This is a genomic window from Paraburkholderia unamae, from assembly GCF_003096875.1.
In the GTDB taxonomy this organism is placed as follows: domain Bacteria; phylum Pseudomonadota; class Gammaproteobacteria; order Burkholderiales; family Burkholderiaceae; genus Paraburkholderia; species Paraburkholderia unamae.
Window position 1 is genome coordinate 1 of sequence record NZ_QEOB01000014.1, and the last position, 57525, is coordinate 57525.

At 66.3% G+C, this 57525-nt stretch carries 51 protein-coding genes; 30 read left to right on the forward strand and 21 right to left on the reverse strand.

What is annotated here, in order from left to right; all coding sequences use genetic code 11:
• The 4 genes from C7402_RS27065 to C7402_RS27080 all read right to left on the reverse strand — a co-directional run.
• A partial coding sequence (locus C7402_RS27065; RefSeq protein ID WP_425273805.1) for an ABC transporter permease subunit occupies positions 1–122 on the reverse strand: 122 nt, incomplete at its 3' end.
• Positions 123–335: 213 nt separating this feature from the next.
• On the reverse strand, positions 336–638 hold the full coding sequence (locus tag C7402_RS27070) for a hypothetical protein (protein WP_116612831.1): 303 nt from the start codon (positions 636–638) through the stop codon (positions 336–338).
• Between the two features lie 559 nt (positions 639–1197).
• The gene (gene ispH, locus C7402_RS27075) at positions 1198–2169 is read right to left on the reverse strand and encodes a 4-hydroxy-3-methylbut-2-enyl diphosphate reductase (RefSeq protein WP_112173212.1); all 972 of its coding nucleotides are present in this window, start codon (positions 2167–2169) and stop codon (positions 1198–1200) included.
• A gap of 5 nt (positions 2170–2174) precedes the next feature.
• The gene (locus C7402_RS27080) at positions 2175–2630 is read right to left on the reverse strand and encodes an FKBP-type peptidyl-prolyl cis-trans isomerase (protein ID WP_112173213.1); all 456 of its coding nucleotides are present in this window, start codon (positions 2628–2630) and stop codon (positions 2175–2177) included.
• 189 nt (positions 2631–2819) lie between these two features.
• Between C7402_RS27080 and radC the strand changes: the two genes are divergently transcribed.
• The 4 genes from radC to nadB all read left to right on the forward strand — a co-directional run bounded on the left by radC (position 2820) and on the right by nadB (position 6243).
• Positions 2820–3650: a RadC family protein gene (gene radC, locus C7402_RS27085; protein ID WP_181565638.1), complete on the forward strand. Its 831-nt coding sequence runs from the start codon at positions 2820–2822 to the stop codon at positions 3648–3650.
• A 314-nt stretch (positions 3651–3964) separates the two neighbouring features.
• Positions 3965–4198 (forward strand): 50S ribosomal protein L28, encoded by a 234-nt coding sequence (rpmB, locus tag C7402_RS27090; protein WP_027794135.1) that lies wholly within the window; start codon positions 3965–3967, stop codon positions 4196–4198.
• Positions 4199–4208: 10 nt separating this feature from the next.
• Complete coding sequence (gene rpmG / locus C7402_RS27095) at positions 4209–4376, forward strand: 50S ribosomal protein L33 (RefSeq protein ID WP_027817504.1); 168 nt, start codon at positions 4209–4211, stop codon at positions 4374–4376.
• A gap of 265 nt (positions 4377–4641) precedes the next feature.
• Positions 4642–6243: an L-aspartate oxidase gene (nadB, locus tag C7402_RS27100; RefSeq protein WP_112173214.1), complete on the forward strand. Its 1602-nt coding sequence runs from the start codon at positions 4642–4644 to the stop codon at positions 6241–6243.
• Positions 6244–6335: 92 nt separating this feature from the next.
• Here the strand turns inward: nadB and nadC are convergent, their stop codons facing one another.
• From nadC to purN, 6 genes are all read right to left on the reverse strand, one after another.
• The gene (gene nadC / locus C7402_RS27105) at positions 6336–7235 is read right to left on the reverse strand and encodes a carboxylating nicotinate-nucleotide diphosphorylase (RefSeq protein ID WP_116612832.1); all 900 of its coding nucleotides are present in this window, start codon (positions 7233–7235) and stop codon (positions 6336–6338) included.
• Complete coding sequence (nadA, locus tag C7402_RS27110) at positions 7236–8366, reverse strand: quinolinate synthase NadA (protein WP_116612939.1); 1131 nt, start codon at positions 8364–8366, stop codon at positions 7236–7238. It lies immediately after the preceding gene.
• 168 nt (positions 8367–8534) lie between these two features.
• Positions 8535–9731 carry a DesA family fatty acid desaturase gene (locus C7402_RS27115; protein ID WP_112173216.1) on the reverse strand — a complete coding sequence of 399 codons (1197 nt, stop codon included), beginning with the start codon at positions 9729–9731 and terminating at the stop codon, positions 8535–8537.
• Between the two features lie 251 nt (positions 9732–9982).
• The gene (locus C7402_RS27120; RefSeq protein ID WP_425273804.1) at positions 9983–10348 is read right to left on the reverse strand and encodes a mechanosensitive ion channel domain-containing protein; all 366 of its coding nucleotides are present in this window, start codon (positions 10346–10348) and stop codon (positions 9983–9985) included.
• Positions 10349–10629: 281 nt separating this feature from the next.
• Positions 10630–12021: an RsmB/NOP family class I SAM-dependent RNA methyltransferase gene (locus C7402_RS27125; protein ID WP_116612833.1), complete on the reverse strand. Its 1392-nt coding sequence runs from the start codon at positions 12019–12021 to the stop codon at positions 10630–10632.
• The gene (purN, locus tag C7402_RS27130) at positions 12018–12677 is read right to left on the reverse strand and encodes a phosphoribosylglycinamide formyltransferase (protein WP_112173218.1); all 660 of its coding nucleotides are present in this window, start codon (positions 12675–12677) and stop codon (positions 12018–12020) included. Before purN ends, C7402_RS27125 begins: the two co-directional genes overlap by 4 nt.
• A 189-nt stretch (positions 12678–12866) precedes the next feature.
• Between purN and C7402_RS27135 the strand changes: the two genes are divergently transcribed.
• From C7402_RS27135 to dut, 6 genes are all read left to right on the forward strand, one after another.
• Positions 12867–13862, forward strand: a complete 996-nt coding sequence (locus C7402_RS27135) for a bifunctional riboflavin kinase/FAD synthetase (protein WP_112173219.1) — start codon at positions 12867–12869, stop codon at positions 13860–13862.
• Positions 13863–14003: 141 nt separating this feature from the next.
• A complete protein-coding gene (ileS, locus tag C7402_RS27140) occupies positions 14004–16853 on the forward strand; it encodes an isoleucine--tRNA ligase (protein WP_116612834.1) in 2850 nt (949 codons plus the stop codon).
• On the forward strand, positions 16853–17368 hold the full coding sequence (lspA, locus tag C7402_RS27145) for a signal peptidase II (RefSeq protein WP_112173221.1): 516 nt from the start codon (positions 16853–16855) through the stop codon (positions 17366–17368). The genes ileS and lspA overlap by 1 nt, the downstream gene beginning before the upstream one ends.
• A gap of 32 nt (positions 17369–17400) precedes the next feature.
• Entirely contained in the window at positions 17401–18630 is a 1230-nt protein-coding gene (coaBC, locus tag C7402_RS27150; protein ID WP_224040752.1) for a bifunctional phosphopantothenoylcysteine decarboxylase/phosphopantothenate--cysteine ligase CoaBC, read from the forward strand.
• A gap of 67 nt (positions 18631–18697) precedes the next feature.
• The gene (locus C7402_RS27155) at positions 18698–19702 is read left to right on the forward strand and encodes an LLM class flavin-dependent oxidoreductase (protein WP_116612835.1); all 1005 of its coding nucleotides are present in this window, start codon (positions 18698–18700) and stop codon (positions 19700–19702) included.
• A 32-nt stretch (positions 19703–19734) separates the two neighbouring features.
• On the forward strand, positions 19735–20181 hold the full coding sequence (gene dut / locus C7402_RS27160; RefSeq protein WP_112173223.1) for a dUTP diphosphatase: 447 nt from the start codon (positions 19735–19737) through the stop codon (positions 20179–20181).
• A gap of 53 nt (positions 20182–20234) precedes the next feature.
• Here the strand turns inward: dut and C7402_RS27165 are convergent, their stop codons facing one another.
• The 3 genes from C7402_RS27165 to clpS all read right to left on the reverse strand — a co-directional run bounded on the left by C7402_RS27165 (position 20235) and on the right by clpS (position 24436).
• The gene (locus tag C7402_RS27165) at positions 20235–21650 is read right to left on the reverse strand and encodes an amino acid permease (protein ID WP_244314950.1); all 1416 of its coding nucleotides are present in this window, start codon (positions 21648–21650) and stop codon (positions 20235–20237) included.
• 183 nt (positions 21651–21833) lie between these two features.
• Positions 21834–24125 (reverse strand): ATP-dependent Clp protease ATP-binding subunit ClpA, encoded by a 2292-nt coding sequence (gene clpA, locus C7402_RS27170; protein ID WP_112173225.1) that lies wholly within the window; start codon positions 24123–24125, stop codon positions 21834–21836.
• The gene (gene clpS, locus C7402_RS27175; RefSeq protein WP_028213389.1) at positions 24122–24436 is read right to left on the reverse strand and encodes an ATP-dependent Clp protease adapter ClpS; all 315 of its coding nucleotides are present in this window, start codon (positions 24434–24436) and stop codon (positions 24122–24124) included. Before clpS ends, clpA begins: the two co-directional genes overlap by 4 nt.
• Before the next feature lie 584 nt (positions 24437–25020).
• Between clpS and cspD the strand changes: the two genes are divergently transcribed.
• The gene (gene cspD, locus C7402_RS27180; protein ID WP_007586257.1) at positions 25021–25227 is read left to right on the forward strand and encodes a cold shock domain-containing protein CspD; all 207 of its coding nucleotides are present in this window, start codon (positions 25021–25023) and stop codon (positions 25225–25227) included.
• Positions 25228–25307: 80 nt separating this feature from the next.
• Here the strand turns inward: cspD and C7402_RS27185 are convergent, their stop codons facing one another.
• The gene (locus C7402_RS27185) at positions 25308–26921 is read right to left on the reverse strand and encodes a multicopper oxidase family protein (protein ID WP_116612836.1); all 1614 of its coding nucleotides are present in this window, start codon (positions 26919–26921) and stop codon (positions 25308–25310) included.
• 184 nt (positions 26922–27105) lie between these two features.
• On the opposite strand from C7402_RS27185, the gene C7402_RS48345 reads away from it, so the two are divergent.
• A complete protein-coding gene (locus C7402_RS48345) occupies positions 27106–27801 on the forward strand; it encodes a lipid-binding SYLF domain-containing protein (RefSeq protein WP_133254562.1) in 696 nt (231 codons plus the stop codon).
• Positions 27802–27862: 61 nt separating this feature from the next.
• Here the strand turns inward: C7402_RS48345 and icd are convergent, their stop codons facing one another.
• Entirely contained in the window at positions 27863–29119 is a 1257-nt protein-coding gene (icd, locus tag C7402_RS27195; protein WP_112173228.1) for an NADP-dependent isocitrate dehydrogenase, read from the reverse strand.
• A gap of 449 nt (positions 29120–29568) precedes the next feature.
• On the opposite strand from icd, the gene C7402_RS27200 reads away from it, so the two are divergent.
• The 11 genes from C7402_RS27200 to C7402_RS47090 all read left to right on the forward strand — a co-directional run bounded on the left by C7402_RS27200 (position 29569) and on the right by C7402_RS47090 (position 43354).
• Positions 29569–30150 (forward strand): pseudouridine synthase, encoded by a 582-nt coding sequence (locus C7402_RS27200; RefSeq protein ID WP_112173229.1) that lies wholly within the window; start codon positions 29569–29571, stop codon positions 30148–30150.
• 363 nt (positions 30151–30513) lie between these two features.
• Positions 30514–30735 (forward strand): hypothetical protein, encoded by a 222-nt coding sequence (locus C7402_RS27205; protein ID WP_116612838.1) that lies wholly within the window; start codon positions 30514–30516, stop codon positions 30733–30735.
• Between the two features lie 236 nt (positions 30736–30971).
• Entirely contained in the window at positions 30972–31490 is a 519-nt protein-coding gene (locus C7402_RS27210; RefSeq protein ID WP_165842008.1) for a DUF192 domain-containing protein, read from the forward strand.
• Positions 31491–31796: 306 nt separating this feature from the next.
• Positions 31797–33905 carry an elongation factor G gene (gene fusA, locus C7402_RS27215; protein WP_112173413.1) on the forward strand — a complete coding sequence of 703 codons (2109 nt, stop codon included), beginning with the start codon at positions 31797–31799 and terminating at the stop codon, positions 33903–33905.
• A 232-nt stretch (positions 33906–34137) separates the two neighbouring features.
• Positions 34138–34653, forward strand: coding sequence for a cupin domain-containing protein (locus C7402_RS27220; protein ID WP_116612839.1), 516 nt, complete (start codon positions 34138–34140; stop codon positions 34651–34653).
• A gap of 27 nt (positions 34654–34680) precedes the next feature.
• Positions 34681–35703 (forward strand): HoxN/HupN/NixA family nickel/cobalt transporter, encoded by a 1023-nt coding sequence (locus C7402_RS27225; RefSeq protein WP_112173233.1) that lies wholly within the window; start codon positions 34681–34683, stop codon positions 35701–35703.
• 269 nt (positions 35704–35972) lie between these two features.
• Positions 35973–37670, forward strand: a complete 1698-nt coding sequence (locus tag C7402_RS27230) for an ABC transporter substrate-binding protein (protein WP_116612840.1) — start codon at positions 35973–35975, stop codon at positions 37668–37670.
• 40 nt (positions 37671–37710) lie between these two features.
• Positions 37711–38739, forward strand: coding sequence for an ABC transporter permease (locus tag C7402_RS27235; protein WP_116612841.1), 1029 nt, complete (start codon positions 37711–37713; stop codon positions 38737–38739).
• A 5-nt stretch (positions 38740–38744) separates the two neighbouring features.
• Positions 38745–39671 (forward strand): ABC transporter permease, encoded by a 927-nt coding sequence (locus tag C7402_RS27240; RefSeq protein ID WP_116612842.1) that lies wholly within the window; start codon positions 38745–38747, stop codon positions 39669–39671.
• Entirely contained in the window at positions 39668–41788 is a 2121-nt protein-coding gene (locus C7402_RS27245) for a dipeptide ABC transporter ATP-binding protein (RefSeq protein ID WP_244314951.1), read from the forward strand. The genes C7402_RS27240 and C7402_RS27245 overlap by 4 nt, the downstream gene beginning before the upstream one ends.
• A gap of 510 nt (positions 41789–42298) precedes the next feature.
• A complete protein-coding gene (locus tag C7402_RS47090) occupies positions 42299–43354 on the forward strand; it encodes a hypothetical protein (RefSeq protein WP_165842009.1) in 1056 nt (351 codons plus the stop codon).
• Between the two features lie 282 nt (positions 43355–43636).
• Here the strand turns inward: C7402_RS47090 and C7402_RS27255 are convergent, their stop codons facing one another.
• Entirely contained in the window at positions 43637–44482 is an 846-nt protein-coding gene (locus C7402_RS27255) for an aldo/keto reductase (protein WP_116612843.1), read from the reverse strand.
• A gap of 161 nt (positions 44483–44643) precedes the next feature.
• Here C7402_RS27255 and C7402_RS27260 point away from each other — a divergent pair, with 161 nt between their 5' ends.
• On the forward strand, positions 44644–45390 hold the full coding sequence (locus C7402_RS27260) for a GntR family transcriptional regulator (RefSeq protein WP_112173238.1): 747 nt from the start codon (positions 44644–44646) through the stop codon (positions 45388–45390).
• A 27-nt stretch (positions 45391–45417) separates the two neighbouring features.
• On the opposite strand, the gene C7402_RS27265 is transcribed toward C7402_RS27260, so the two are convergent.
• Positions 45418–46854 carry a CoA transferase gene (locus C7402_RS27265; RefSeq protein ID WP_116612844.1) on the reverse strand — a complete coding sequence of 479 codons (1437 nt, stop codon included), beginning with the start codon at positions 46852–46854 and terminating at the stop codon, positions 45418–45420.
• 133 nt (positions 46855–46987) lie between these two features.
• On the opposite strand from C7402_RS27265, the gene C7402_RS27270 reads away from it, so the two are divergent.
• Positions 46988–48238 (forward strand): citrate/2-methylcitrate synthase, encoded by a 1251-nt coding sequence (locus tag C7402_RS27270; RefSeq protein ID WP_116612845.1) that lies wholly within the window; start codon positions 46988–46990, stop codon positions 48236–48238.
• A gap of 55 nt (positions 48239–48293) precedes the next feature.
• Here the strand turns inward: C7402_RS27270 and C7402_RS27275 are convergent, their stop codons facing one another.
• On the reverse strand, positions 48294–48656 hold the full coding sequence (locus C7402_RS27275) for a DUF2917 domain-containing protein (protein WP_116612846.1): 363 nt from the start codon (positions 48654–48656) through the stop codon (positions 48294–48296).
• 258 nt (positions 48657–48914) lie between these two features.
• On the opposite strand from C7402_RS27275, the gene C7402_RS27280 reads away from it, so the two are divergent.
• From C7402_RS27280 to C7402_RS27290, 3 genes are all read left to right on the forward strand, one after another.
• On the forward strand, positions 48915–50360 hold the full coding sequence (locus tag C7402_RS27280) for an aminotransferase-like domain-containing protein (RefSeq protein WP_112173242.1): 1446 nt from the start codon (positions 48915–48917) through the stop codon (positions 50358–50360).
• Between the two features lie 112 nt (positions 50361–50472).
• Entirely contained in the window at positions 50473–51915 is a 1443-nt protein-coding gene (mdtD, locus tag C7402_RS27285; protein ID WP_112173243.1) for a multidrug transporter subunit MdtD, read from the forward strand.
• Positions 51916–52163: 248 nt separating this feature from the next.
• A complete protein-coding gene (locus C7402_RS27290; RefSeq protein ID WP_116612847.1) occupies positions 52164–53438 on the forward strand; it encodes an EAL domain-containing protein in 1275 nt (424 codons plus the stop codon).
• A gap of 7 nt (positions 53439–53445) precedes the next feature.
• On the opposite strand, the gene C7402_RS47810 is transcribed toward C7402_RS27290, so the two are convergent.
• Positions 53446–54537, reverse strand: coding sequence for a sigma-70 family RNA polymerase sigma factor (locus C7402_RS47810; protein ID WP_244314952.1), 1092 nt, complete (start codon positions 54535–54537; stop codon positions 53446–53448).
• 183 nt (positions 54538–54720) lie between these two features.
• Here C7402_RS47810 and clpP point away from each other — a divergent pair, with 183 nt between their 5' ends.
• A complete protein-coding gene (gene clpP / locus C7402_RS27300) occupies positions 54721–55365 on the forward strand; it encodes an ATP-dependent Clp endopeptidase proteolytic subunit ClpP (protein WP_116612848.1) in 645 nt (214 codons plus the stop codon).
• Between the two features lie 47 nt (positions 55366–55412).
• On the opposite strand, the gene C7402_RS27305 is transcribed toward clpP, so the two are convergent.
• Positions 55413–56051, reverse strand: a complete 639-nt coding sequence (locus tag C7402_RS27305; protein ID WP_112173246.1) for a TetR/AcrR family transcriptional regulator — start codon at positions 56049–56051, stop codon at positions 55413–55415.
• Positions 56052–56114: 63 nt separating this feature from the next.
• Between C7402_RS27305 and C7402_RS27310 the strand changes: the two genes are divergently transcribed.
• Positions 56115–56690, forward strand: coding sequence for an isochorismatase family protein (locus tag C7402_RS27310; RefSeq protein ID WP_116612849.1), 576 nt, complete (start codon positions 56115–56117; stop codon positions 56688–56690).
• A gap of 98 nt (positions 56691–56788) precedes the next feature.
• Here the strand turns inward: C7402_RS27310 and sodB are convergent, their stop codons facing one another.
• On the reverse strand, positions 56789–57367 hold the full coding sequence (gene sodB / locus C7402_RS27315; protein WP_112173248.1) for a superoxide dismutase [Fe]: 579 nt from the start codon (positions 57365–57367) through the stop codon (positions 56789–56791).
• Positions 57368–57525: the final 158 nt, after the last annotated feature.

Below are 57525 nucleotides of genomic sequence, written 5' to 3' on the forward strand. Positions count from 1 at the left end.
TCGCCGTGCGCGAAGTTGATGATGCCCAGAATCCCGTACACCATGGTGTAGCCCAGTGCAATGATGGCGTAGATGCTGCCAAGCACCAGCCCATTCAGGATCTGCTGGATGAAAATATCCATTTAACGCTCCTTAGCCCGTGCAACCGGATTCGCGCTCGTCATCGGCCGGTGGGCGATGTTTTACGGAACCGCAACGACACTTTCGGGTATTGAAGTAAAAACCGGTAACGGTTGGCCACCCCGGTTCGCGTTGCCGCTGTGTTGCAGCGGCAGGCTCGCCAGAAGCGGATGCAAAAACGGCACCGTCGGATGGTTCGGTGCCGTCGGGTTCAATCAACTACGCGTCACGTTCGCAGTGACGGATTCGCGGCAGACCTCGCGGCCGACAATCGTGAATGCGTCAAACGTCATGACTCCCTCTCCTGGGCCGCTCTTGCGCTCCGTGATCTCGCCGGCGAGATCCGTCACGCCGCTGCGGCGAACCGGCACAACAACACCGGTGCATGCAAAAGCAATCTGCATGCCAGGATTGATCGATGTTGCACTCATACCCGCCTCGACACCGCCGTCGGGCCACGCGTCGCGCGGCGCAACCGCAGCCGCCGAAGGCGCGGCAAAAGCAAACTCGAGTTGCATTAATCAGGTCTCCTGCGCCTTCCGAAATGCTTGCCTGACGGCCTTATCAGAGAGATTCAGCCCCCAGAACGCGCGCATTGTAACGCCAATTATGCGACGGGCAATATTGTTGAACCGGCAGGGTTTTCCTGCATTGCAACCACAATTCAGGATATCGGCCGCAATGAGGTTGCACCTTAGGTTGCGCCGTATTTTCGTGCATCAGTTGCACCAAAAATCGGCGCGGTTCGCATCATGTGTTGCAGGCCGTGACCGCAATGCCTTGTCGGGCGGGCTTCGGGTCAAAAAGAGGATATTTAAGGGGTGACATAAAAATCACGCCCTGACGTGGTGCGCTGTCGCTGGAAACGCTTCAACGAGATCAAAAATTTGGGGTCACACCACGTGATTTGATGTCGCACTCTAGCGAAAACACTAATACGAACACCGGGTCGGCGCACGGTTAACCCGCACTTTTCTTTAATATGACCCTTATTTAAATCGCGCTGCTTAGGCGACAGGCGTAAAAAAACGCGCCCATTGGGCGCGTTTTTCGCAGACATGCAGACCGGCGTGGATGTCAGGCCGGCTGACCCAGCCCTCGCGGCAGCGGGAACGCAATGTTCTCCTCGATGCCTTCGAGCGCGCGCACGTTGCGCGCACCGAGTTCGTGCAGACGGCGAATGATCTCCTGCGCGAGCGCTTCGGGCGCCGACGCCCCGGCCGTGAGGCCGATGCGGCGCTTGCCCTCGAGCCAGCGCGGGTCGATCTGCTCGGGCGCGTCCACCATATAGGCGGGAATGCCGCGCTTCTCGGCCACTTCGCGCAGCCGGTTCGAGTTGGAACTGTTCGGACTGCCCACCACGATCACGATGTCGCACTGCGGGGCCATGAACTTCACGGCGTCCTGGCGATTCTGCGTGGCGTAGCAGATGTCCTGCTTCTTCGGCTCGCGAATGCCGGGAAAGCGCGCCTTGAGCGCGGTGATGATCTCGGCCGCGTCATCCACCGACAGCGTGGTTTGCGTGACGAACGCCACGCGCTGCGGATCGCGCAGCTTGAGGGCCTCGACGTCGGCGATGTCTTCGACGAGGTACATGCCCTCGGCCGCCTGCCCCATCGTGCCTTCCACTTCCGGATGGCCCTTGTGCCCGATCATGACGATGTCGAGCCCTTCATCGCGCATCTTCGCGACTTCCACGTGCACCTTGGTCACAAGCGGACAAGTCGCGTCGTACACGCGCAGGCCGCGCGACTCGGCGTCGGCGCGCACCGACTTGGAGACGCCGTGCGCGCTGAAGATCACCGTGTTGCCGGACGGCACTTCATCGAGCTGCTCGATGAAGATCGCCCCTTTCTTGCGCAGATCTTCGACGACATAAGCATTGTGGACGATCTCGTGCCGCACGTAGATCGGTGCGCCGTGAAGCTGGATGGCGCGCTCGACGATCTCGATGGCCCGATCGACGCCGGCGCAGAAACCGCGCGGCTGGGCGAGCAGGATTTCCGCTTCGGCCAGGTCGGCAATGGGGGACGTGTCCGTGATGGTCATGGGCTTTAGAGGATTCCGATGATTTGCACTTCGAACGCAACCGCCTGGCCGGCGAGCGGATGGTTGAAATCGAACAGCGCGGAAGTCTCGTTGACTTCCTTGAGCACGCCGGCGTAGCGGCCGCCGTCGGGCGCATTGAACTCGATCAGGTCACCCGGGTTGAACTCCTCGCCGATCATGCCGTTGTCACGCAGGGTCTTGAGCGAGACGCGCTGGATCAGGTCGGGGTTGCGCTGGCCGAAGGCCACGCCCGGTTCTAGCTGAAAGGTCGAGTGGTGGCCCACCTTCAGGCCCTGCAAAATGTCTTCCAGCGGCGGCGCGAGCTGGCCGGCGCCCATCAGGAGGGTGGCGGGACGGTCGACAAAGGTATTGACGATTTCGGTGCCATCGGCAAGCGAAAGCCGGTAGTGCAGCGTCACGTGGGAACCGGGTTTCACTTCGGAGATGTCGATGATGCTCATGCGTAACTCTTTTCGTCGGGACGCGCGCTTCGCGCGTGCGCGCCGCAAGGCGCCGGCCCAGCCTCCGTCGGGTGGCTGGAAAACATCTATTGTAAGCCACTTGGCCGGGGCGGTCTCGGCACGATTGTGCACCGCCGCCGCCAAAGCACGCCCGCGCGGCGCGCTCCGGCTCGCCCTATGGAGATTGTCATGACGGAACTTGCCTGCATGCCGGCGTCGCCCTATATGGCGACGCGCCGCGACGTCGCCCGGCCCGCTGCCGGCTGCGCCGAGCGCGGCCCCGGGCGCGATGGGCCGCCCGCGACTACGCTGCGCGAGCCGCCGCTTGCCGTGCTCGCCAGCGACAGCGAAGCGCCTGCGGCGCGCCCGCGCGACATGCCGCGCGAACGTCTGCGCGCGGCCGGCCCAACCGCGCTTTCCGATGTGGAACTGATCGCGATCCTGCTGGGCTCGGGATTGCCGGGCTACGACGTCTTCGAGGTCGCCCGCTCGCTGCTCGCGCATTTCGGGTCGCTGCGCGCCATGCTCGACGCGCAGCGCGAGGAATTCGAGAGTCTGCGCGGCATCGGGCCCGCAAAGGCCTCGGTGTTGCAGGCCGTCACCGAGCTTGCGCGGCGCGCGCTCGCCGAGGCGCTGGACGACAAGCCGCTCGTCGACTCCCCCGGCGCGGTCGAGGACTATTTGCGGCTTTTGATCGGCGGGCGGCCGCACGAGGTGTTCGTGTGCCTATTTCTCGACGCGCGCCACCGGCTGATCCGCTCGGAGGAAAGCTCGCGCGGCTCGCTCACGCGCATGGCGGTGTATCCTCGGGAAATCGTGCGGCGCGCGCTCATGCTCAACGCCGCGAGCCTGATCGTCGCGCATAATCATCCTTCGGGCGCGGTGCAGCCCAGCGCGAGTGACCGGCGTCTCACGCGGGTGCTGCGCGAAACGCTCGCGCTCGTGGAAGTCCAGCTCATCGATCATCTCGTGATCGGCGCGCGCGAAACGTTTTCATTCGCACGCCACGGCTGGAACTGAGCCCGCGGACGGCTTCGCGGATGGCCTGCTGGACGGTCTGCATAGAGTCCGCGCACCGCTTGCGCCCCCACCCGGGCGCGGCGGCGCACAACAACATCCGCAAATCGTGTTTGATTTTCCTGGATTTTTTCTGCTAGAATTGCGGTTTGCCTATTTCCAACCCTGTTCCGAAGCCTTTGAGGTCTTCCAGGGGAAATACGGCCTGGGTTCGAGGTTGTCTCTCATCCATACGTGAGCGCGCTCTTATTCCGGCCATTTCTCGCCTGGGAAACTTAAGCGGCTCTCGAACTCAGAATTTCCGTAGGAGTGCACTCATGGCACGTGTATGCCAAGTCACTGGGAAAGCGCCGATGAGCGGCAACAACGTTTCCCACGCTAACAACAAGACCAAGCGCCGTTTCCTCCCGAATCTGCAAAACCGCCGTTTCTGGGTTGAAAGCGAAAACCGTTGGGTGCGTCTGCGCATCTCGAACGCAGGCCTGCGCCTGATCGACAAGAACGGCATCGATTCCGTGCTCGCAGACCTGCGCGCACGCGGCGAACTGTAAGGAGTAAATCATGGCCAAGGGTATTCGCGACAAGATCAAGCTCGAGTCGACCGCAGGCACGGGTCACTTCTACACGACGACGAAGAACAAGCGCAACATGCCGGAAAAAATGTCGATCAAGAAGTTCGACCCGGTTGTTCGCAAGCACGTCGAGTACAAGGAAACCAAGATCAAGTAATTGATCGGGTTCCGAGCCTGACGAAGACCGAAAACCCCGCTTTTTAGCGGGGTTTTTCGTTTTGGGCTCCGCCTCGAGCCCCGCCACGTCGCCCCTCGCGGCACGCAACGGTGTTTTACCCGCCGCGCCCACACTGCGGCTATCCCTCCACTCCTCTCTCGGAGTATGCTTCCCGCTTCACCGCCGCCACACGTTTGTCATCCATTCCTGACAGTGCGAGAGGACGGCAAAAAGCGCAGAACAAGAGAGACGGAGAAGCAGGATCATGAATTTCGATGTAGCGATCGTCGGCAGCGGCCTCGCCGGACTGAGCGTCGCGCTGAATCTCGCCGACACGCGTCGCGTCGTGGTCATCGCCAAGCGCGCGATGACCGAGGGCGCGAGCGACCGCGCGCAAGGCGGCATTGCCGCCGTGCTCGATTCGGCCGACAGCGTGGAGAACCACGTGGACGATACGCTCGTGGCAGGCGGCGGCCTGTGCGACGAGGCGGCCACACGCTACATCGTCGAGCATGGCCGCGAGGCCATCGAATGGCTGATCGCCCAGGACGTGCCGTTCACGAAGGACGCCGCAGCCGAACTCGGCTTCCACCTCACACGCGAAGGCGGCCACAGCCACCGCCGCATCATCCACGCCGCCGACGCCACCGGCCACGCCGTCGTGCAGACGCTGCTGGAGCGCGCGCGCTCGCACCCGAACATCACGATCCTAGAAGACCACCAGGCAATCGACGTCATCACGTCCGATCGCCTCGGCCTGCCGGGCCGGCGCTGCCACGGCCTCTACGCGCTCGATCTGAAGAACGACCGCACGGTGACGATCCAGGCGCCGCACACGGTGCTCGCCACGGGCGGCGCGGGCAAGGTCTACCTCTACACGACGAACCCCGACACGGCCACGGGTGACGGCATCGCCATGGCCTGGCGCGCGGGCTGCCGCGTGGCGAACATGGAGTTCATCCAGTTCCACCCCACCTGCCTCTTCCACCCGCACGCCAAATCGTTCCTGATCTCCGAGGCGGTGCGCGGCGAGGGCGGCGTGCTGCGCCTGCCCGACGGCACGCGCTTCATGCCCGACCACGACGCGCGCGCGGAGCTCGCGCCGCGCGACATCGTCGCTCGCGCGATCGACTTCGAGATCAAGAAGCACGGCATCGACTGCGTGCACCTCGACATCAGCCATCAACCGCCGGCGTTCCTCGAAGAGCACTTCCCGACCATTCTCGCGCGCTGCCGCGAATTCGGCATCGACATCACGAAGGAGCCGATTCCGGTCGTGCCCGCCGCGCATTACACGTGCGGCGGCGTCGTCACGGATCTGGCCGGACGCACCGACCTCGCGGGACTCTACGCCGTAGGCGAAACCTCGTACACAGGCCTGCATGGCGCCAACCGGCTTGCGAGCAATTCGCTGCTGGAGTGCCTCGTGATCGGCCGTTCGGCCGCCGAAGCGATCGAGGCGGAGGGCTTCGGCGCGGGCGCGCACGCCCCGCTGCCCGACTGGGACGAAAGCCGCGTTTCGGACTCCGACGAGGAAGTCGTGGTCGCCCACAACTGGGACGAGCTGCGCCGCCTGATGTGGAACTATGTCGGCATCGTGCGCACCGATAAGCGGCTCGAACGCGCGCAGCATCGCCTCTCGCTCCTGCGCGACGAAATTCTCGAGTACTACGCGAATTTCCGCGTCACGCGCGACCTGCTGGAACTGCGCAACCTCGTCGAGGTGGCTTCGCTGATCGTGGAAAGCGCGCGCTCGCGCCGCGAAAGCCGCGGTCTGCACTACAGCCGCGACTGGCCGAATTCGCTGCCCAAGGCATTGCCGACGGTGCTATCGCCCGAGCGCGTGCGCAATCGCACGGTTGCGTAACTCGACCTGCCTGGTAGCGCCCCAAAAAACAAAGGCCGCCTCACTCCGAGGCGGCCTTTTTGATGGTGCCAGGGCAGCGAGAATGCGCCGCTTCAGACGATACGCATCGAGAAGTCCGTCGCGCGCACATCCTTCGTCAACGCGCCAATCGATACGCGGTCCACGCCCGTTTCCGCGATCGTGCGCACCGTGTCGAAGTTCACGCCGCCCGAAACCTCGAGCACCGCGCGTCCTGCCGTGAGCTTCACCGCCTCGCGCATCATGTCGAACGAGAAGTTGTCGAGCAGCACCGATGTCGCGCCGTGCGCGAGCGCCGTTTCGAGCTGTTCGAGCGTTTCCACTTCGATCTGGATGGGCACGCCCGCATCGAGCGCAAGCGCCGCGTCCATCGCCGCCCCCACGCCGCCCGCTGCCGCGATGTGGTTTTCCTTGATCAGAATGCCGTCGTACAGCGCGAGACGCTGGTTCGCGCCGCCGCCCACGCGCACAGCGTACTTCTGCGCGAGGCGCAGGCCGGGCAGCGTCTTGCGCGTGTCCAGAATGCGCGTGCTGGTATGCGCGATCGTGTCGACGTAACGGCGCGTCACGCTCGCCACGCCCGAAAGCAGTTGCAGGAAGTTCATCGCGTTGCGCTCGGCCGTGAGCAGCGAGCGCGCCGGGCCGCGCAGCGAGCACACGGTCGTATCGGCAGCCATGCGGTCGCCTTCGCGATAGTGCCAGCGCACCTCGATGCGCGGATCGACCTGCTTCGCCACCCCGTCGAACCACAGTACGCCGCACAGCACGGCGTCTTCGCGCACGATGATGCGCGCGTTGCGCATTTCGTCGGCAGGCACGAGGCGGCCGGTCTGGTCGCCGGGGCCCACGTCCTCTTCGAGCGCGTCGGCGACGTTGCGGGAAATCGCGTCGTCGAACGCCGCGCCGTACTGAGCGCGCACGGCGTCCAGCACGGGCGAAACAGCATCGACTGCGAGCAATTCAAGTGCGCCCATTTACGCCGCCCCCACTTGCGAGAACAGCGCGGTGTCCCGCGCGAGGTCGCCGCTCGCCTGCACGCGGCGCTTGTGCTCCGCGGCGAACGTCAGCATGCGGTCGATCGGCAGGCGGGCGCGCTCGCCGAGCGCGGTATCGACATGAATCTCGTTGTGACCGCGCTCCAGCACGTCGGCGAGATTCGCGAGGCCGTTCATGGCCATCCACGGGCAATGCGCGCAGCTCTTGCAGGTCGCGCTGTTGCCGGCCGTGGGGGCTTCGATGAAGGTCTTGCCCGGCGCGGCGAGGCGCATCTTGTGGAGGATGCCGAGGTCGGTCGCGACGATGAACCGTTGTGCGTCGAGCTTCACGGCCGCGTCGATCAGTTGCGTGGTCGAGCCGACCACGTCCGCGAGCGCGACCACGCCTTCCGGCGATTCGGGGTGGACGAGAATCTTGGCGTCCGGATATTCGGCGCGCAGCAGGTCGAGCTCGATCCCCTTGAACTCGTCATGCACGAGGCACGAGCCCTGCCACAGCAGCATGTCCGCGCCGGTCTTCTTCTGGATGTAGCCGCCCAGGTGCCGGTCGGGCGCCCAGAGGATTTTTTCGCCCTTGGCGTGCAGGTCGGCGACGATCTCGAGGCCGATGGACGACGTGACCATCCAGTCCGCGCGCGCCTTCACGGCCGCGCTCGTATTGGCGTAGACGACCACGGTGCGGTCCGGATGCTCGTCGCAAAACGCCGAAAACTCGTCGATGGGGCAGCCGAGGTCGAGCGAACAGGTCGCGTCGAGGTCGGGCATGAGAATGCGCTTGTTCGGGCTCAGGATCTTCGCGGTCTCGCCCATGAAGCGTACGCCCGCCACGACGAGCGTCTGCGCCTCATGATCGCGGCCAAAGCGCGCCATCTCCAGCGAATCGGCCACGCAGCCGCCGGTTTCGTCGGCAAGCTCCTGCAATTCGGGATCCACATAATAGTGCGCGACGAGCACCGCCTTCTCGCGCTTGAGCAACGCGCGAATCCGCTCCTTCAATGCCGCGCGCTCCGCCGTGGACGGCGCATCGGGCACGCGCGCCCACGCCTGTCCAACGCTACAGACGGCACCCTGCGGCCGGTCATATTCGACCTTCCTGATTGCCTGACTCATCATCTCCTGCCCCTACCGATCGCCGCGCCATTGAAGCCATTGTGGGGACTCCGGCTTTTTTTGCGGCCCAAAAAGAAAAACCCCGCCAGCGCGGGGTTTTGTGACGTCTCGTCATTCTAAAGGATTTTCCTACGCCTCACTGAGGGGCCCGAAATCCTTGCGGACCGATCAAGCGTAGCGACGCAGGCGCGACGCGAATTCCTGGAGCGCCTTGATCCCGCTTTGCTCAGCGCGATGGCACCAATCCTGGAGCTGCGTGAGCAATTGTTCGCGCGACGCGCTCGAACGTTCCCAGATCGCGGCCAGTTCGTTGCGCAGCTCGATGTAGGTGCGCAGCTTCTGGCTGTTCGCAAAAATTTGCGGCAACTGGCGCTTCTGCGGCTCGTTCAGGCTGGCCTCTTCCTTGTCGAACCACGTGCGAGCGCCACGCATGACCTTGTACTTCTCGCGCTCGCCCACTTCCTTCAGGTGCGCCAGCTCCTGGCGATACGCCTGCTTCACGGCCTTCGCGTAGCGCGCCATCACTTCGTAGCGGTTGGACAGCACGGCCTGAAGCGTTTCGTGGTCGGGCACGAGCTTGCCCTGGGTGAGGCGCGGCGTGGGCGCGACCTTCTTCACCTTGGCGAGGCCCACGGCCTGCATCATGCGGATGTACATCCAGCCGATGTCGAACTCGTACCACTTGTTCGAAAGCTTCGCGGAAGTCGCGAACGTATGGTGGTTGTTGTGCAGTTCTTCACCGCCGATGATGATGCCGAGCGGGAAGAGGTTCGTGCTCGCGTCGGACGAGTTGAAGTTGCGATAGCCCCAGAAGTGGCCAAGGCCGTTCACGACGCCCGCCGCCCAGAAGGGGATCCACGCCATCTGCACGGCCCACACGGTGAGGCCGACCGCGCCGAACAGCGCGACGTCGATCACCATCATGATGCTCACGCCGAGAATGGGATAGCGCGTGTAGACGTTGCGCTCCATCCAGTCGTTGGGCGTGCCGTGGCTGAAGCGGCGCAGCGTTTCTTCGTTCTTCGCTTCCGCGCGATAGAGTTCGGCGCCTTCGAGCAGCACCTTCCAGATGCCGCGCGTTTGCGGGCTGTGCGGATCTTCCTCGGTCTCGCACTTGGCGTGGTGCTTGCGGTGAATCGCCGCCCACTGGCCCGTGAGCATGCCCGTGGTCATCCACAGCCAGAACCGGAAGAAGTGGCTCGCGATGGGATGCATGTCGAGCGCGCGGTGCGCCTGGCAGCGGTGCAGATACACCGTCACGCCAATGATCGTGATGTGCGTCACCACCGCCGCGAACAGCAGGATTTGCCACCACGAGAAATGCAGCACACCGTGGGCAAGGAAATCAAGCAGGGAGTTCAACAAGGTTTTTACCTGTGAAACAAAGCGCGTCGGCCTTTCAGCCCGGCGCCGGTGTCAAGAAAGTGAAAGCGACTAGATGCGGTTGGACGGCATTCTACTAGAACCGTTCCAAGTGTTTGTAACAAAGGAAGATTTTTTTCTTTAATGGTGACGGCGTCAATGTCTGAAAGCCGTTTCGAGGCGCTTTGCCGCACCCGCTCCGACGTTTTTCGTGCGATCCGCCCCCATCTATTCTTTCACCGACGATCCGCACCTCACGCTGCGCGGGCGCAATCGCGAATCTGTGTGCTTCGAAGAGCCTCCGTACATTCTGGTTCACGTCCGAGCGTACCCCCGTGGCGCCGATCGCCGCGTCCTCTATCTGGATAGCTTGGTTCGAGTTGCGCGCCGTCGCAAGAAAATTCGACGAGATACGGCGCTGGCGCGCAGCCGCCGCAGACGCGCGTGAGATACGACGAATGGTTCTGCGAAACGCCCGAGATGAGCTTTTCGTTAGGAATCAAGGGCTCGATGCCGTCGAGGCGACGCACGACGGCATGGCGTCGGCGAATCTGCGCCATCTGGCCCTGAATACCGTCCAGCGAAATTGTGTCGCCAATACGCAACGAGCGATCGGCCACGAGAATGGCCGCAGGGTCACGCGCACGAGCGAGATCTGCATCGTGGCAAGGAGCCACAAGATCGCGCGAGGAAGGCGAGCACCCATGCGACCGCGATCAAGGTGGCGAGGATGACGAGTTGCCAGCGTAACCGCTCGCCCTCGCGCGCCGCCACGCATGCGGCTCAAGGATTGCCGCAAAAAGCCAGCAGAAACAATGCGGCATGACCGGCGCGCACACTTTCGCGGGCCGCCCGGCACCTACGCCGGCCGGACGGCCCCGCAAACTCGCGCGCCGCGCGCTTACTCCAGCGCGGCGTCCGGCTCGGCCGCTTCGCTCACCTGCGCCTTGGCGATCGCGTCCGCGGTTTCCTGCTCGGCCGCGGCTTCTTCCGGCGTCGTTTGCGCACCGGCCGCCTTCGTCTTCGGCTTCGGATCGCCACGGCGCTCCAGCACGGCGGCGAAGAAGCCGTCGGTAGCGTGGCGGTGCGGCCACAGCGAAAGGTAATCGCCCGTGTCGAGGCCCACGCGCTGTTCGGCGAGCACGTCGCGCGCGCTCACCAGCACGAACTCGGGGTGTGCTTCGAGGAACTGCTTCACGACCGCTTCGTTCTCGGCTTCGAGAATGCTGCACGTCGCGTAGACGAGGCGGCCGCCGCGCTTGAGCAGGCGCGCGGCGCTCGTGAGAATCGAAAGCTGCTTGGGCGCGAGTTCCGTGATCGATTCCGGCGACTGGCGCCACTTCAGATCGGGGTTGCGGCGCAGCGTGCCGAGACCCGAGCACGGCGCGTCCACCAGCACACGGTCGATCTTGCCGATCAGGCGCTTGATCTTGGCGTCATGCTCGCTGTCGATCAGCACGGGATTGACGTTCGAGAGGCCGCTGCGCGCGAGGCGCGGCTTGAGCTTGGCGAGGCGCCGGTCGGACACGTCGAAGGCATAGAGGCGGCCCGTCGAGCGCATCATCGCGCCGAGCGCCAGGGTCTTGCCGCCCGCGCCCGCGCAGAAGTCCACCACCATCTCGCCGCGGCGCGGCGCCACGAGCGTGCAAAGCAACTGGCTGCCCTCGTCCTGCACCTCGAACCAGCCGTTCTTGAACGCGTCGAGCTTCGAGAGCGCGGGCTTGCCCGTCACGCGCACGCCGAACGGCGCGAACGGCGTTTCGCCGCCTTCGATGCCTGCGGCGGACAGCGCGCGGATCAGCTCGTCGCGACTCGCCTTGATGGGGTTCGCGCGCAGGTCGAGCGGCGCCGGGTAGTTCAGCGCGGCAGCCAGTTGCGCGAGTTCGGCACCGTCGAAGCGCGTTTCCAGCGCCTTGACGATCCATTCGGGCAGGTTGATCTGCACGCGCTGCGGCAGGCTTGCCGGGTCGATGCGCGCGACGTGCTCGAGCCAGCTCGCTTCGGCGTCGGACACGAACGGGCGGATCGCCGAGCGGCCGGCAGTCGCCATCAGGCCGAGCAGCGTGAGGCGGCGCGTGGGGCTGCCCGAGCCGCTTTCGGCGAGGTGGGCGAACTCCATGCGCCGGCGCAGCACGGCGAACACGGCCTCGGCGATCACGCCGCGCTCGGCATGACCGAGCTTCGGATGCTCGCGGAAGAAGCGGCTGGTCACAGCATCGGCCGGGCCGGTGAATTTAAGGACGTCGGCAAGCAACGTCTCCGTTTGTCCGATCAGAAAACCATGCAGTCTCATGCGCCCTCCCCGGCGGCTTGCGAGTCGTCTAAGAAGAGCCACTGCGGCTCGGGCGGCGTGAGCGTCACGCGTTCGCCGTCGAGCGCCACGCGCCCCTCGACGAACCAGCGCACTGCACGCGGATACATTACGTGTTCGGTCTTGAGCACGCGCGCGGCGAGCGCCGCGGCGTCGTCGCCCGCGCGCACCGGCACCACCGACTGTGCGACGATGGGGCCATGATCGAGCGTGGGCGTGACAAAGTGCACCGTGGCCCCATGCACGCGGCAGCCCGCGTCGAGCGCCTGCTGGTGCGTTTTGAGGCCCGGAAACATCGGCAGCAGCGACGGATGGATGTTGAGCATCCGACCCGAATAATGGCCGACGAACGATTCAGTCAGCACGCGCATGAAGCCCGCCAGCACGACGAGGTCCGGCGCGTAGCCGTCGATGACTTGAGCAAGCGCCGCGTCGAAGCTGGCGCGATCGGGAAACTGGCGATGATCGACCACCGCCGTGGCAATGCCGTGCGAAGCCGCGAACGCAAGGCCCGCGGCGTCAGGACGGTTGGCAATCACGGCGGCGATGCGCGCGCCCCAAGCCTCCTGCGCGCAAGCGCGCACGATGGCTTCCATGTTGCTGCCCCGCCCCGAAATCAGGATGACGAGATTTTTCATCCGCGGATTTTATCATCGGGGGACGTGCGCAACGTTCGTGCGGCGGCGATCGTCGCCTCGTGCGTTTATAATCTTCTGTTTCGTCGCGGCCCGTGGGCCGCCCCGCGGCCACTCCGGTGGCCAGATAACCGGTCTTGGCATGCGCGCCCGGCCTGCGCGCTTTTCGAGGTTCCTTCAGGTTCCGCTATCGTGAGAGTCTTCCGCGGTCTTCCCAACGCCGAAAGCCGGGCGCCCTGCGCGCTCACCATCGGCAATTTCGACGGTGTCCACCGCGGGCATCAGGCGTTGCTCGCGCGCGTGCGCGAAGCGGCGAACGCGCGCGGCCTGCCCGTCTGCGTGATGACCTTCGAGCCCCATCCGCGCGAGTTCTTCAACCCGGCCGGCGCTCCGCCGCGCATCGCCATGCTGCGCGACAAGCTCGAAGCGCTGCGCGAGAACGGCGTGGACCGCGTGGTGGTCGAGCACTTCAACCATACGTTCGCGAGCCAGTCGCCCGAGGCGTTCGTCGAGCACATCATCGTGGACGGCCTGCACGCGCGCTGGATGATGATCGGCGACGACTTCCGCTATGGCGCGAAGCGCGCGGGCGACTTCACCTCGTTGCAGGCGGCGGGCAAGCAGTACGGCTTCGAAGTCGAGCAGATGGCGACCGTGGCCGACCCGTCGGGCGTGCGCATCTCCAGCTCCGCCGTGCGCGCGCAACTGCACGCGGGCGACCTCGACGCCGCGCGCGCCTCGCTTGGCCGCGGCTACCAGATCAGCGCGCACGTCACGCACGGCCTGAAACTCGGCCGCGACCTGGGCTTCCCCACGATGAACCTGCTGATCGGCCACAAGCGGCCGGCGCTCAAGGGCATCTTCGTCGTGATGGTGCACGGCATTGCCGACCACCCGCTGCCGGGTGTGGCGAGCCTCGGCCTGCGCCCGACCGTGGACGACTCGGGCCGCGTGCTGCTCGAAGTGCATCTGCTCGACTGGCACGGCGACGCCTATGGCAAGCTCGTGCGCGTCGAATTCCTCAAGAAGCTGCGTGACGAGGAGAAGTTTCCCGACCTCGAAACGCTTACCGCCGCGATCGCTCGCGATGTGGCGAACACCCGCGCGTGGTTCGCCGCCGCGGGCGCCGACGTGGCCGGCGGCGCATCGACCGGCTTCGCCACCTCGGCCACCGACCGAATTAGGTGACCTGCGGCCCGCCTGTGCGGGCTGCCCGCCCCCAGGCGCCACGCGCGGCACATGCCGCGCCAGGGCGCCCGAGGCGACGGTTGCGCGGCATCGGCCGCAACGCTGACGCCATGCATCCCCCGAATTCCACGTGATCTCACCATGAGCGACAAGAAAGCATCCTCCGGCAAGCCGCAGAAGTCCGAATCGAAGTACCCCGTCAACCTGCTCGACACCCCGTTCCCGATGCGCGGTGACCTGCCCAAGCGCGAGCCGCAATGGGTCAAGGAGTGGGAAGAGAACCAGGTCTACGAGAAGATCCGTGCGGCCTCGAAGGGCCGCAAGAAGTTCATCCTGCACGACGGCCCCCCGTATGCGAACGGTGATATCCACCTCGGCCACGCGGTGAACAAGATCCTGAAGGACATGATCGTCAAAGCGCGCAATCTGGCGGGCTTCGACGCGGTCTACGTGCCGGGCTGGGACTGCCACGGCATGCCGATCGAGATCCAGATCGAAAAGCAGTTCGGCAAGTCGCTGCCCGCCCAGGAAGTGATGCAGAAGGCGCGCGAGTACGCCGCCGGCCAGATCGAAACGCAGAAGAAGGGTTTCAAGCGCCTGGGCGTGCTCGGCGACTGGAACAACCCGTACAAGACGATGAACTTCGCGAACGAGGCGGGCGAGATCCGCGCACTCGCGAAGATCATCGAGAAGGGTTACGTGTTCCGGGGCCTGAAGCCCGTGAACTGGTGTTTCGACTGCGGCTCGGCGCTCGCTGAAGCCGAAGTCGAGTACAAGGACAAGACCGACCCGACCATCGACGTGCTGTTCACGTTCGCGCAGCCCGCCGAAACCGCGGCCGCGTTCGGCCTGCCCGCGCTGCCGCGCGAGGAAGGCGGCATCGTGATCTGGACCACCACGCCCTGGACGATCCCGTCGAACCAGGCGCTGAACGTGCACCCGGAGATCGACTACGCGCTCGTGGACACGCAACGCGGCCTGCTGATCCTCGCCGTCGAGCGCGTGGAAGCCTGCATGAAGGACTTCGGCCTCGAAGGCCAGATCGTCGCGACCACGAAGGGCGAAAAGCTCTCGCTGCTGCGCTTCAATCACCCGCTCGCCTCGGCGCACCCGGGCTACAAGCGCACCTCGCCCATCTATCTGGGCGACTACGTGACGACCGACACCGGCACGGGCATCGTCCACTCGGCGCCCGCCTACGGCGTGGAAGACTTCGTGTCGTGCAAGGCGCACAACATGGCCGACTCGGACATCATCAGCCCGGTGATGGGCGATGGCCGCTACATCGAATCGCTGCCGCTCTTCGGCGGCCTCTCGATCTGGGCCGCGAACCCGAGGATCGTCGACGCGCTCGACGCCGCCGGCACGCTCCTGCGCAGCGAAAAGTACCTGCACAGCTACATGCACTGCTGGCGCCACAAGACGCCGATCATCTACCGCGCCACGTCGCAGTGGTTCGCGGGCATGGACGTGACGCCGAAAGACGGCGGCAAGACGCTGCGCGAAACGGCGCTCGAAGGCATCGAAGCCACGGCGTTCTACCCGTCGTGGGGCAAGCAACGCCTCTACTCGATGATCGCCAATCGCCCGGACTGGACGCTCTCGCGCCAGCGCCAATGGGGCGTGCCGATGGCGTTCTTCGTGCACAAGGAAACCGGCGAGTTGCACCCGCGCACGCTGGAGCTGCTCGAAGAAGTCGCGAAGCGCGTGGAAAAGCAAGGCATCGAAGCCTGGCAGACGCTCGACGCCCGCGAACTGATCGGCGACGACGCGAATATGTACGAGAAGAACCGCGACACGCTCGACGTGTGGTTCGACTCGGGCACGACGCACTGGCACGTGCTGCGCGGCTCGCACAAGGATGCGCTCCAGTTCCCGGCCGACCTGTATCTGGAAGGCTCGGACCAGCATCGCGGCTGGTTCCACTCGTCGCTGCTCACGGCTTCGATGCTCGACGGCCGCCCGCCCTACAACGCCCTGCTCACGCACGGCTTCACCGTGGACGGCGAAGGCCGCAAGATGTCGAAGTCGCTCGGCAACGGCGTCGATCCGCACGAAGTGGCGAACCGCCTGGGCGCGGAAATCATCCGTCTGTGGATCGCCTCGACCGACTACTCGGGCGAACTCGCGATCTCCGAGGAAATCCTGAAGCGCGTGACGGAAGGCTATCGCCGTATCCGCAACACGCTGCGCTTCCTGCTCTCGAACCTCTCGGACTTCGACTTCGACAAGCACGCGCTGCCTGCAAGCGAGTGGCTCGAAATCGACCGCTACGCCGTGGCGCTCACGCACACGCTGCAAAACGACGTGCTGTCGCACTACGACCGCTACGAATTCCACCCGGTCGTGGCGAAGCTGCAAACGTTCTGCTCGGAAGACCTGGGCGGCTTCTATCTCGACGTGCTGAAGGACCGCCTCTACACGAGCGCGGCGGACTCGAAGGCCCGCCGCGGCGCGCAAACGGCGCTGCACCACATCACGCACAGCCTGCTGCGCATCCTGGCGCCGTTCCTCTCGTTCACGGCCGAAGAAGCGTGGAAGGTGTTCCAGCCGCAAAGCGAAACCATCTTCACCGAAACGTTCCACGCGTTCCCGGACGTCGCCGGCGCCGAAGATCTGATCGTCAAATGGACGCTGCTGCGCGAAGTGCGCGGCAACGTGACGAAGGCGCTCGAAGAAGCGCGCGTGGCGAACCAGATCGGCTCGTCGTTGCAGGCCGAAGTGCGCATTCTCGCGAGCGGCGCGCGTTACGACGCGCTCGCCTCGCTCGGCGACGACCTCAAGTTCGTGCTCATCACCTCGGCGGCGGAAGTCGTGAAGGTGGAAAGCGAAGCGGACGAAGGCGTGGAAGTGGTCACCTCGAAGTACCTCAAGTGCGAGCGCTGCTGGCACTACCGCGAGGACGTGGGCGCGAACGCCGAGCATCCGGGCCTGTGCGGCCGCTGCGTCGTGAATCTGTTCGGTGACGGTGAAAAACGGAGCGCGGCATAATGGCGAAAACCATGCCGAAGCAGACTCGTTCGAACGGCGCCGGCGGCACGCTCGTGCCGTGGCTGGGGGTCGCGGTGATCGTGATCCTCGCCGACCAGCTCACGAAAATCGCCGTCAACAAGGTGTTCAGCTACGGCGAAGGGCGCGTGATCACGCCGTTCTTCAACCTCGTGCTCGTCTACAACAAGGGCGCGGCGTTCAGCTTCCTGTCGGCGGCGGGCGGCTGGCAGCGCTGGGCGTTCACCGCGCTCGGCGTGGTGGCGGCGCTCGTCATCTGCTATCTGCTCAAGCGCCACGCCGCGCAGAAGCTTTTCTGCACGGCGCTCTCGCTCATCATGGGCGGCGCGCTCGGCAACGTGATCGACCGTGTGATGTACGGCCACGTGATCGACTTTCTCGACTTCCACGTGGGCGGCTGGCACTGGCCGGCGTTCAACCTCGCCGACAGCGCGATCTGCGTCGGCGCGGCGCTGCTGGTGTTCGACGAATTGCGGCGCGTGCGCGGCGCGCGCTGAAAACCCAGGCACCGCCTGGGAGGAGCCTTGACTTGAACACCTCCGCAGCCAATCCGGGCGAGCTGGCCGGCCGCCATCTCGTGCTCGGCATGACGGGTGGCATCGCCTGCTACAAGATCGCCGAACTCACGCGCCTGTTGACCAAGGCAGGCGCGACCGTGCAGATCGTGATGACCGAGGCCGCCACGCAGTTCATCACGCCGGTCACGATGCAGGCGCTCTCGGGCCGCCCCGTCTACACGAGCCAGTGGGACGCCCGCGTGCCCAACAACATGGCGCACATCGACCTGTCGCGCGAAGCGGACGCCATCGTCATCGCGCCCGCCTCCACCGACTTCCTCGCGAAGCTCGCCCACGGTTTCGCCGACGACCTGCTCTCCACGCTGTGCGTGGCGCGCGACTGCCCGCTGCTAGTCGTGCCCGCCATGAACCGGCAGATGTGGCAAAACCCGGCTACGCAGCGCAATGTCGCGCAACTGCGCGCCGACGGCGTGGAAACGCTCGGCCCCGATTCCGGCCCGCAGGCGTGCGGCGAGATCGGCGACGGGCGCATGCTCGAACCCGAGGCCGTGTACGAAGCGATCGTCTCGTTCTTCGCGCCGAAAGTGCTCGCGGGCCGCAAGCTCCTGATCACCGCCGGCCCGACCTTCGAGCCGCTCGACCCCGTGCGCGGCATCACCAACCGTTCCAGCGGCAAGATGGGCTTCGCGCTCGCGCGCGCCGCGCAGCAGGCCGGCGCCGAGGTGCATCTGGTGGCGGGCCCGGTCGCGCTGGCAACGCCCTGGGGCGTGTACCGCGAGGACGTGCAAACCGCGCAGCAGATGTACGACGCCGTGATGCGCGCGGCGCCCGACGCCGACGTGTTCATCGGCGTGGCGGCGGTGGCCGACTGGCGCGTCGATCATGTCGCCGAGCACAAGATCAAGAAGACGGCCGAGCACCGCATGCCCACGTTCACGTTCGTCGAGAACCCGGACATCCTGGCCTCGGTCGCGGCCATGCCGAATCCGCCGTACTGCGTGGGCTTTGCGGCCGAAAGCGGTGACCTCGACGTGCACGGCGAGGAAAAGCGCGCGCGCAAGAAGGTGCCGCTGTTGATCGGCAATCTCGGCCCGCTCACATTCGGCCAGGACGACAATGAAGTCGTGCTGTTCGAGGCAAGCGGCCGCAAGCCGCTGCCGCGCGCGGCCAAGCAGGCCCTCGCGCAGACGCTCGTCGCCGAGATCGCGCGACGTCTGCCGGACCCGAGCATCATTTCGTGACGCGCGAGCCGGCGCACCCGTGCGCCGGCTCGCGACACGAGAAACGTAGTCAAGGAGCAGTACTGACATGACGCTGCTTTCCGTACTGGATCAGTCGCCCGTCATCGCCGGGCACAGCGCGGCGGACGCCATCGCCGCCACCATCGAGCTCGCCCAGCTCGCCGACGACCTCGGCTACACGCGCTACTGGTGCGCCGAGCATCACGGCCTGCTGGGCGTGTGCAACCCCTGCCCCGAAGTCATGCTCGCGCGCCTGGGCAGTGTGACGAAGCGTATTCGCATCGGCTCGGGCGGCATCATGCTGCCCTACTACAGCCCGTTCAAGATCGCCGAGCAGTTCATGATGCTCGAGGCGCTGTTTCCGGGGCGCGTGGACCTTGGCGTCGGGCGCGCGCCGGGTGGCGACATGCGCACCGCGCAGGCCGTGGCCGCCGGTGCATACAATCGCGGCGACCAGTTCGCGCAGCAGGTGCAGGACCTCGTCGGCCTGATGGACGGCACGCTGCCGGCGAGCCATCTCGCGCATGGCGTGGTGCTGCAACCGCAGATCGAAACGCGCCCGCAACTCTGGGTGCTCGGCTCCAGCGACTTCGGCGGCCTGCTCGCCGCGCAGCTCGGGCTGCGCTTCTCGTTCGCACACTTCATCAACGCGCATTTCGGCCATCTCGTGGCCGAGGCGTACCGCGACCGCTTCACGGCTGGCCACGAGGCGAAGCCGTATCTCGCGTGCGCCGTGTTCGCGATCTGCGCCGACACCGAAGCCGAAGCCGCCGACCTCGAAAAGGCCGTCGACCTGCGCCGTGTGCAGATGGCCTACGGCCTGAACGCGCCGATTCCGAGCCTCGAACAAGGCCGCGCGCAAGAGTATGGCGAGCGCGAGCAGATCGTGATCGACCGCGAAAAGCCGCGCAGCGTCATCGGCACGCCCGAGAGCGTCGCGGAGCGCCTCCTCGCGATCAAGGACCAATTTCGCGCGGACGAACTCATCGTGCTGACCGTCGCGGGCAGCTACAAGGCTCGCCTGCGCTCCTATGAACTGCTCGCCGAGGCCTTCCAGCTGCCTCGCGCCTGAGTCATCCCCTTCGCCCCAATCACCCTGACTTCATGAAAATCGACATCAAGATCCTGAACGAGCGCATGCGCGACCAGCTGCCCCAGTACGCCACGCCGGGCAGCGCCGGCCTCGACCTGCGCGCGTGCCTCGACGCGCCGATCACGCTCGAACCGGGCGAAACGAAGCTCGTGCCGACGGGCCTCGCGATCCACGTAGCCGATCCGGGCTACGCGGCGCTGATCCTGCCGCGCTCGGGCCTGGGCCACAAGCACGGCATCGTGCTCGGCAACCTGGTTGGCCTGATCGACTCCGACTACCAGGGCGAGCTGATGATCTCCACCTGGAACCGTGGCCACACCACGTTCACGCTCAATCCGCTGGAGCGCCTCGCGCAACTCGTGATCGTGCCGGTCGTGCAGGCGCAGTTCAACATCGTCGACGACTTCGAGGCGAGCGAGCGCGGCGAAGGCGGCTTCGGCAGCACGGGCAAGCACTGAGCCCGACGGTTGCGCCAGCAACAAAAAAGCACGCCTCGGCGTGCTTTTTTCTTTTAGAAGGATGCTTCGGTTTGTTGCGCGGCGCCGGGGCGCCGGCGATACCACAACGCATAGACCACCACCAGCACCGCGAGAAACGCGAGGCCGTAGGCCAGCGTCATGCGGAATTCGCGGGTGAACGCCGTGCCGACCAGAATGCCCAGCATCAGGAGCGCGCCCAGCACGCTCGTGAACGGGAAGCCCCACATGCGGAAGCGCAGCGGCGCGCCGCCCTCGCGCGTCTGGCGCACGCGGAAAAAGATCTGCGTGACGAAGATCATGAGCCACGTGAACATCGCGCCGAACATCGCGATCGACATCATCAGCGTGAACGCCGCCTGCGGCCAGAGCGCGTTGAGCACTGCCGCCACCGCGATGCCGATGGTCGAGAGCGAGAGCGCGGCCGTGGGCACGCCGTGGCGCGTGAGACGCCCGAACGCCGCCGGTGCGTAGCCCGCGCGAGAGAGGCTGAACATCATGCGGGTGGTGATGTAGAGCTGGCTGTTCATGGCCGAGAGCGCCGCCACGAGCACGATGAAGTTGATCGCACCGGCCGCATACGGCACGCCAGTCTCAGCCATGACCCGCACGAACGGGCTCTCGTTGCCGCCCGCCTCAGTCCACGGCACGATGGCGAGCATGAGCGCGAGGGTGAGGATGTAGAACAGCACGAGGCGCAGCACGGTCGCGCGGAACGCCCGCGTGACGGCGCGCTGCGGGTCCTGCGCCTCGGCGGCCGCCACGGCGATGGTTTCCACGCCGAGATAGCTAAAAAGCGAAACGATCGTCCCGACCCACACGCCCCACCAGCCCTTGGGCAGCAGGCCGCCGTGCGACGTGTAGTTCGCGAGTCCCACGCCCGATTCGGCCGGTGCGCGCCAGACGAACCACGAGCCGAGCAGGATGAACGCGACAATGGCCGCGATCTTGAGGCTCGAAAAGAGATATTCGATCGCGCCGTAGGCGCGCACGCTCATGGCGTTCACGACGATGAGCGCAGCGGAAAAACCGACGATCCAGTAGAGCCCCGGCACATGGGGAAACCAGAACTTCATGTAGACGGCGATGGCCGCGACCTCGGTGCCGACCGCCAGCACATACGCCGACCAGTACGCGTAGCGCACGACGAACCCGGCGAGCGGCCCGATGTAGTGCTCGGCGTACGCGCCGAACGAGCCCGACACCGGGTGGGCGACAGTCATTTCGGCGAGCGCGCCCATCAACAACAATGCGATCAGCGCGCCGATCGCATAGGAAATGAGCACGCCGGGCCCGGCGAAGGAGATCGCGAAGCCGCTGCCGAGAAAGAGCCCGGTGCCCACCGCGCCGCCGATGGCGATCATCGTCATCTGCCCGGCGGACAAGCCCTGGCGCAGCCCCTGTTCGCGTTTGACGATGGCTTCGAACGCGCCCGATTTACGTGGTACCACGGTTACACCCCTGCTTCGCGCAGCCGCCATCCGGCGCTGCGCATCATGAAAACGTCTACGGCGAGACAAACGCTTATTTTACTTTGAGGCGCCCCGTCACCCTGCCGGGCCGGACCGCCAAAGAAAAACGGCGCAGTCCTTTCGGACTGCGCCGTCTTGCCTTCATGCCACGTACGGTGTCGCTTACTCCACTTCCACCGCTTCCGGATTGCGCGGGGCCGGCTGCTCGTCGAACGTGAGCTGGACCTTGTCGTCCGCATCCACGTCCACGGTCACGCGGCCGCCGCTCATAAGCTTGCCGAACAGCAGTTCGTCGGCGAGTGCACGGCGGATCGTGTCCTGGATCAGGCGCTGCATCGGCCGCGCGCCCATGAGCGGGTCGAAACCGTGCTTGGCCAGATGCTTGCGCAGCGCGTCGGTGAAGACCGCATCGACCTTCTTCTCGTGCAGCTGGTCTTCCAGTTGCATGAGGAACTTGTCGACCACGCGCATGATGATTTCCTCATCGAGCGCACGGAAGCTGATCGTCGCATCGAGCCGGTTGCGGAACTCCGGCGTGAACAGGCGCTTGATGTCGGCCAGTTCGTCGCCCTGCTCGCGCCGGGTCGTGAAGCCGATCGTCGACTTGTTCATGGTGTCGGCCCCCGCGTTCGTCGTCATGATGATGATGACGTTGCGGAAATCCGCCTTGCGGCCGTTGTTGTCGGTCAGCGTGCCGTGGTCCATCACCTGCAAGAGCACGTTGAAGATGTCCGGGTGCGCCTTCTCGATTTCGTCAAGCAGCAGCACGCAGTGCGGCTTCTTCGTGACGGCTTCGGTCAGCAGACCGCCCTGGTCGAACCCGACGTATCCCGGCGGCGCGCCGATCAGACGGCTCACCGCATGGCGCTCCATGTACTCCGACATGTCGAAGCGGATCAGCTCGATGCCGAGCGTGAACGCGAGCTGGCGCGCCACTTCGGTCTTGCCGACGCCGGTCGGGCCGGAGAACAGGAACGAGCCGATCGGCTTGTCCGTCTTGCCCAGACCCGCGCGCGCCATCTTGATCGAGGCCGACAGCGCGTCGATGGCCGGATCCTGGCCGAACACCACGGCCTTGAGATCGCGGTCGAGCGTTTGCAGCTTGCTGCGATCGTCCTGCGAGACGCTTTGCGCCGGCACGCGCGCGATCTTCGAGATGATCTCTTCGATCTCGCTCTTGCCGATGGTCTTCTTCTGCTTCGACTTCGGCAGGATGCGTTGCGCCGCGCCCGCTTCGTCGATCACGTCGATGGCCTTGTCGGGCAAGTGACGGTCGGTGATGAAGCGAGCCGACAGCTCAGCGGCCGCGTTCAGCGCGCCCGACGAATACTTCACGCCGTGGTGCTCCTCGAAGCGCGACTTGAGACCGCGCAGGATCGCCACGGTTTGCTCGACGGTCGGCTCGACCACATCGACCTTCTGGAAGCGCCGCGACAGCGCCGCGTCCTTCTCGAAGATGCCACGGTATTCCGTGAACGTCGTCGCACCGATGCACTTGAGCGTGCCCGACGAGAGCGCCGGCTTGAGCAGGTTCGACGCGTCGAGCGTGCCGCCCGATGCGGCGCCCGCGCCGATCAGCGTGTGAATCTCGTCGATGAACAGAATGGCGTGCGGACGCTCTTTGAGTTCCTTGAGCACCGTTTTGAGGCGTTGCTCGAAGTCGCCGCGATATTTCGTGCCCGCCAGCAGCGCGCCCATGTCGAGCGAGTAGACCTGTGCATCGGCAAGAATGTCCGGCACTTCGCCGCGCGTGATGCGCCAGGCGAGGCCTTCCGCGATCGCGGTCTTGCCGACACCGGCCTCACCGACGAGCAGCGGATTGTTCTTGCGGCGGCGGCACAGCACCTGCACCACGCGCTCCACTTCCAGTTCGCGACCGATGAGCGGATCGATACGGCCATCCTTCGCCATCTGGTTCAGGTTCTGCGTGAACTGGGCGAGCGGAGTTTCCTTCTGGCCGGCGGCGTCTTCGGCTTCGGCATTCGCGTCGCTGGCCTTGGCGGCTTCGCCACTGCCCGTCTTCGCAATACCGTGCGAAATGAAATTCACGACATCCAGACGCGTCACACCCTGCTGTTGCAGGTAGTACACCGCGTGCGAGTCCTTCTCGCCGAAGATGGCGACCAGCACGTTCGCGCCCGTCACTTCCTTCTTGCCGTTGGAAGTGGACTGAACGTGCATGATCGCGCGCTGGATCACGCGCTGGAACCCGAGCGTCGGCTGCGTGTCGACGTCATCCGTACCGGGAACCGTAGGGGTATTGTCGTGAATGAAGTTGCGCAGGTTCTGTCGCAGGTCTTCGATATTGGCGGCACACGCGCGCAGCACTTCCGCCGCTGTTGGGTTGTCCAACAGCGCCAGCAGCAGATGCTCGACCGTTATGAACTCGTGCCGCGCCTGACGTGCTTCCATGAACGCCATGTGCAGGCTGACTTCCAGTTCCTGGGCAATCATGCTTCCTCCATCACACACTGCAGCGGATGCCCGGCCTGCCGTGCGTGGGTAACGACTTGCTCAACCTTGGTCGACGCGATGTCTCGCGTATAGACCCCACAAACACCCCTGCCCTCGCGATGCACCTTCAACATGATCTGCGTTGCGGTCTCGCGGTCCTTATTGAAATATTCCTGCACGACCATCACGACGAATTCCATCGGCGTGTAGTCGTCATTCATTAGCACGACCTTGTACATGGAGGGCGGTTTGACCTTTTGCTCCTGCCGCTCCAGTACGGTTGAATCCTGCTTGTCCGGGATAATCGCCATACACCCATTCTAAACAACTCGGACAGGCCCGCAATCCTGCCGTAACCTGACCGGCCGGCCGGTGAACCCGGCGCTCCCGACCTGCGACCCGCTGCAAGCAATTCATGCGCCCTGGCCCGGCCCCGATCCCTTGGACCGGCTGCGGGGCCGGTACACAATCCTGCTCTCAGCAGCTTTCACGCCACCGTTGAATCGAGTATCGCACAACCTTGGCGTTGTCGTGGAAAGCGACTGTAGGCGTCCGCACGCTCGGCATCGGAATTCGTGCTGCGGTGCATCCCATGTGCGTCGATTATGCGTTTTTTCAAGACGCCCCATGTAGTCGCTTCATGCACCTGTGCGCAGCGTCGGCGAAAAGCAGGAAAAACCCTGGAAATGCGGTCTTTACAACGCGTCAAGGAGCGTCTCAAAATATTCTTGACAGCAGAATAAAGACCCTCAACAATCAAGCTGGCACTTTTTTCAACCGCCTTAAATTCGAAAAAATGCCGTTGGTGAGCTTGTGAGGAGGGGGCGATCGCACCGCGATCGTTTAGCTTTTCGAACTGCTCGTGGTAGTGACATGAGTTACAGGGGAAGTTGGTATGGCAACCGGTACGGTCAAGTGGTTCAACGACGCGAAGGGTTTCGGGTTCATCACGCCGGATGAAGGCGGCGAGGACCTGTTCGCTCACTTTTCGGCTATTCAAATGAATGGCTTCAAGACCCTCAAAGAAGGGCAAAAGGTGAGCTTCGAGGTCGTGCAAGGCCCGAAGGGTAAACAGGCATCGAACATTCAGTCAGCAGCCTGATCTGTTCGATATCTGTACCTTGGAAACCCGGCTTCGGCCGGGTTTCTTTTTTGGTTTCACGGTTTCTTAACGAACGCGTGCTAGCTCACGCGCAACGTGCCCATCATGCCGAGATCCTCGTGCTCGAGGATGTGGCAATGAAACATGCGATCGCCCGCCTCGTGCTGCACGGTCGCAATGTGCACCGTCTCCCCTCTCCGCACGTTCACCGTGTCGCGCCACGCGAGCCAATCCTCGTTCTTGCGCACGCCGCCTTGCTCGCGCGCCAGCACCTGAAACTGCGTGCCGTGCAAATGAAACGGATGATCCATGTCCGTACCGTTCGCTATCGCCCAGTGCTCGACTTCGCCGCGCCGGCTCGTGAGCGTCACGCGCGCCGGATCGAATACCGCGCCATTCACCATGAACTGCATGCCGCTCGGCATTCGGTGCGTGGCCGCACCTGGCTGGTGCATCGCGTGCATGTCCATTGCTTCGCTGAACAGAACGGTTTTTTTCGCAGGCGGCTTCGAGCCTGATGCGTCGAGCGGCGCGATGTCACGCAGGCGAGCCGGCAACGCGGGCTGCGTTGTCTCCCCCGGTGCAAAGCGGATGTTTGCCAATATCTGGGACGGACCCGCAGGCAAACTGCCATGCGACATCGCCATCTTGTGCCGGTCGTATTGCGCCGCGATGAGCGACGCGCGCGACGCGCCCTGCCCCGCGCGCACGATCAGCTCCGCCCGCTCGCCCGGCGCGAGCAACAGCTCGGTGACACCCTCGCGCGCCGTGCCCAGCAGGCCGCCGTCGGTGCCGACTTGCGCGAAGGCGCGGCCATCGTCGAAAGCGAGCCGCAGATAGCGCGCATTGCAGCCGTTCCACACGCGCCAGCGCTCGTCGCGCACGACCTCGATCTGCGGTTCACGCGCGCCGTTCACCAGCACGAACTGACCTTCGCGGCCGTTCATCCAGTCCATCATGCTGTTCGGGGCAATCGTGCCGTCGGCGGCAAGCTTCAGATCCGAGACGAACAGATGGCGCTCGGGCCACGCAGCGAGCGGATCGGCGGCGGCGCGCACGACGATCGGCCCCGCCAGCCCGCGAAACACCTGCTCCGACGTCAGCATGTGCGGATGCGGGTGATACCAGTACGTGCCCGCACTGCCCGGCGGCAACGTGAAGCGGTAGACATGCTGCTCGCCCGGCGCGACGGGGCTCGACGGATTGCCGTCCTGATCGGGCGGCACGGGCAGACCGTGCCAGTGGATCGTCGAAGGCTGGGGCAGCCGGTTCACGAACGTGATCTCGACCGTGTCGCCTTCGCGCACGTCGATCAACGGGCCGATGACCGGGCCGTCGTTTCCGGTCGTGCCGCCTGCGTCGTATTGCCAGAAGACCGTTTGCGGCTGACCTTGCAGTAACGGGCGCTGCGCGCGGCGGGCGATAAGCGTCGCGCGGAACTGGCCCGGCTCGCGGCTCTCGTTGGCGAGCGTGCGCAGCACGGCGAGCGGCGCGCCGGCGGGTAACGCGTCGGCGGCGGCAAGCGGCGCCTGGGCCGCCGTCATGCCGCCGGACATCGCGGGCATGTCCGACATGCCCGGCATGGCGTGCATCGGGTGCATCGCCTCGCCCGCGCCTTGCGCGTAGGCATGGCGCGCGAACAGGGATGCCGTGGCGGCGCTCAATGCGCCAGACAAAAATGCTCTTCGTTTCATCGATGAATTCCTCTTACCTCATCCGTACCTGAGCACGCGGCGCGCAGCGACTGGCGAGCCGCGCGTGCAACCGTACGCTTCGCCTGCGCTGCCCGCGCGCGAAGCACCTCGGAAAACCAACGGGCCGCGCCCGACGACGCGTGAGCGGCCGTGTTCAGGCGATGGGAGGAGGCAAGGGAGGCGCGTGCGTAATCCCGGCACGCAGGGTCACGGGCGGGACGGCGGGCATGGAACCGGCACGCATCCCGACGCCGAACGAAGTCGCAACGGGCGGCGCGCCGCAGTGCGCACCGCAGCCGGCGACGCAACAACTCGCGCCGCAGTGACCATGCGAACCATGGCGCCCGGCTTCCGCCATGCCGCCGTGATTCGTCGTGCCGCAATGGTCGCCGACCGCAACAACGGCGTGCGCCACCGGCGCAACGTGCTGCGTGCGTTGCGTGTGCTCGCATGCCGACGCGCCGCGCACGGCGAAGAACGCGAACAGACAGGCAAGAAGGAGACGGCACAGAAAAATCATGCGACCTGGGGAAACGAACTGACTGAGTTGATGCGCATCATCATATCGCACGGCAGACGCCACGACGCGCGCGCGGCCATGAACAACCTGTACCCCATCATGGCGCATGCGAAAGCCCTGGCCGCGAATTCATACGGCATCCTTATGTTATCAGGCATTGTGAAGGTGGACTTCCTCGCTGGCGGCAAGGTGCTCGGCTACTACAACGCCCGTGCGCTCTCGTACGGCTTGCAGGCGGGGGCGAAGCAATACCTCGACGAAAGCAGCGGCTGGTCGATCGGTTCGGGCACGAGCGTCGTGATCGTGGGAGTCAGTGATCTTTGGCCGTACTACGCCAATGACAATGAAAACGCCGGCTAACCATCGTTCAGCCGGCGTTTTGCATTGGGGCGTGCGGCCCCTTATCGTAGGCGCGACACGCTTACATATTCTCGATCATCACCTGCCCGAACCCCGAGCACGACACCTGCGTCGCTCCTTCCATCAAACGCGCGAAGTCATACGTGACGCGCTTTTGCAGAATCGACTTCTCCATCGACGCAATGATGAGGTTTGCCGCCTCGACCCAGCCGAGGTGACGCAGCATCATCTCCGCCGAGAGAATCTCGGAGCCCGGATTCACGTAGTCCTTGCCCGCGTACTTCGGCGCCGTACCGTGCGTCGCCTCGAACATTGCCACGGAGTCCGAAAGATTCGCACCCGGTGCGATGCCGATGCCGCCCACCTGCGCCGCCAGCGCGTCGGAGATGTAGTCGCCGTTCAGGTTCAGCGTGGCGATCACGTCGTATTCGGCCGGGCGCAGCAGGATCTGCTGGAGGAACGCGTCGGCAATCACGTCCTTGATCACGATGTCGCCGCCCGTCTTCGGGTTCTTGATCTTCATCCACGGGCCGCCATCGATCAGTTCGGCCGCGAACTCCTTTTGCGCGAGCGCGTAACCGTAGTCGCGGAACGCGCCTTCGGTGAACTTCATGATGTTGCCCTTGTGCACGAGCGTGACCGAGCGGCGCTCGTTGTCGATCGCATACTGGATCGCCTTGCGCACGAGGCGCTCCGTGCCCTCGCGCGAGACCGGCTTGATGCCCAACCCCGAGCTATCGGGAAAGCGGATCTTCGAAACGCCCATCTCATCGCGCAAAAACTTGATGATCTTCTTCGCGCCTTCGGATTCCGCGGGCCACTCGATGCCCGCATAAATGTCTTCCGAGTTCTCGCGGAAGATCACCATGTTGACCTTCTCGGGCGCACGCACCGGCGAGGGCACGCCCTTGAAGTACTGGACCGGTCGCAGACACACATACAGGTCGAGTTGCTGGCGCAGCGCGACGTTGAGCGAACGGATGCCGCCGCCCACGGGCGTCGTGAGCGGGCCCTTGATCGAGACCACGTATTCCTTCACGACGTCGAGCGTCTCGTCGGGCAGCCATACGTCGGGGCCGTACACGCGCGTGGCCTTCTCGCCCGCGTAGATTTCCATCCAGTGGATCTTGCGCTTGCCGCCGTAGGCCTTTTCCACCGCCGCATCGACCACCTTGAGCATGACGGGCGTGATATCCACGCCCGTGCCGTCGCCTTCGATGTACGGGATGATCGGCTGGTCGGAAACGTTGAGCGAGAAGTCCGGATTGACGGTGATCTTTTCACCGCCGGTCGGAACCTTGATGTGCTGATACGACATGATCGACTCCAGTAAGGGCAAGGCTGTTGTAGCGGGTGTGACGCAGCGCGTGTCGAGGCGACGAAGCCATTCGTCCGGCGCAAGAGGCATCTCGCCGTTGCAGCTTCTCGACATCCGGCGCGGTCGATGTTCGCAGCAAGACTGTCCAGGGGCACGCGGCATACGGCGCACTGCACATGCAGTGCTGCGCGGGCGGCCCGTGCGCGTGAGGGTCTGGCGGTTATTCTAGCCCACGCCCCGCGCATGCGTGCCGCGCCCAACACGCGCATTCGCGCGCCCCGCACGCCGCTTGCGATGCTGCACCGCCGCATCCCGTGAAGCTGCCGGTCAACCCGCGATCCAGCCCGCTCACATCTTATGTCTTATATAAGACATAAGAAATAACGAAACCGATTATGCTTTAAGATCACGGCGCCAGCCCGCCATCGATTTGCTCTCACATTCCTGTCATGCGTTTGATCGCCCTCAATAAACCGTTCGGCACAATCTGCCAGTTCTCGCCGCATGAAACCCGTCAATCACTGGCGGACTGGGTGAAGGTGCCGGGCGTCTATCCGGCCGGGCGTCTCGACTCCGACAGTGAAGGCCTGCTGCTTCTCACCGACGATGGCACATTGCAGGCACGCATTGCTGAACCGCGACGCAAGCTCGTGAAGCGTTATTGGGCTCAAGTGGAAGGCGCGCCCGACGAGGCAGCGCTTGCCGCGCTCGAACGCGGCGTCGATCTCGGCGACTTCGTGACACAACCGTGTCGCGCGAAGCGTATCGCCGAGCCTGAAAATTTGTGGCCACGCAATCCGCCGATTCGTTATCGCGCCGCGATTCCCACCACATGGGTCGAAATTGCGATCAGTGAAGGCAAGAATCGCCAGGTGCGTCGCATGACCGCTGCCGTGGGCTATCCGACGCTGCGGCTCGTGCGCGTCGCAATCGGCGCACTCGATATTTTTTCGCTGGGCCTCGCTCCCGGCGAAAGCCTCGACGTGCCCACGAATGCGCCGTGGCAAAGCACATCTCATAAACACAAGTAACGACAAGTAACTGTTGCGCAAGCACTTTTCGCGCGTTGTTCGATTTCGTGCGAATCGCGCACCACGTCCCCCGCCTTTCATTTTTTGCCCGTTGCAAAGCAAACGAAAATTTCGCGTCAACCATCTCGCGAGACCATGCGTTATTCGACGCAGATGCCTCCCGAAGCTATCCGGCATTCAGCCTTCAGGGTCTTCGCAGCAATGCACAGTCCCGACCGCTAGCAGACGCGAAACGTCAATTCGTGCAAATTCGCGCGAATTTGTCGAAAGCGACTGTCAACCGAAAGGTGGATGGCACGTTTACCGACCTGACTCCAATAACCGGGTCACTTGGTTAATTAACTCAAGCTGAGGATTCACAACATGAACAAACTGATCGCTGCTCTGGTCGCTGGCCTCTTCGCATCGGCTGCATTCGCACAAGCTTCGGCTCCGGAAGCTGCTCCGGCTGCTGCACCGGCTGCTGCTGCACCGGCTGCTGCTGCTTCGGCACCGGCTCACAAGGCAACGCACAAGAAGTCGCACAAGAAGTCGTCGCACAAGAAGGCAGCGAAGGCTGAAGCCGCTTCGGCAGCTTCGGAGTAAGCTTGCTGTAAGACGCAAAGAGGAACGGCATACGTTGCCGCTCTTCAGCGCGACGAAAGGCAGAGCGCCGCAAGGCGTTCTGCCTTTTTGTTTGGCCGCGTGCTTTTTTCGCACGCCGCTCGCCATGCATAATCTCGTGCAGCATATTGCGTGATATGCGCCGCGCGAGTGCGTTTTGACCCGTTCTGACCTGGTCGCGTAACATGCGCGGATTAACCTCAAGCAAGGAGTCTCTCGTGCGATTTTCCCTGCGCCCGTTTTTCGTGCGCTGCGCGCTCGCCGTTGCATTGCCTCTCGCCGCTTGCGCGGCGCTCATGTTCACCACGGCGGCGACGTCGACCCTCGCACAGGCGCAGCAAATGCCGCCTGGCGCGAAGCAACCCAGTGAATTTCCGCGTGTGAAGCTCACCGCGGGCATGTTCGTGATCGACGCCGCCGTCGCTGCCAACGACGCGGATCGCGAGCAAGGCCTCATGTATCGCACGCAGCTCGGCCCGAACGAAGGCATGCTGTTCGTGTTCGGCGAGAACGCCGTGCACTGCTTCTGGATGAAGAACACGTTGATCCCGCTCTCGATTGCGTTCATTCGCGCCGACGGCACGATCACCGACATCGACGAGATGCAGGCGGAAACGACCAACAACCACTGCCCGCGCAACAACGGCACCTTCGCGCTCGAAATGCCCAAGGGCTGGTTCACGGCAAAGGGCATCAAGCCCGGCATGAAGCTTCAGGGCCTGCCGCCGCTCCAGTAACCCGACTCGCGCTGCGCGCAAGCCGGCCCCGCTCGCATGCGGCGCCGGCTTTTTTTGCGCCCGCGCGACAATCCGCCGCCGGCGTGCTTCCGGACACCGCACGCCGCTGTCGCCGCCGCCCCGCCCGCAACGAGACGCCCCCGCCGCGACGCCCTTCCTGCAAAAGCGGCGCGCAAGCGCTATCCTATTAATCCCCCGCATGACACGTGCCACGACGGACGGCGCCATGCGGTGCATCGGGCCGCGCGCTGGCCGCGCCGCGTGCCGCCCGGCAGTTCCATGGCGCGTCATTCCAAGGAGATCACCGTGCCTCGCAAGACCCCCATTGAGCGCTACCGCAACATCGGGATCAGCGCTCATATCGATGCCGGCAAAACCACGACCACCGAGCGCATTCTTTTTTACACCGGCGTGAATCACAAGCTCGGCGAGGTCCATGACGGCGCGGCGACCATGGACTGGATGGAGCAGGAACAGGAACGCGGCATCACGATCACCTCGGCCGCGACCACTGCGTTCTGGAAGGGCATGGCCGGCAATTACCCCGAACACCGCATCAACATCATCGACACGCCGGGGCACGTGGACTTCACCATTGAAGTCGAGCGCTCCATGCGCGTGCTCGACGGTGCGTGCATGGTGTACGACTCGGTTGGCGGCGTGCAGCCGCAGTCGGAAACCGTGTGGCGCCAGGCGAACAAGTACAAGGTGCCGCGCATCGCGTTCGTCAACAAGATGGACCGCGTCGGCGCAGACTTCTTCCGCGTGCAGCGCCAGATCGGCGAGCGCCTGAAGGGCGTGGCCGTGCCTATCCAGATTCCGGTGGGCGCGGAAGATCACTTCCAGGGCGTGGTCGATCTCGTGAAGATGAAGGCGATCGTCTGGGACGACGAGAGCCAGGGCGTGAAATTCGAATACGCCGAGATTCCCGCGAATCTCGTCGAGCTTGCGCACGAGTGGCGCGAGAAGATGGTCGAAGCCGCCGCCGAAGCCGATGAAACGCTGCTCGAAAAGTATCTCGAAGATCACGAGAGCCTGACCGAGGAAGAGATCAAGGGCGGCCTGCGCAAGCGCACGATCGCCAACGAGATCGTGCCGATGCTCTGTGGCAGCGCGTTCAAGAACAAGGGCGTGCAGGCCATGCTCGACGCCGTGATCGACTATCTGCCCTCGCCTGTCGATGTGCCCGCGATTCTCGGCCACGATCTCCACGACAAGGAGATCGAGCGCCACCCGACCGACGACGAGCCGTTCTCGGCGCTCGCGTTCAAGATCATGACCGACCCGTTTGTCGGCCAGTTGATCTTCTTCCGCGTGTATTCGGGCGTGGTGGAATCGGGCGACACGGTGCTCAACGCGACCAAGGACAAGAAGGAGCGCCTCGGCCGCATTCTGCAAATGCACGCGAACGAGCGCAAGGAAATCAAGGAAGTGCGCGCGGGCGACATCGCCGCCGCGGTCGGCCTGAAGGAAGCGACGACGGGTGACACGCTGTGCGATCCGGCGCATGCCATCGTGCTCGAAAGGATGATCTTCCCCGAGCCCGTGATCTCGCAGGCCGTCGAGCCGAAGACCAAGGCCGACCAGGAGAAGATGGGCATCGCGCTCAATCGTCTCGCGCAGGAAGACCCGTCGTTCCGCGTGCAAACCGATGAAGAGTCCGGCCAGACGATCATCTCGGGCATGGGCGAGCTGCACCTCGAAATTCTCGTCGATCGCATGCGGCGCGAGTTCGGCGTGGAAGCGACCGTCGGCAAGCCGCAGGTCGCGTACCGCGAGACCGTGAAGAACAAGGTCGAAGACGTCGAAGGCAAGTTCGTCAAGCAGTCGGGCGGGCGCGGCCAGTACGGCCACGCGGTCATCACGCTCGAACCGCAGCCGCCGGGCAAGGGCTACGAATTCGTCGACGCCATCAAGGGCGGCGTGATTCCGCGCGAGTTCATCCCGGCGGTCGACAAGGGCATCCAGGAAACGCTCAAGGCGGGCGTGCTCGCGGGCTACCCCGTGGTGGACACGAAAGTGACGCTCACGTTCGGCTCGTACCACGACGTGGACTCGAACGAAAACGCCTTCCGCATGGCCGGTTCGATGGCCTTCAAGGAAGCGATGCGCAAGGCCAAGCCGATCCTGCTCGAACCGATGATGGCCGTGGAAGTGGAAACGCCCGAGGACTTCATGGGCAACGTGATGGGCGACCTCTCCAGCCGGCGCGGCATCGTGCAGGGCATGGAGGACATCGCGGGCGGCGGCGGCAAGATCGTGCGTGCCGAAGTGCCGCTCTCGGAGATGTTCGGCTACTCCACGTCGCTGCGCTCGCTCACGCAGGGCCGCGCCACCTACACGATGGAGTTCAAGCACTACGCCGAAACCCCGCAGAACGTGGCCGAAGCGGTCATCAACGCGAAGAAGGCCTGAACGCGCCTTGGCCGGGCTTGAGCCCGCCCGGCGCACCGAAGCCCGTCCCCGCGCCTTGCCGCGGGGGCGGGCTTTTTTTCTGTCCGCAAGCCAACGCCGCAAGCGCTGTCCATCCAGTGGAGCACGGCGCTCGGCCCTATTTTTGACCATGTCACAATGAGCTGATTGAGCCTGATTGAGCCGATACGTAAGCGGGCCTGGCACGGCCCGCCAAAACGAAGGAGACACGACGATGAGCCACGATCACGATCACGACCATGACCACGAGCATCACGACGACGCCACGCCCGACTGGCGCGAGCACGGCGTCAAGGTGATACGCGGCGACCAGCTCGACGCGAACACCGCGCAAACGCCGGGCATGAACCGCGCGGCCGCCATCAACGCGGCGCGCGTGGGCGCGCAGAAAATCTGGGCGGGCACGGTCACGATCCATCCGAACGCGAAGACGGGTGCGCATCATCACGGCGCGCTGGAAAGCGTGATCTACGTCGTGCGCGGGCACGCGCGCATGCGCTGGGGCGAGCATCTGGAGTTCACGGCGGAAGCCGGCCCCGGCGACTTCATTTTCGTGCCGCCCTACGTGCCGCACCAGGAGATCAACGCGAGCACCGACGACCCGCTCGAATGCGTGCTGGTGCGCAGCGACAACGAGGCTGTTGTCGTGAACCTGAACATCGACGCCGTGGAAGCGCCGGAAACCGTGTACTGGGTCGATCCGATCCACCGGCATCCGCACGACCATTGAGCGACCCGCCCACGTTTGCATGACCCAATGACGACTCCCGCCGCCCCGCTCCGCGCCCGCCTGATTCCGCTCTACGCCGCGCTCATCGCCGCCAACCTCGGCGCGTGGGCGTGGGCGCTGATCGCCTTTCGCCACTATCCGCTGCTGCTCGGCACCGCGCTGCTCGCGTACGGCTTCGGCCTGCGCCATGCCGTGGACGCCGACCACATCGCCGCCATCGACGCCGTCACGCGCAAGCTCATGCAGCAAGGCAAGCGTCCGCTCGGCGTGGGACTCGCGTTCTCGCTCGGGCATTCGACCATCGTGATCGTCGCCACGCTCGGCATCGCGCTCACGGCGCTGTCGTTGCACGGGCGCTTCGAGCAGTTTCACGAGATCGGCTCGACCATCGGCACGCTGGTTTCGTCCACCTTCCTGCTCGTGCTCGCGGGCGTGAACCTCGTGATCCTGCGCGACGTGTGGACGCGCTACCGGCGCGCGCAACAAGGCGACGACGCGGCGCTTGCGGCCGCCGCCCGTGCCGCCGCGCCCGCCGGCCTGTTCTCGCGCGCGCTGCGCCCCCTCTTCGCGCTCGTCACGAAAAGCTGGCACATGTACCCCGTGGGCGTGCTGTTCGGCCTCGGCTTCGACACGGCCACCGAAATCGGCCTGCTCGCCATCGCCGCCGCCGAAGCGGGCAAGGGCCTGCCCATGTATTCGATTCTCGTGTTCCCCGCGCTCTTCACGGCGGGCATGACGCTCGTCGATTCCACCGACAACGTGCTGATGGTCCACGCCTACGGCTGGGCCATGGACGACCCCAAGCGCAAGCTCTACTACAACGCGAGCATCACGTTCGTCTCGGCGCTCGTGGCGATCGTGATCGGCGGCGTGGAAGCGCTCGGTCTCATCGGCGAGAAGCTTGGTGCGAGCGGCGGCGCGTGGACGCTCGTCGCCGGGCTGAACGAGCGCTTCGGCGAACTGGGCTACGGCATCATCGCCGCGTTTATCGCATGCTGGATCGGCTCGGTGCTGTTCCATCGCTGGCGCCGCCCCGCTGCGGCCCGGTGAACCGCGCCGAGTGTGCCTGCGCCTGGCCAGCTCTCGCTGAACGCACCTGAGCCGCACCTGAGCCGCGCCGCGCGCTCGCACAACGCGGCGAGCGCGCGCAACCCCGCGAAACCCTACCCTTCGCCTCGTTTGCCGAAAGCGCGTAAACTAGGCCGACCTTGTCGACTTCGCTTCACCCATTCGTCGTCTGCCGCACCGCTTGCCGCCGTCGCGCCCGCCTTCGGGGCACGCGCGTCCCCTGAACGGAACCGCACGGAAATCCCGCACCGATGAAACGACCGCAGTCCCGCCGTCCGCATGACGCGCCCCACCCGTCCCGCCTCGAACCGCTGCGCGCTCATGCCGGCGATCATGGCAACCACGCTCTCGACGAATTCCTTGCCGGCCGCCTCACGCGCCGCGAACTGCTGCGTTATGCGAGCGCCATCGGGCTCACGTCGCTGCCCGCCGTTGCCGGACTCGCGGCGCTTGCCGCGCCGCGCGGCGCCCACGCGCAGGGCGCGGCCAAACCCGGCAACCAGACGATCCGCGTGGCGCACCTGATGCCCGCGGGCGCCGTCGATCCGCTCACCGTGACCGACGCGGGCGCGCTGTGCCTCTTGAACCAGACCGGCGAATTCCTCGCCAACGACGACGCCGAAGGCCGCCTGCAACCCGCCCTGGCACTCTCGTGGAAAGCAAATGCGAAAGCAGACGTCTGGACGTTCAAGCTGCGCCCCGACGTGAAATTTCACGACGGCCAGCCGTTCGGCGCGAAGGACGTGGTGGCGACGTTCGACCGCCTCGCCGACCCGGCCAGCGGCTCGGCCGCGCTCTCGGTGCTCAAGGGCGTGCTCTCCAAAGGCGGCACGAAGGCCATCGACGCGCACACGGTGGAATTCCATCTCGACGCGCCCAACGGCAACTTCGCCTACTACGTTTCTTCGGACAACTACAATGCCGTGATGCTGCCCGCGAACTATGCGGGCAATTACGAAAAGAGCTTTATCGGCACCGGCGCATTCAAGCTCGACAAATTCGAAGCGCGGCGCGGCGCGAGCTTCGTGCGCAATCCCGACTATTGGGGCGACAAGGCGCTGCCCGCGCGCGTGGAATTCGCGTTCTACGCCGACGAGCAGGCGCAACTGCTCGCACTGCAAGGTCACCAGGCCGACGTGATGGGCACCTTCACCGTGCAGGGCGGCATCGGCATCCTCAACAACCCCGACTTCAAGGTGATCGGCGTGCGCTCGAGCGCGCACCGCCAGATCCACATGCGCAACGATTCGCCCGTGTTCAAGGACAAGCGCGTGCGCCAGGCGCTCGCGCTCGCCCTCGATCGCGATGTGATGGTGCGTGGGCTGTTCAAGGGCCGCGCCGTGGTGGGCAACGACAGCCCCTTCGCGCCGATCTTCCCCTCCACGGCGACCGACGTGCCCCAGCGCAAGGCCGATCTCGCGAAGGCACGCCAGTTGCTCGCGCAGGCGGGCGTGGCGGGCGGCTTCGACGTGACGCTCACCACCGAGAAGTACATGGAGATACCGGACCTCGCCGTGGTCGTGCAGAACGCGGCGAAGGCCGTCGGCATTCGCATCGCGCTCAAGGTGGAGAGCCAGTCGCAGTACTACGGCGCGGGCACGTTCGGCAAATCGGACTGGCTCGATTCGCCGCTCGGCATCACCGACTATGGGCATCGCGGCGTGCCGAATGTGTTCCTCAACGCGCCGCTCACGTCGGGTGGCACGTGGAATGCTGCGCATTTTCGCAACGCGCAGTACGACAAACTGGTCGCGCAGTTCGCGGCGACGCTCGACGTGGCCGCCCAGAAACAGGTGGCGCGTCAGATCCAGACGCTGCTGCTCGACGAGACGCCCGTGATCATCCCGTACTTCTACGACCAGTTGATCGCGCAGCGCACCGCGCTTTCCGGCGTGCGCTTCACGGCGCTCGCCCAGCTCTATTTCGATCGCGCCACGCTCGCCGCCTGAACCCGGCGCGCCACGCGAGCGCACCCGAAACGGAGGTCCGATGGCTACTCCGCTCCCGCCAGCGCCCCAGTCGACCGGCATCGCGAGCCCGCGTGCGCTCGCCCCGCGCGCGGGCGTCGCGCGCTTTCTCGGCCGGCGCGCAGCATGGGCGATCTTCACGCTCTGGCTGCTCTCGGTGCTTGTGTTCGCGGGCGGCCAGTTGCTGCCCGGCGACATCGGCCGCGCAGTGCTCGGGCCGCTCGCCGACGCGCGCGCGGTCGCCGCCCTCAACCACGAACTGGGCGCGGACCGGCCGCTCCTCGACCAGTATCTCTCCTGGATCACGCATGCGCTGCGCGGCGACTTCGGCGTGTCGTGGAGCTACAAGCAGCCTGTCGCGCCCTTCGTGAGCGACGCGCTCGCGCAGTCGGCCAAACTCGGGCTGCTCGCGTTCGTGGTGGTGGTGCCGCTCGGCATCGCGGGCGGCGTGTGGGCGGCGCTGCACGAAGGCCGCCTGATCGATCGCGCGATCAGCACGGGGGGCCTGTGCGCGAGCGCCGTGCCGGAGTTCGTCTCGTCGATCGTGCTGATCCTCATCTTCGGCATCTGGCTGCGCTGGCTGCCTGTCGAAGCCACCGCGCCCACCGGCGCGGGCGCGCTCGAACAATTGCGCCATCTCGTGTTGCCCGTGCTGCCGCTCGTGCTCGTGTTCTTCGGCTATCTCGCGCGCATCGCGCGCGCGGGCACGATCGCGGCGCTCGACGCCGACTACACGCGCACCGCGATCCTCAAGGGCTTGCCGAGCCACGTCGTGATCACGCGGCACGTGCTGCGCAACGCGCTGCTGCCCAGCGTCACGGTGGCGGCCACGCAGCTTGGCTATCTGATCGGCGGGCTCGTGGTGGTCGAGTCGCTGTTCCGCTATCCGGGCGTCGGCTCGCTCATCTACAACGCGGCGAAGGCGAAGGATTTCCCGCTGCTGGAAGCGGGCGTGCTCGCGGTGGGCGCCGTGTACACGCTCGCCAATCTGGCTGCCGACGCCTTGCACGCGCTCCTCGACCCGCGCCTGCGCGCTCCGGGAGGCGCATGAACGATATGGCATCCGAAGCAATCTCACCGGACGACGGTCCAAACGGTCCAACCGTTCCGGACGGGAACCCGCCGGACGAGCGCCCCGATGCAGCGCTTGCCGACACGCGCCTGCGCGACACGCTGCATCTGCTGCTGCGCTCGCCCTCGTTCGTCGCGGGTGCGCTGATCCTCGTCGGGTGGACGCTCTGCGCGCTCGCGGGCCAATGGTTCGCGCCGCACGACGCGTATGCGTCCGACCCGCTCAGCTCGCTCCTGCCGCCCGACCCGGCGCACTGGTGCGGCACCGATCAGCTCGGCCGCGACATCTGCTCGCGCGTGATCGTGGGCGCGCGCGACATCCTCACGATCGCGCCGCTCGCCACGCTCGTGGGTACGCTCGCGGGCGCGGCGCTCGGACTCGTCACGGGCTATTTCGAAGGCGTGTTCGGCACGCTCGTCGCGCGCACGCTCGACGCCGTGCTCGCCCTGCCGCTCGTGATCGTCGCGCTCCTCGTAATCGCAGCCGTAGGCGCGTCGAACCTCGCCGTGGTGCTCGTGATCGGCATGACGTTCGCGCCGCTCGTTGCGCGCACGGTGCGCGCCGCGGTGCTCGCGGAACGCCATCTCGACTATGTGGCCGCCGCGCGTTTGCGCGGCGCGAATGCGTTCACGGTGATGTTCACCGAGATCCTGCCGAACGTGTGGCCGCCCATTGTCGTCGAGGCGACCGTGCGTCTCGGCTACGCGATCTTCGCGGTGGCCACGCTCTCGTTTCTCGGCTTCGGCATCCAGCCGCCTTCGGCCGACTGGGGGCTCGCGCTCGCCGAGTCGTACACGCTGCTCGCGGGCGGCGCATGGTGGACCGTGGCGTTCGACGCGCTCGCCATCGCCTCGCTCGTGGTGGCCGTGAACCTCATCGCCGACAGCCTGCGCGAGGTGCTCCAATCGTGAACCGGCCCGCTTCTGCCCGCCCCGCTCTCGCCACCTTCAGCGCGCCGCGCGAAGACGATGCGCTCGCGCTGGTCGGCCTCACCGTCGCGTATCGCATGCGCGGACGCGAGCGCGACGTGCTCACCGACGTCTCGCTGCGCATCCGGCGCGGCGAAGCGTATGGGCTCGTGGGCGAGTCGGGCTGCGGCAAATCGACGGTCGCGCTCGCCGCGCTGCGCTACCTCGCGCGCAACGCCCGCGTGAAGGCGGGACGCATCGCGATCGCGGGCGAGGACGTGCTCGCGCTCGACGCCGACGGTCTGCGCACGTTGCGCGCCAATGCGGTATCGATGGTCTATCAGGATCCGGCCGGCGCGCTCAATCCCACGCTCACCATTGCGCGCCAGTTGAGCGAAGCGTTCGAGGCCGCAGGCGCCGATGCAAGCGTTGCGCGCTCGCGCTCGCACGCAATGCTGGAGCGCGTGCGCATTGCCGATCCGGGCCGCGTGCTGGCGAGCTATCCGCACCAGCTCTCGGGCGGCATGCAACAGCGCGTGGTGATCGCGATGGCGCTCGCGTCGAACCCCGCGCTCCTGATTCTCGACGAACCGACCACGGGCCTCGACGCCACCGTCGAAGCCGAAGTGCTCGACCTCATTGCGAAGCTGCGCGCGGAACTGGGCATGGCGGTGCTGCTCATCAGCCACGATCTCGCGGTGATCGGGCGCATGTGCGAGCGCGTGGGCGTGCTCTACGCGGGACGTCTCGTAGAGGAAGGTGCGACGCGCGACGTGTTCGAGCACGCGCGCCATCCGTACACGGTCGGCCTGCTGCGCTGCCTGCCCGCGCACGGGCGCAACAAGCACGCAGGCGCACTCGACACCATTCCGGGCGAATTGCCCGCGCCCGGCGCGAGCACGGCGGGCTGCATCTACGCGCCGCGCTGCCGGCTTGCCGATGCGCGCTGCCGCGAACACGCGCCGCCGCCGCATCGCATGACGTCGGCCCACGGCGAGCAGATGTCGCGCTGCCACTATCACGAGCGCGCGATGGAATTGCCCTTCGGGAATCTGATCGCAGGCGGCGATGGCCCGCAATCCGCAAGCGAAACACCCTCGACCTCGACGCGCGAAGGCGCACCGCGCGTGGTGCTGCGCGCGCGCGATGTCTCGCGCACGTTCGGGCACGGCGCGAACGCGGTGCGTGCGCTCGACGGCGTGTCGATCGAGTTGCATGCGGGCGAGACGCTCGGCCTCGTGGGCGAGTCGGGCAGCGGCAAGACGACGCTCGCGCGGCTGCTGCTCGGCCTGCACGCGCCCGATTCGGGCGGCGCCGTCGAACTCGACGGCAAGCCCCTGCATGCGCACGTTGCACGGCGTCGCGCCGAGGAGCGCGCCGCGCTGCGCGTGGTGTTCCAGCATCCTGACGCCTCGCTCAATCGCGCGCTGCCCGTGAAGCGGCTGATCTCTCGCGCGCTGGCGCGGCGGCGCGAGGCTGCCGGGGCCGTTCACGCGGAGCACGATGCCACCGAGGATTCACGCGTGGCCGGCCTGCTCGAAGCCGTGCGCGTGCCCGCGCGCTATCTCGCGGCGCGCGCGCGTCAGCTCTCGGGCGGCCTCAAGCAGCGCGTGGCCATCGCACAGGCATTCGCGGGCGAGCCGCGCATCGTGATCTGCGACGAGCCCACCTCCGCGCTCGATGTCTCCGTGCAGGCCGCCATTCTGAATCTGCTCGCGCGCCTGCAACGCGAGCGCGACGTGAGCTATCTGTTCATCTCGCACGATCTCGATGTCGTGCGCTATCTCGCCGATCGCATCGTCGTGCTCTACGCGGGACGCGTGGTGGAAAGCGGTCCCGCGGGCGCGGTGTTCGACGGCCCGTGGCATCCGTATACAGAAACACTGCTTGCCGCACGCGCCCTGGGCGCGCCGCCAGCCAATGCCGCGCCGCGCACGCGCAACGCGCAGCAGGGCTGCGTTTTCAGTGCGCACTGCCCGCGCAGGCTCGGCGCCCTTTGCGACGAAACGGCCCCGCCTCTCGCCGATGCTGGCGGCGATCATCGCATTCTCTGTCACATCCCGCTCGATGAACTCCGCGCACAACAGAGCGCGGCGAAGGACACGCTGCCGGCGACCTGAGTGTGCAGTAGCGCACACAGCGAGCAAAGCGCCGGCGTTCGCGAGAATCGTTGCGCTGTCCGCCTTTGCAACGCGAATTGCGCCGCACGGCCCCCGCGTTTCATCGCCGCAACGTTTTTGGCTCGATTTCAGTCACGCGGGCGACACATGAATTGTCAAGTCCACCGCGCGCGCCGCTGCCGGACCGATGGCACAAAACTGGCTACAACGGCACCAGGCATCCGGCCGCTGCAATCCGGCGCGACAGCGCGGGTCGTCACGACGGGCGGACGGATGGCCGGCTGCTCGACGCGCTTGTCATCTGCCGTCCCACGCCAGTGGCTCCGACAATCCACAAGTAGTCCTGCCTGATCCGGCCATCCGGCGCGCGGTCGGCCGGTTGCTTTTTTTGTAGCGCTGATGTGGCAATGCAGGCAGGCCCGAATCGGGACATCGGGATGTGTGCCTGACGGGGAGCGGCGCACGCACACAAGGCGTGCCGCCCTGCACGGGGATGAGAGGCGACGGCGCATGACGCTGCCGCCTCGCGGGGAGAAAACGATGAAAAGGACAGCAATTAATAAGCATTACTACGCTATTACTCGGGGAGCGGCAATGTGCGTGGTGGGAGCAGGCGTTCTGTTCCCCGCAATCGCCGCACATGCAGCGGACAGCGATGCCATCAATCCGGTCATTCTCGTCGCGGACGCGCCCTTGCCCGCGAGCGGCGTGGAAGGCGGGGGAATCTTCGGTGCGCCGGTTGCGCAGTCGCCTGGCGCGCAAATATCCAGCGAAGGAACGTCTGCTGCGGCAACGCCCTCGAAAAATGATTCGGAGTCCGATTCGGCCGGCCTGGCAAGCGACGTTTCCGCGGTGTTCGCGCCAAACGATTGCGTCACCCGACCGGGTGGCACTTGCGTCAGGGGCAACGGTCGTGGTCCGGGCGCCTCCAGCGCATCGAACGCGGGCAATGGCGGCAGCAGCGGCGCAGGCAGCAGCGGAAACGGCAACACCAACGGTAGTGGCAATGCGGGCGCGGCTACGGCCAGCACCGCAGGCTCTTCCGGCTCCACCGGCGCCGCCCGCAGCGGCAGTTCCGGCGCAGGTGGAACGGGCCCGAGCGGGTCGGGTGGCGGCTCGAGCAGTTCGGGGGGCGGAAAGGGAGGAAGCAGCAGCGGTGGTAACAACGGCGGTGGTAACAACGGTGGTGGTAACAACGGCGGCGGTAACAACGGCGGCGGCAACAACGGCGGCGGCAACAGCGGCGGTGGCAACAACGGTGGCGGCAACAACGGCGGTGGCAACAACGGCGGTGGCAACAACGGCGGCGGCAACAGCGGCGGTGGTAACAACGGTGGCGGCAACAACGGCGGCGGCAGTTCAGGCGGCTGTGGTTGCGGCAGTCACGGCGGATCGGCCAGCGGACCTTCGGGCGGCCCCGCAGGCGGATTCGGCGGCGGCTTTGGCGGCGGGTTCGGCGGTTTCGGTGGCGGCTTTGGTGGCGGATTCGGCAAGGGTGGACCGTCGGGCGGCCCGGGCGGCGGGTACGGCGGCGGTCACGGTGGCGGCCATGGCGGCGGGCATTGAACCTGCACGGCGGTGCAGGCAAGCCGCCGCAGCCACCCCGATCTGGCGCGACGGCCAATCGCGTCAGTCCTGGCGTCGGCGGCGGCGTTCCGGTCCCCCGGCCGGGACCCGCCGCCGGGGACGGGAAGCCGGCTGCGCGGCGCGCATCGCGCCACTGCCCGGCGGCCACGCGCCCTGCCTGCTCGCCGTGCACCGGCGCATGCGCTAAGCCACGCATTAGGCCACGCGCTGGAGCGCGACGCACGGCCCAACACCAGCGCCGACGCCGCGCCCTCCTTTTCGCTACAGCATCTCCAGCGGACGCTTGCTGCGCGGCGGCTTGAAATAAGCGTCGAGCGCCGCGCAGTCGTCGGCGCTGAGCGCGAGGTCGAGCGCGGCGCGATTGTCGCGCACGTGTTCCACGCGCCCGGCCTTCGGAATCGCGCACACGCCGCTTTGCCGAAGCACCCACGCCATCGCCACGCGATAGACCGACACGCCATGCGCATGCGCGATATCGTCGAGCGGCGAGCGCCGTGGCAGCCGCGCGTGATCGACGGGGCTATACGCCATCACCGGCATGCGCTGCGCGGCGCTCCACGGCAGCAGGTCGAATTCGGCTCCGCGCCGCGCCACGTTGTAGAGAATCTGGTTGGTCGCGCACGCGTCGCCGCCCGGCGTCGCGAACAGTTCTTCCATGTCGTCGGTGTCGAAGTTGCTCACGCCCCAGTGGCGGATCTTGCCCGCGCGCACGAGCGCCTCGAAGCCTTCGACGGTCTCCGCGAGCGGCACCCCGCCGCGCCAATGCAGCAGATACAGATCGAGCCGGTCGGTGCCAAGACGCTTCAGGCTCGCCTCGCACGCGCGCGCCACGCCGCTGCGGCTCGCATTGTGCGGATACACCTTGCTCACGAGAAACACCTCGTCGCGCAGCCCCTGCAAGGCCTCGCCGACGAGCCGCTCGGTCGCGCCGTCGCCGTACATCTCGGCGGTGTCGATGAGCGTCATGCCGAGCGCGACGCCTTCGCGCAGCGCGGCGATTTCGGCGGCGCGATGCGCGCTGCGCTCGCCCATCTCCCACGTGCCCTGCCCGAGCTTTGGAATGCGTTCGCCGTCCGGCAACGCGACGCTGGCGATATCGGTCGTCATGATCTCCCTTTGCGCCCGCTCGCGCGGCGCGTCGTACCCATCGAGCGACCAGTGTATCGCCTGGCGTGCAATGCGGTCATACGCACTTTCGCAAGCCGTTCATTAACGTGTTCGTACGCCGATGACATAAAATTGCCGTTCGCCTTTCATGCCTTACTCTCATGAACGCACCCACGGAAGACCGCTGGCGCGACCTGCGCCCGGACCCGGACAACGACACCCCGCTCTATTTGCAGCTCGCGCGCAAGCTGAGCATCGCGATCCACGACAATCGCTGGAACGCGGGCGAAGCGCTGCCTTCAGAGCGCGTGCTCGCGGAATCGCTCGGCGTTTCGCGCATCACGGCGCGCAAGGCAATCGCACTGCTCGTCGAGCAGGGCCTGATTCGCCGCACTCAGGGCGCGGGCAGCTTCATCACGCCGCGTATCGAAGACCCGCTCTCGCGCCTCACGAGCTTCAGCGAGATGCTGCGCCAGCGCGGTTTCACGCCCAGCTCGCGCTGGCTCGCGCGCGAGATCCAGCCCGCGAGCCGCGACGAGGTGATCCAGCTCGGGCTCTCGCCGGCGGCGGCCGTCACGCGCCTGAAGCGGCTGCGTCTGGCCGACGGCATCGTCATGGCCGTCGAGAATTCCACCTTTCCCGCCGCGCTGATTCCCGATCCCAATGCGATCGGCGACTCGCTCTACAGCTTCCTCGAACAGCGCGGGCTGTCGATCGTGCGCGCGCTGCAACACTTTCGCGCCGTGAACGCGAGCGAGGAAATCGCGCGGCAAATGAGCATCGCGCCCAACGAGGCGCTGCTGCTCATCACGCGCGTGGGCTACACCGCCGACCAGCGCGCCATCGAGCTCACCGACACCTACTGCCGCAACGACTACTACGATTTCGTCGCGGAACTGAGGAAGTAAGCCCGCTCCGGTTCATGGCGCACGCCCTCACGCGAGCCACACCGGCGCGTCCGTGCCGATCGGCACCGGCGCGCGCGAGTGAAACGGCGGCGTGAGTTCGAGCCGCTCGGCGGGCGCCACCGCGCGCACGCGCCCGAACGGCGAGGCCATCTCCTCGAGACAATCGGCGATATCGGCGGCGCTCACCTCGGGCGCGCGCTGGCCGTCGTCGAGCGTGCCCATCGTCTGGAGCCAGCGGCCCGTTTGCGCGAGCGAGAGGCGCACATGCCAGCTGCCGCCCTCGCGCATGCGCCGCGCGAGCGCGACCATCGCGCCGAACGCCGCGAGATAGCCCGTGGCGTGATCGAGCGCCTGGCACGGCAGCGGGCGGGCCTGCGCGAACGGTTGCGCGCCCGCGCTGATAGCGGCACTGTTGCCCACGCGCGCGGCGGCGACGCTCTCCGCCCAGACGATGCCGCTCGCCGACTGCACGAGGCTGTCGAAGCCGCGCCGCTCGCGCCACGGCCCGCGATGGCCATACGCACTGATCGACACGCACACGATGCCGGGCCGCCGCTGCGCCAGCGCTTCGGGCGCAAATCCGCGCGCGGCGAGCGCGCCGGGGCGGTAGCCCTGCACGAACACATCGGCGTCGCGCACGAGCGCGCGCAACTGCCCGCACGCGGCTTCGTCGCGCAAGTCGAGCGTGGCCGAACGCTTGCTGCGCCCGTTGTCGATCACAAGCGGCGCGATATTCGGCAAGTGCGGGCCGTTCACGAGCAGCACGTCCGCACCGTGCTGTCCTAGCGTGCGCCCGCACACCGGCCCCGCGATGATGCGCGTGAGGTCCAGCACGCGCACGCCTTCGAGCGCGCGCAGGCCGCTGCCCGCGCGCGGCGCCTCGGCCGGCGCGTCGCCGATACGCTCGATCTCGAACAGCGGCAAGCTCGCCACCGCCCTCGCCTGTTCGTGCGCGGCCCACTCGCGCGGCGCACGCACGAGCGCGGCGCACAGGCCGGCTTGCGCGAGCGCGTCGTCGAGCGCCGCGCCTTCCCAGCCGAGGATCGCGCGCGCCACCGCGTCGCGGTCGTCCGCGCAGCCGAGCACGCGCAGGATGCCCGCGAGGTGATGCGGGAAGTTCGCGTGGAGTTGGACCCAGCGCCCGTCGCCGGTGGGGAAATGGCCCGTCACAGGGTGCCGCAGCTCGGTGGGCGGCTTGCCGTCCACGCTCAAATAGCGCTCGCTGCGAAACGCCGCGAGCGCGCGGCGCATGTCGATCCCCACACGTTGAGTGCGCCCGCTGCGCAATGCGTGCAATTGCGCGGCGGCGAGCCCCGCCGCACCGATGCTCGCCGCCGCCAGCGTACCCACGCGGAAAACCGACGGCAGGCCCGGATCGTCGCCTTCGATGTCGAGCAGGCCGAGCGCGGCCGGGTCGCAGTCGGCCAGCATCCAGAGGTGTTCGAGCGCGTCGCGTGGCGTCATGGCGTGAGGTCCTTGTGCGAGGTCAGTGGCCGGGTTCGTGTGATGGCATCGTCGCGCCGCTCGAATCTCGAATCAATCTTGATTATCATGATCAATATAGATTGATTTCTCCGGTTCCGGGAGGCGCGCCACCATGTCCATCTATATGACCGCGGCCGAGGCCGCCGCCGCGCTCGGCATCAGCCGGGCCACGCTGTATGCCTATGTGAGCCGCGGACTGATCGGCTCCACGCCCTCGCCCGACGGCCGCCACAACCGCTACGCGGCCGCCGAGGTGCGCCGCCTCGCGCGCCGCAAGGCCGACGGCAAACGCGCGGGCAAGGTCGCCCAGAAGGTGCTCGACTGGGGCGTGCCCGTGCTCGAATCGTCGATCACGCTGATCGCCGACGGCAAGCTCTACTATCGCGGCGAAGACGCCATCGCCCTCGCGCGCCAGGCCTCGCTGGAGGACGTCGCGGCACGGCTCTGGCAGTGCACGCCGCGCCGCATCGTGGAGGCGCCGGGCGCGCCGATCGCGGCCGCGCAATGGTCGGCATGGCTGAAGATCTGGAGCGCGCACACGCCGCTCGAACGCGCGCTCGTGCTGCTGCCCGCCGCCGCCGCGCAGATGCCGCGCATCTGGGCGCAAAGCCGCGACGCACAAATCGATACCGGTGCGATCCTCATGCGCCTGCTCGCCGCCGCGCTCGTTTCGGCCGCGCCTTCGAACGAACCGTTGCACCGCCAGCTGGGCGACGCCTGGGGCGTGCGCTCGCGCGCGCAGACCGATCTGCTGCGCGCGGCGCTCGTGCTATGCGCCGATCACGAACTGAACGCCTCGACGTTCACGGTGCGCTGCATCACCTCCACGGGTACGCACCTGTTCGGCGCGGCGACGGGCGGCCTCGCCGCGCTCGCCGGTCCGCGGCACGGCGGCGAAACCACGCGCGTGGCCGCCCTCTTCGACGAAGCCGCGCGCGCCGACGACCTGCATCGCTACCTCGCGGCACGCCTTGCGCCCGACGAGCGCGGCGTCGCGCCGCCGCTCTCCGGCTTCGGGCACCCGCTCTATCCCGATGGCGATCCGCGTGCGCGCCTGCTGCTGGATCTGCTCGCGCAGCGCGCGCCGGCGCGCTCGCCCATGGACGATGTCGACGCGCTCGCGCAAGCCGTGGCCGAAACGAACGGCGCGCGGCCCACGCTCGACTTCGCGCTCGCCGCCATCGAGCGCGTGCTCGCGCTGCCGCGCGGCGCGGCGTTCACGCTGTTCGCCGTTGGCCGAGTGACGGGCTGGATCGCGCACGCGCTGGAGCAAACCGCCGACGGCAGGCTGATTCGCCCGCGCGCACGCTATGTGGGGGAAATGGCGGGGGCAACGGACGACAGCGCGGGCCACGTCGCGTAGCCCGCGCAAGGTGCGATCCGAGGGCTGGCCGCTCTCGGCGCTCAGCCTTCAGCACTCAGCCCGCCGCCCGCGCGCCCCATTGCGCGCGCTGCGCCCACTCGCGCAACGCTTCGCCAACGCGCGAGGCGAAACTGTACGATCCCGCGGCTCGCGGCTGCGCCACCGCACCGCTCGTTGCGGCCGTCGCGCCGCCCAGCGCCAGCATGAAGCGCGCGCCCTCGTGGCCCGCGCTCACGTGCACGCGCACGCCGGCCATCAGGTCGATCGACTCACCGGCGCGCAGCCAGTAGTCGCCGGCGTCGCCCGCGATGGTGAGCCACAGTTCGCCCGCGCTCACGTGCAATTGCATTGCCTGCGCGAGCCGCCACGTCTCGACGGGCTCGCCGTGTTCCAGTTCGAAGATTCGGATTTCGCGCATTGCCGTGCTCCTTGCAGACCGGCCGCCGACAGGACTCGGGCGGCCCCCGGAGCGCACGCTTCAGAGCGGCTGGATGCGGCTTGTAGCGGCTTGAAGCGCCTTCCCGGTAGGAGCATTATTGCGGTCAGTGAGGTACGATCCCATGCACAGTTCCGAACAGTTCGCACGGAACTGTGCAGCCAAAAAACCGGACAGTCGTACCGCGACTACCCGGGCGCAGCCTGAAACGAAGCCCAAGCGAACGCCAGCGAGCCCCAGATGAAACTCGAACTCGACCGCGCGAGCGACGTGCCGCTCACCGACCAGATCGTCACCGGCGTCCAGACCTGGATCCGCTCGCGCGCCGCGCATCCCGGCGCGCGCCTGCCGTCGATCCGCCAGTTCGCGGCCGACTACGCCATCAGCCGCTTTCCCGTGATCGAAGCGTACGACCGGCTGGTCTCGCTCGGCTTTCTCGACTCGCGGCACGGCTCGGGCTTCTACGTGAGCGAACACGCGCGCCTCGGGCTCTCCGGCATGGGCACCTGCGACCTCTCGAACGCCGCCGACGAATCGGGCCATCTGCTCAGCCAGTTCGAGCGGCCCGACGAAACGCTGCAACTCGACAGCGGCTCGATACCGCAGGCATGGCGCGACGTCGACGCACTCGGCCAGGCGATCCGCCACGTCTCGCGCACCGACCCCGCGAGCCTCGTCGACTACGGCACGCCCACCGGCGACGCCACCTTGCGCGAGCATCTGCGCAACCGGCTCGCGCCGCTCGGCATCGTCGCCGACGCGAAGCAGATCCTCATCACCGAAGGCGCGAGCGAGGGCCTCGACCTGCTGATGCGCTACATGCTCAAGCCCGGCGACACGGTGTTCGTCGAGGACCCCGGCTACTACAACCTGTACGGCCTGCTCAAGCTGCACGGCGTGCGCCTCGTGGGCATCCGCCGCACGGCGGGCGGGCCCGACATCGAGCATCTGCACGCCATGCTCGCCGAGCACCGCCCGCGCGCGTTCTTCGTCAACACCGTCTTCCACAACCCGACCGGCTCGACGATCTCGCCGCCGGTCGCGTTCCGGCTGCTGCAACTCGCGCGCGAGCACCACTTCACGATCGTCGAGGACGATATCTACGCCGACTTCCAGGCCGATCCCACCGACCGGCTCGCGGCGCTCGACCAGTTCGAGCATGTCGTGTACGTGGGCGGCCTGTCGAAGACGCTCTCTTCGTCGCTGCGCGTGGGCTACGTGGTGGCCAACACCGCGATCGTGCGCGACCTTGCCGCCATCAAGGCGCTCACGACGATCAGCGGCTCGCGCTTCGCGCAGGCCGTGGCCGCCACGCTGCTGGAGCGCGGCGCGTATCGCAAGTACCTCGAACGGTTGCGCCGGCGCGTGGCCGAGGCGCAGGGCACGGCCGCGCGCACGCTCGAAGCGCACGGCTGGGAGCTGTTCGGCGGCCCGGCCGCCGCAGCAGTCCCGGCGGCGCGCGGCTACGCGCAACCGGGCGGCAAGTTCGTCTGGGCGCGCGTGCCGCATATCGAGGATTCGGCGCGTCTCGCGGTGTGCGGCGAGCCGCTCGGCGTGGCCGTTTCGCCGGGAAGCCACTTCCGCCCGCACGGCGAGGCGAGCCCATGGATCCGCATCAACGTGGCGCTCACACTCGATCCGCGCGCCCAGGCGTTTTTCGCGGCGGCGGCGCGGCTCGAGGCGTAAGGGCGCAGCGATTGTGAAGGCCGAGTCTTGAGGGCCGGAGCACGGCCCCCTATCAGCGCGCGCGCGCCGTTTTCCCTACAATGGCGCTTGCCTGCGCGCCCACTCCTCGCCCATGTCCGAATCCACCGCTGCGTCCAGCACCGCTCCGTCTCCCCGCTCGTTGTCCGTGATGCTGTGGCTCGTCGCCACCGGCTTCTTCATGCAGACGCTCGATTCGACCATCGTCAACACGGCGCTGCCCGCCATGGCGACGAGTCTGGGCGAATTACCGTTGCGCATGCAATCAGTCGTGATCGCGTATTCGCTCACGATGGCGGTGATGATTCCGGTGTCGGGGTGGCTAGCCGACAAGCTCGGCACGCGGCGCGTGTTTCTCGGCGCGATTTTCGTGTTCGCGCTCGGCTCGCTGCTGTGCGCGAGCTCGCATACGCTCAACCAGCTCGTGCTCTCGCGCATCGCGCAGGGCGTGGGCGGCGCGATGCTGCTGCCGGTCGGGCGTCTTGCGGTGCTGCGCACGTTTCCCGCCGAGCGCTATCTGCCCGCGCTCTCGTTCGTGGCGATTCCGGGCCTGATCGGCCCGCTCATCGGCCCGACGCTGGGCGGCTGGCTCGTGCAGATCGCCTCGTGGCACTGGATCTTTCTCATCAACGTGCCGGTGGGCGTGGTGGGCTGCATCGCCACCTTCATCTTCATGCCCGACAGCCGCAACCCCGAGACGCCGCGCTTCGACCTGCCGGGCTATCTGCTGCTCGTGATCGGCATGGTGGCGATTTCGTTCGCGCTCGACGGGCACTCCGAACTCGGCATCCAGCACGCCACCGTGCTCGTGCTGCTGATCCTCTCGCTCGCCGCCTTCGTCGCCTACGGGCTGCACGCGGTGCGCACGCCGCAGCCGATCTTCTCGCTCGATCTCTTCAAGATCCACACCTTCAGCGTGGGCCTGCTCGGCAACCTGTTCGCGCGCATCGGCAGCGGCGCCATGCCCTATCTGATCCCGTTGCTGCTCCAGGTCGCGCTCGGCTACACGGCGTTCGAGGCGGGCCTCATGATGCTGCCCACGGCCGCCGCGGGCATGTTCTCCAAGCGGCTCGTGACGTACCTCATCATGCGCTACGGCTACCGCAGCGTGCTGGTCTCGAACACCGTGCTGGTGGGCCTCATGATGGCGAGCTTCGCGCTTTCGACGCCCGCCGAACCGCTGTGGCTGCGCATCGTGCAACTCGCGCTGTTCGGCGCCGTGAACTCGATGCAGTTCACGGCGATGAACACGCTCACGCTCAAGGACCTCGGCACGGGCGGCGCGAGCAGCGGCAACAGCCTGTTCTCGCTCGTGCAGATGCTCTCGATGAGCCTCGGCGTGACGGTGGCGGGCGCCCTCCTCACCACCTTCACGGGGCTCATCAGCCACAAGACGGGCGAGAGCGTGATTCCGGCCTTCCACGCGACGTTCATTTGCGTGGGCATCATCACGGCGGGCTCGTCGTGGATCTTCGGGCAACTCTCGTCGGACGTGCGCCGCACCGCGAAAAAGACCGATCCGTCCGAGCGCACTTGAGGATAGCTGAGGGCACCTGAAGGCCCGCGAGGGCGCGCGCCGTGGCCGGCGCGCACCGCGAAGGTGCAGCGCGCGCACCATCGCAGAAGCCTGTGCGCAATTGCCAAACAATCGCGAATAAGCACGGGCGCCCGTGCACGGGCCATTCCCACGGGGCCAGGGACTCGCATACTTTTTGCTGTCCTATCCTGTAAACTTGACGCTCACGCGTCTAGCCCTCCACGCTCCCCGCGCGCCATCGACACGAAATGACCAGCATGATCGACCTCGATCCCCCCGGCTACCAGTCGCGCCCCATCGCGGGCGTGGAAGGTGCCCGCCGCACGGTGCTATACGGCGGCTACACCGTCTTCAGCGTGTTTCAGCCCGTGTTCTCGGTCGCGCACCGGCGCGCGATCGGCTATCACGCCTCGCTGCGCGCGCACGACGAGCACGGGCAGCAGGCCCCGTCGCAGGAGGTGTTCACGCAGGCGGCGCGGCGCGGCGATCTGCTCGAACTCGGCCGTCTCGCGGAGTCGCTGCATCTGGGGAACTTCAACGCGTTCGATTCGCATGACGAATGGCTCTTCCTGAGCCTGCATCCGGCCGCCCTCATGGACACGAGCTACGGCGACGCCCTGCTCGCCGGCCTCAAGGCGCTCGGTCTGCAACCGCAGCGCGTGGTGCTCGAAGTGTCGGAGCAGGCCGGGGGCGAGAATTCGCGCTTTGCCGAGATCATCGACGGGCTGCGCAAGGCGGGCTTCGTGATCGCGCTGGACGGCTTCGGCGCGAAGCATTCGAACATCGACCGCGTGTGGCAACTGCGGCCCGACATCGTGACGCTCGACCGCAGCCTGCTCGCCCAGGCGAGCCGCCATGCGCATATCGAGCGCGTGCTGCCGGGTCTCGTTTCGATGCTGCACGAGTCGGGGCAGCTCGTGCTGGTGGGCGGGCTTTCGACCGAACGCGACGCGCTGATCGCGCTGGAAAGCAACGCCGACTTCGTGCAGGGCGCGTATTTCGCGCGGCCCGACGTCGAGCCGGTGCCGCCGGCCGTGGCCGCGCAGCTCATGGACGACCTCTCCGCGCGCCTGCGCGAGCGCGTTGCCGCGCGCGACCGGGCGCAGTCGGCGCGCCTCGCGCCCTATGTGAGCGCCATCGAAGCCGCGGCGAAGCACCTGGCCGAGGGCGTCGCCATGACCGACGCCACGCTGCCGCTGCTAGGTCTCGACGACACGGCGCGCTGCTTCCTGCTCGACGCGTCGGGTCGCCAGATCGGCGACAACGTGCTGCCCGACGGGCGCACGTCGCAACGCGCCAAGCGTTTCCGGCCGCTGCTGCATTCCCAGGGCGCGAGCTGGGAGCGCCGGCCGTATTTCATTGGCGCGATGAAGTCGCCGGGCCGCGTGCAGTTCACGCCGCCCTATCTCTCGATCAACGAGGCGCACCTGTGCGTCACCGCGTCGGTCGCCGCGCAAACGCCGCACGGCGTGCAGGTGCTTTGCGTCGACATCAACTGGGAAGCCGCCTCGCAGCGCAGCTAATGCCGGTTCATGCGAGCACGGGCGGTTGCGCGAGCATCGACGCGCAGCCGTGAGAACCGGACGCAACGGCGGCGACGGCGAGCGTCGAAACGCAATTCACGCCGACCGCCCCCGCCGCGAAGCGTGCGAGCAGCTTGCGCACGGCCGCGCCGCCGAACGCGCGATTGGCCGCATCGAGCGCGCCGCCGTCGTCCGTCGTGGCGACACACACGACCGGCCCGCGCCGCCCGTGCAGGTCGACGCCCACGTGCAGCCATGCCGCCAGTTCCCCATCCTGCCCGACGATCGCCACGCCCGGCTCGCCTTCCAGCGCGAGCGCCTCGGCGTGCAACACGCGCACGGCGCTCGCTTCGTGCATGACGTGGGCACCGGGGGCCCCGCCGGCGCTCGCCGCGACCAGCGCCGTTGCGGTCACGCCCAGCAGATCCATCAGGCCGGCGCGGTCCTGCGCAAGGAGCACGTCGCGTAGACGCTCCACCGTGCGCACATGCTGCGCCTTGTCCGCGGGCGCCGCGCGCGGCGCGGGCGCGCGAGCGAGCCGTACACGAGCGCGCCGCACGATCTGTCGGCAATGCGTGTTGGTGCAACCGGTGAGCGCGGCGATCTGCGCATAGTCGCAGTCGAAGGCCTCGCGCAGCACGAACACGGCCTGTTCGAGCGGTGCGAGCCTTTCCAGCAGGAGCAGCAGTCCGTCCGAAAGGCGCGCGGCGCGCAAGCCGGCCTCCTCGGCGGAGGGCGCCGCGTCGTCGAGCCACGCGAGTTCGCGCTCGCCCGCGCTCTCGCGGCGCAGGCGCCGCAGCCGGTCGATCGCAAGCCGCACCGTCACCGTGGCAAGCCATGCCTGCGGCGTGCGCACGGCCTGTGCGTCGGCGTCGCGCCAGCGGAACCACGCGTCCTGCACGACGTCCTCGGCTTCCGCGCGGCTGCCCAGCACGCGCACGGCCAGCGCCAGCAGACGTGCGCGCGCCGCATTGAACGCAGCGGCGCGGCGCGCGTCGTTCCCTCTATCGTCCTGCGGCCCGGCTTCGGCATTCATTGGGGTCGCGGTCTCAATATGCCCTGCGGCCGCCGGACTCGTTTCGTCGATTGCCTGCGTCATTCGCTTCGCTCCTTGGCCTTGCGTGTTCGCCCGATCCCCTCATGACGTTCGGCACCGGGCCGGCGTGACAGCGACGCACAAAAATAATGGCGTCACGCGGCGAGCGCGCCGGGCGTCTTGAAGGCGAGCCGCTTCTTGCGCCGCTCACACCGCTCACGCCAACCGAAAACCGCGAGGACACTCATGCATCCCTTTGCACCGCATCATGCAGCATTGCCGCCGAACGCGCTCAATCTCGTTCCGACCGTCATCGAAACATCCGGACGCGGCGAGCGCGCCTACGACATCTACTCTCGCCTGCTGCGCGAGCGCATCGTGTTTCTCGTCGGACCGGTGACCGAGCAGAGCGCGAGCCTCGTGGTCGCCCAGTTGCTCTTTCTCGAAGCCGAGAATCCGGAAAAGGACATCAGCCTCTATATCAACTCGCCGGGCGGCTCGGTCTACGACGGCATGGCCGTCCACGACACGATGCAGTTCGTCAAACCCGATGTCTCGACGCTATGCACCGGTTTCGCGGCCAGCATGGGTTCATTTTTGCTCGCCGCGGGTGCGCAGGGAAAACGCTTCGCACTGCCAAACGCGCGCATCATGATCCATCAGCCTTCGGGCGGCGGCCAGGGCACCGCCGCCGACGTCGAACTCCAGGCGCGCGAGATTCTCTACCAGCGCGAGCGCCTGAACGCGATGCTCGCGGCACACACCGGCCGCGCCATCGAGCAGATCGCCCACGACAGCGATCGCGACAATTTCATGTCGGCGCAGGAGGCGGCGGAGTATGGCCTGATCGATCGCGTGCTGAACTCGCGCGCGGAGTCGCTACCGCGCTAATGCGCAGCGCCCGGCCGTGTGGCCACCAGACCGCTGCAAGCCAGGCTTCAGGCGAGCCGCACCGCGAGCCACGCTGCCAGCACGCCCTTGTATTCGGCCACGAGCAGTTTGCGCTCCTTGGGCTTCGCCGCGGCGTATAGCGGATTGAGGCTCTTGATGACCTGAAGCATGACCTCGGCCACGCGGTACGCTTCATCAGACGAAAGCGCGGGCTGATAGCGCAGGAAAACCGCCGTGAAGCGCTGGCGCAGGAGGTTGCGCACGGCGGCGTCGCGCTTGAAGCCGAGTGGCACGGAAAGCAGCGGCAGATACGCGGGATAGTCGTGCATCAGATCGACCATCAGGTCGAACAGGCGCTCGACGAGTTGCGGCAGCGGCAGCCTGGCCGGATCGTCGTGCGCCGCGAGGAGCGCGCTCCAGCGCGCATCCATCTCGTCGCCGTAGCGCTTGCGCAGCGCGAAGGCCAGCGCCTCCTTGTTCGGAAAGTACTGGTACGCCGCGCCCACCGAAACGCCCGCCTGCTGCGCGATCTGCGTCATGGTCGCCACGTCGAAGCCGCGCTCGGCGAACGCCTCGCCCGCGGCTTCGAGCAGCGCGTCCACGGTGCGCGCCGCGCGTTCCTGGCGCGGCACGCGCCGTGCGTTTTCGGTTTGCGCTTCCTTGCGCGCGAGCGGGTCTGCCGCCATATCTGAAGCCTCCCTCACGTTTCGTGTATGATATGTGAAGCCATCCTCACATATAGGTGAATCATGACGCAAGCACTTTCTCTGAACCCGCGCACCACCGCGCTCGTGATGATCGACCTCCAGCACGGCATCGTGAGCCGCCCGGTCGCGCCCCATAGCGGCGCACAGGTGGTCGCGAACGCCAGGCCGCTCGCCGACGCACTGCGCGCCAAGGGCGGCGCCGTCGTCTGGGTGCGCGTGCTCCTGAACGACATTCTCGCCCTGCCCGCCGACGCGCCCACGCGCACGCTCGACGCCCCGCCCGCCCCTGCCCAGGCCTCCGAACTCGTGCCCGAAATCGGCGCGCAGCCCGGCGACGTGATCGTCTCGAAGCGCCAATGGGGCGCGTTCTACGGCACCGATCTCGAGCAGCAACTGCGCCGCCGCGGCATCGACACGATCGTGATCGGCGGCATCGCCACGAACTTCGGTGTTGAATCCACGGCGCGCCAGGCGTTCGATCTGGGCTTCAAGCTCGTATTCGTCGAAGACGCCACGTCGGGCCTGAACGAAGAGATGCATCGCTTTTCGTTTGAGAAGCTGTTCCGCCATATGGGCCACGTGCGCTCGACGCAGGAAACGATCGCGGCGCTCGCATAAGTCTTTTTCGCCGGCGCAAAACAAAAAAGCCCTCGATTCGCATCGAGGGCTTTTTGCTTGCGCCACATGAATCGTGGCGCAGGGAACGGGCTTCGAATTTACGCGAAGTTTTGCGCTGCGAAGTCCCAGTTCACGATGTTCCAGAACGCTTCGACGAACTTCGGACGTGCGTTGCGGTAGTCGATGTAGTAAGCGTGTTCCCACACGTCGATCGTGAGGAGCGCCTTGGCGTCGGTCGTGAGCGGCGTGGCGGCGTTGCTGGTCGACACGATGTCGAGCGAGCCGTCAGCCTTCTTCACGAGCCACGTCCAGCCCGAGCCGAAGTTGCCGACTGCGGCCTTCGTGAAGGCTTCCTTGAACGCGTCGTAGGAACCCCACTTGGCGTTGATCGCGTCGCCGAGCGCGCCCGACGGTGCGCCGCCGCCTTGCGGCGAGAGGCTGTTCCAGAAGAACGTGTGATTCCAGATCTGGGCTGCGTTGTTGAACACGCCACCCGACGACTTCTTGACGATTTCTTCGAGCGAGAGCTTCTCGAACTCGGTGCCCGGAATCAGATTGTTCAGATTCGTGACGTAAGCCTGGTGGTGCTTGCCGTAGTGGAACTCGAGCGTCTCTTCCGACATGTTCGGAGCGAGGGCGTTCTTCGCGAACGGCAGCGGCGGGAGCGTAAATGACATGATGCGGTTCCTTCGTCGTGTTATGGGGAGTTCTGCGTGAAGTTCTACATGGTGACCGGCATTGAGCACTCGATTGTAGGCGAGTTGGAATAACCCCGCAAACACGCGGCCTTTATGCCGGAGATGGTTTGCGCGGGGCTTTTGCGCAGGTTCGGCCA

What these genes read in the sequence shown, in the direction of transcription:
- C7402_RS27235 (WP_116612841.1), top strand. Translation starts at nt 37,711, where the DNA reads ATGGCTACTCCGCTCCCGCCAGCGCCCCAGTCGACCGGCATCGCGAGC.
- C7402_RS27205 (WP_116612838.1), top strand. Translation starts at nt 30,514, where the DNA reads ATGAACAAACTGATCGCTGCTCTGGTCGCTGGCCTCTTCGCATCGGCT.
- sodB (WP_112173248.1), bottom strand. Translation starts at nt 57,367, where the DNA reads ATGTCATTTACGCTCCCGCCGCTGCCGTTCGCGAAGAACGCCCTCGCT.
- nadB (WP_112173214.1), top strand. Translation starts at nt 4,642, where the DNA reads ATGAATTTCGATGTAGCGATCGTCGGCAGCGGCCTCGCCGGACTGAGC.
- C7402_RS27125 (WP_116612833.1), bottom strand. Translation starts at nt 12,021, where the DNA reads ATGAGACTGCATGGTTTTCTGATCGGACAAACGGAGACGTTGCTTGCC.
- lspA (WP_112173221.1), top strand. Translation starts at nt 16,853, where the DNA reads ATGGCGAAAACCATGCCGAAGCAGACTCGTTCGAACGGCGCCGGCGGC.
- clpA (WP_112173225.1), bottom strand. Translation starts at nt 24,125, where the DNA reads ATGATTGCCCAGGAACTGGAAGTCAGCCTGCACATGGCGTTCATGGAA.
- C7402_RS27200 (WP_112173229.1), top strand. Translation starts at nt 29,569, where the DNA reads ATGCGTTTGATCGCCCTCAATAAACCGTTCGGCACAATCTGCCAGTTC.
- clpP (WP_116612848.1), top strand. Translation starts at nt 54,721, where the DNA reads ATGCATCCCTTTGCACCGCATCATGCAGCATTGCCGCCGAACGCGCTC.
- C7402_RS27265 (WP_116612844.1), bottom strand. Translation starts at nt 46,854, where the DNA reads ATGACGCCACGCGACGCGCTCGAACACCTCTGGATGCTGGCCGACTGC.
- dut (WP_112173223.1), top strand. Translation starts at nt 19,735, where the DNA reads ATGAAAATCGACATCAAGATCCTGAACGAGCGCATGCGCGACCAGCTG.
- C7402_RS27240 (WP_116612842.1), top strand. Translation starts at nt 38,745, where the DNA reads ATGGCATCCGAAGCAATCTCACCGGACGACGGTCCAAACGGTCCAACC.
- C7402_RS27225 (WP_112173233.1), top strand. Translation starts at nt 34,681, where the DNA reads ATGACGACTCCCGCCGCCCCGCTCCGCGCCCGCCTGATTCCGCTCTAC.
- C7402_RS27305 (WP_112173246.1), bottom strand. Translation starts at nt 56,051, where the DNA reads ATGGCGGCAGACCCGCTCGCGCGCAAGGAAGCGCAAACCGAAAACGCA.
- C7402_RS27080 (WP_112173213.1), bottom strand. Translation starts at nt 2,630, where the DNA reads ATGAGCATCATCGACATCTCCGAAGTGAAACCCGGTTCCCACGTGACG.
- ispH (WP_112173212.1), bottom strand. Translation starts at nt 2,169, where the DNA reads ATGACCATCACGGACACGTCCCCCATTGCCGACCTGGCCGAAGCGGAA.
- C7402_RS27310 (WP_116612849.1), top strand. Translation starts at nt 56,115, where the DNA reads ATGACGCAAGCACTTTCTCTGAACCCGCGCACCACCGCGCTCGTGATG.
- radC (WP_181565638.1), top strand. Translation starts at nt 2,820, where the DNA reads ATGACGGAACTTGCCTGCATGCCGGCGTCGCCCTATATGGCGACGCGC.
- C7402_RS47090 (WP_165842009.1), top strand. Translation starts at nt 42,299, where the DNA reads ATGACGCTGCCGCCTCGCGGGGAGAAAACGATGAAAAGGACAGCAATT.
- rpmB (WP_027794135.1), top strand. Translation starts at nt 3,965, where the DNA reads ATGGCACGTGTATGCCAAGTCACTGGGAAAGCGCCGATGAGCGGCAAC.
- C7402_RS27155 (WP_116612835.1), top strand. Translation starts at nt 18,698, where the DNA reads ATGACGCTGCTTTCCGTACTGGATCAGTCGCCCGTCATCGCCGGGCAC.
- C7402_RS27070 (WP_116612831.1), bottom strand. Translation starts at nt 638, where the DNA reads ATGCAACTCGAGTTTGCTTTTGCCGCGCCTTCGGCGGCTGCGGTTGCG.
- C7402_RS27290 (WP_116612847.1), top strand. Translation starts at nt 52,164, where the DNA reads ATGACCAGCATGATCGACCTCGATCCCCCCGGCTACCAGTCGCGCCCC.
- mdtD (WP_112173243.1), top strand. Translation starts at nt 50,473, where the DNA reads ATGTCCGAATCCACCGCTGCGTCCAGCACCGCTCCGTCTCCCCGCTCG.
- cspD (WP_007586257.1), top strand. Translation starts at nt 25,021, where the DNA reads ATGGCAACCGGTACGGTCAAGTGGTTCAACGACGCGAAGGGTTTCGGG.
- C7402_RS27185 (WP_116612836.1), bottom strand. Translation starts at nt 26,921, where the DNA reads ATGAAACGAAGAGCATTTTTGTCTGGCGCATTGAGCGCCGCCACGGCA.
- C7402_RS27275 (WP_116612846.1), bottom strand. Translation starts at nt 48,656, where the DNA reads ATGCGCGAAATCCGAATCTTCGAACTGGAACACGGCGAGCCCGTCGAG.
- C7402_RS27260 (WP_112173238.1), top strand. Translation starts at nt 44,644, where the DNA reads ATGAACGCACCCACGGAAGACCGCTGGCGCGACCTGCGCCCGGACCCG.
- C7402_RS47810 (WP_244314952.1), bottom strand. Translation starts at nt 54,537, where the DNA reads ATGACGCAGGCAATCGACGAAACGAGTCCGGCGGCCGCAGGGCATATT.
- C7402_RS27220 (WP_116612839.1), top strand. Translation starts at nt 34,138, where the DNA reads ATGAGCCACGATCACGATCACGACCATGACCACGAGCATCACGACGAC.
- purN (WP_112173218.1), bottom strand. Translation starts at nt 12,677, where the DNA reads ATGAAAAATCTCGTCATCCTGATTTCGGGGCGGGGCAGCAACATGGAA.
- nadC (WP_116612832.1), bottom strand. Translation starts at nt 7,235, where the DNA reads ATGGGCGCACTTGAATTGCTCGCAGTCGATGCTGTTTCGCCCGTGCTG.
- C7402_RS27230 (WP_116612840.1), top strand. Translation starts at nt 35,973, where the DNA reads ATGAAACGACCGCAGTCCCGCCGTCCGCATGACGCGCCCCACCCGTCC.
- ileS (WP_116612834.1), top strand. Translation starts at nt 14,004, where the DNA reads ATGAGCGACAAGAAAGCATCCTCCGGCAAGCCGCAGAAGTCCGAATCG.
- icd (WP_112173228.1), bottom strand. Translation starts at nt 29,119, where the DNA reads ATGTCGTATCAGCACATCAAGGTTCCGACCGGCGGTGAAAAGATCACC.
- C7402_RS27255 (WP_116612843.1), bottom strand. Translation starts at nt 44,482, where the DNA reads ATGACGACCGATATCGCCAGCGTCGCGTTGCCGGACGGCGAACGCATT.
- C7402_RS27270 (WP_116612845.1), top strand. Translation starts at nt 46,988, where the DNA reads ATGTCCATCTATATGACCGCGGCCGAGGCCGCCGCCGCGCTCGGCATC.
- nadA (WP_116612939.1), bottom strand. Translation starts at nt 8,366, where the DNA reads ATGAGTCAGGCAATCAGGAAGGTCGAATATGACCGGCCGCAGGGTGCC.
- rpmG (WP_027817504.1), top strand. Translation starts at nt 4,209, where the DNA reads ATGGCCAAGGGTATTCGCGACAAGATCAAGCTCGAGTCGACCGCAGGC.
- clpS (WP_028213389.1), bottom strand. Translation starts at nt 24,436, where the DNA reads ATGGCGATTATCCCGGACAAGCAGGATTCAACCGTACTGGAGCGGCAG.
- C7402_RS27280 (WP_112173242.1), top strand. Translation starts at nt 48,915, where the DNA reads ATGAAACTCGAACTCGACCGCGCGAGCGACGTGCCGCTCACCGACCAG.